The 57,671-nt window shown below is 64.5% G+C and carries 48 protein-coding genes, 1 pseudogene and 1 riboswitch (2 of these 50 cut by a window edge); of the genes and pseudogenes, 15 read left to right on the top strand and 34 right to left on the bottom strand.

Features of this window, described 5'->3' with window-relative positions; genetic code table 11:
* The 10 genes and pseudogenes from N5C91_RS01775 to N5C91_RS01730 form a co-directional block, all read right to left on the bottom strand.
* Positions 1-833, bottom strand: the 5' portion of a protein-coding gene (locus N5C91_RS01775) for an FAD-dependent oxidoreductase (RefSeq protein ID WP_017520506.1). The gene continues 586 nt to the left of window position 1, outside the view; the window shows 833 of its 1,419 coding nt (coding positions 1-833); its start codon is at positions 831-833; its stop codon lies off the left edge, out of view.
* Positions 834-860: 27 nt separating this feature from the next.
* A complete protein-coding gene (gene gltB / locus N5C91_RS01770) occupies positions 861-5,306 on the bottom strand; it encodes a glutamate synthase large subunit (protein WP_279827337.1) in 4,446 nt (1,481 codons plus the stop codon).
* Positions 5,307-5,768: 462 nt separating this feature from the next.
* On the bottom strand, positions 5,769-7,442 hold the full coding sequence (locus tag N5C91_RS01765) for an AAA family ATPase (protein WP_279827334.1): 1,674 nt from the start codon (positions 7,440-7,442) through the stop codon (positions 5,769-5,771).
* A 6-nt stretch (positions 7,443-7,448) separates the two neighbouring features.
* Positions 7,449-8,555 carry a 3-dehydroquinate synthase gene (aroB, locus tag N5C91_RS01760; RefSeq protein ID WP_236199091.1) on the bottom strand — a complete coding sequence of 369 codons (1,107 nt, stop codon included), beginning with the start codon at positions 8,553-8,555 and terminating at the stop codon, positions 7,449-7,451.
* 50 nt (positions 8,556-8,605) lie between these two features.
* Entirely contained in the window at positions 8,606-9,124 is a 519-nt protein-coding gene (aroK, locus tag N5C91_RS01755; RefSeq protein WP_279827331.1) for a shikimate kinase AroK, read from the bottom strand.
* 8 nt (positions 9,125-9,132) lie between these two features.
* Positions 9,133-11,259 (bottom strand): annotated as a pseudogene (gene pilQ / locus N5C91_RS01750) (type IV pilus secretin PilQ).
* Between the two features lie 53 nt (positions 11,260-11,312).
* A complete protein-coding gene (gene pilP / locus N5C91_RS01745; protein ID WP_279827328.1) occupies positions 11,313-11,837 on the bottom strand; it encodes a type 4a pilus biogenesis lipoprotein PilP in 525 nt (174 codons plus the stop codon).
* Entirely contained in the window at positions 11,834-12,484 is a 651-nt protein-coding gene (gene pilO, locus N5C91_RS01740) for a type 4a pilus biogenesis protein PilO (protein WP_236199093.1), read from the bottom strand. Before pilO ends, pilP begins: the two co-directional genes overlap by 4 nt.
* A complete protein-coding gene (gene pilN, locus N5C91_RS01735) occupies positions 12,481-13,074 on the bottom strand; it encodes a type 4a pilus biogenesis protein PilN (RefSeq protein ID WP_236171209.1) in 594 nt (197 codons plus the stop codon). The genes pilO and pilN overlap by 4 nt, the downstream gene beginning before the upstream one ends.
* Positions 13,074-14,138 (bottom strand): pilus assembly protein PilM, encoded by a 1,065-nt coding sequence (locus N5C91_RS01730; protein WP_236171208.1) that lies wholly within the window; start codon positions 14,136-14,138, stop codon positions 13,074-13,076. The genes pilN and N5C91_RS01730 overlap by 1 nt, the downstream gene beginning before the upstream one ends.
* A 185-nt stretch (positions 14,139-14,323) precedes the next feature.
* Between N5C91_RS01730 and N5C91_RS01725 the strand changes: the two genes are divergently transcribed.
* Together N5C91_RS01725 and N5C91_RS01720 are read left to right on the top strand one after the other, a co-directional pair.
* Positions 14,324-16,753 carry a penicillin-binding protein 1A gene (locus N5C91_RS01725; RefSeq protein WP_279827321.1) on the top strand — a complete coding sequence of 810 codons (2,430 nt, stop codon included), beginning with the start codon at positions 14,324-14,326 and terminating at the stop codon, positions 16,751-16,753.
* A 176-nt stretch (positions 16,754-16,929) separates the two neighbouring features.
* Positions 16,930-17,397 carry a hypothetical protein gene (locus tag N5C91_RS01720; protein WP_279827320.1) on the top strand — a complete coding sequence of 156 codons (468 nt, stop codon included), beginning with the start codon at positions 16,930-16,932 and terminating at the stop codon, positions 17,395-17,397.
* Here N5C91_RS01720 and N5C91_RS01715 read toward each other — a convergent pair.
* The 8 genes from N5C91_RS01715 to tkt form a co-directional block, all read right to left on the bottom strand.
* Positions 17,391-17,885 carry a M48 family metallopeptidase gene (locus N5C91_RS01715; RefSeq protein ID WP_279827317.1) on the bottom strand — a complete coding sequence of 165 codons (495 nt, stop codon included), beginning with the start codon at positions 17,883-17,885 and terminating at the stop codon, positions 17,391-17,393. The two genes, N5C91_RS01720 and N5C91_RS01715, sit on opposite strands and share 7 nt — an antisense overlap.
* A gap of 49 nt (positions 17,886-17,934) precedes the next feature.
* Positions 17,935-18,705: a class I SAM-dependent methyltransferase gene (locus N5C91_RS01710; protein WP_279827314.1), complete on the bottom strand. Its 771-nt coding sequence runs from the start codon at positions 18,703-18,705 to the stop codon at positions 17,935-17,937.
* A gap of 37 nt (positions 18,706-18,742) precedes the next feature.
* Positions 18,743-19,174 (bottom strand): hypothetical protein, encoded by a 432-nt coding sequence (locus N5C91_RS01705; RefSeq protein WP_279827311.1) that lies wholly within the window; start codon positions 19,172-19,174, stop codon positions 18,743-18,745.
* A gap of 102 nt (positions 19,175-19,276) precedes the next feature.
* Positions 19,277-20,341, bottom strand: a complete 1,065-nt coding sequence (gene fba, locus N5C91_RS01700) for a class II fructose-bisphosphate aldolase (protein WP_024764154.1) — start codon at positions 20,339-20,341, stop codon at positions 19,277-19,279.
* Positions 20,342-20,461: 120 nt separating this feature from the next.
* Entirely contained in the window at positions 20,462-20,797 is a 336-nt protein-coding gene (locus tag N5C91_RS01695) for an MliC family protein (RefSeq protein ID WP_236171203.1), read from the bottom strand.
* 424 nt (positions 20,798-21,221) lie between these two features.
* Positions 21,222-22,385 carry a phosphoglycerate kinase gene (locus N5C91_RS01690; RefSeq protein ID WP_279827305.1) on the bottom strand — a complete coding sequence of 388 codons (1,164 nt, stop codon included), beginning with the start codon at positions 22,383-22,385 and terminating at the stop codon, positions 21,222-21,224.
* Between the two features lie 28 nt (positions 22,386-22,413).
* A complete protein-coding gene (gene epd, locus N5C91_RS01685; protein WP_236199100.1) occupies positions 22,414-23,460 on the bottom strand; it encodes an erythrose-4-phosphate dehydrogenase in 1,047 nt (348 codons plus the stop codon).
* Between the two features lie 93 nt (positions 23,461-23,553).
* Complete coding sequence (gene tkt, locus N5C91_RS01680; RefSeq protein ID WP_279827303.1) at positions 23,554-25,551, bottom strand: transketolase; 1,998 nt, start codon at positions 25,549-25,551, stop codon at positions 23,554-23,556.
* Between the two features lie 250 nt (positions 25,552-25,801).
* Between tkt and N5C91_RS01675 the strand changes: the two genes are divergently transcribed.
* The 3 genes from N5C91_RS01675 to ligB all read left to right on the top strand — a co-directional run bounded on the left by N5C91_RS01675 (position 25,802) and on the right by ligB (position 29,944).
* Positions 25,802-26,803 (top strand): metalloregulator ArsR/SmtB family transcription factor, encoded by a 1,002-nt coding sequence (locus N5C91_RS01675; protein WP_236171198.1) that lies wholly within the window; start codon positions 25,802-25,804, stop codon positions 26,801-26,803.
* A 17-nt stretch (positions 26,804-26,820) separates the two neighbouring features.
* Entirely contained in the window at positions 26,821-28,011 is a 1,191-nt protein-coding gene (gene metK / locus N5C91_RS01670; protein WP_279827300.1) for a methionine adenosyltransferase, read from the top strand.
* Between the two features lie 265 nt (positions 28,012-28,276).
* Entirely contained in the window at positions 28,277-29,944 is a 1,668-nt protein-coding gene (gene ligB, locus N5C91_RS01665) for an NAD-dependent DNA ligase LigB (protein WP_279827298.1), read from the top strand.
* A gap of 5 nt (positions 29,945-29,949) precedes the next feature.
* Here the strand turns inward: ligB and N5C91_RS01660 are convergent, their stop codons facing one another.
* Entirely contained in the window at positions 29,950-31,254 is a 1,305-nt protein-coding gene (locus N5C91_RS01660; protein WP_279827296.1) for a ferric reductase-like transmembrane domain-containing protein, read from the bottom strand.
* Between the two features lie 172 nt (positions 31,255-31,426).
* Between N5C91_RS01660 and N5C91_RS01655 the strand changes: the two genes are divergently transcribed.
* Entirely contained in the window at positions 31,427-32,188 is a 762-nt protein-coding gene (locus N5C91_RS01655; protein ID WP_279827294.1) for a metallophosphoesterase, read from the top strand.
* On the opposite strand, the gene N5C91_RS01650 is transcribed toward N5C91_RS01655, so the two are convergent.
* Entirely contained in the window at positions 32,185-33,153 is a 969-nt protein-coding gene (locus N5C91_RS01650) for an alpha/beta fold hydrolase (protein ID WP_279827293.1), read from the bottom strand. The genes N5C91_RS01655 and N5C91_RS01650 overlap by 4 nt on opposite strands.
* 150 nt (positions 33,154-33,303) lie before the next feature.
* On the opposite strand from N5C91_RS01650, the gene N5C91_RS01645 reads away from it, so the two are divergent.
* Positions 33,304-33,702: a DUF1090 domain-containing protein gene (locus N5C91_RS01645; protein ID WP_236171192.1), complete on the top strand. Its 399-nt coding sequence runs from the start codon at positions 33,304-33,306 to the stop codon at positions 33,700-33,702.
* A gap of 83 nt (positions 33,703-33,785) precedes the next feature.
* Here the strand turns inward: N5C91_RS01645 and N5C91_RS01640 are convergent, their stop codons facing one another.
* The 3 genes from N5C91_RS01640 to N5C91_RS01630 all read right to left on the bottom strand — a co-directional run bounded on the left by N5C91_RS01640 (position 33,786) and on the right by N5C91_RS01630 (position 35,714).
* Positions 33,786-34,253 (bottom strand): cytochrome c, encoded by a 468-nt coding sequence (locus N5C91_RS01640; RefSeq protein WP_236171191.1) that lies wholly within the window; start codon positions 34,251-34,253, stop codon positions 33,786-33,788.
* Between the two features lie 144 nt (positions 34,254-34,397).
* Positions 34,398-34,784, bottom strand: a complete 387-nt coding sequence (locus tag N5C91_RS01635; RefSeq protein WP_236199108.1) for an MAPEG family protein — start codon at positions 34,782-34,784, stop codon at positions 34,398-34,400.
* Positions 34,785-34,883: 99 nt separating this feature from the next.
* Positions 34,884-35,714, bottom strand: a complete 831-nt coding sequence (locus tag N5C91_RS01630) for an EamA family transporter (protein ID WP_279827289.1) — start codon at positions 35,712-35,714, stop codon at positions 34,884-34,886.
* A 146-nt stretch (positions 35,715-35,860) separates the two neighbouring features.
* Between N5C91_RS01630 and N5C91_RS01625 the strand changes: the two genes are divergently transcribed.
* Positions 35,861-36,475 carry a LemA family protein gene (locus N5C91_RS01625; protein ID WP_037011389.1) on the top strand — a complete coding sequence of 205 codons (615 nt, stop codon included), beginning with the start codon at positions 35,861-35,863 and terminating at the stop codon, positions 36,473-36,475.
* The gene (locus N5C91_RS01620) at positions 36,472-37,455 is read left to right on the top strand and encodes a YgcG family protein (RefSeq protein WP_236171188.1); all 984 of its coding nucleotides are present in this window, start codon (positions 36,472-36,474) and stop codon (positions 37,453-37,455) included. The genes N5C91_RS01625 and N5C91_RS01620 overlap by 4 nt, the downstream gene beginning before the upstream one ends.
* A gap of 10 nt (positions 37,456-37,465) precedes the next feature.
* Here N5C91_RS01620 and N5C91_RS01615 read toward each other — a convergent pair whose 3' ends face one another.
* From N5C91_RS01615 to N5C91_RS01595, 5 genes are all read right to left on the bottom strand, one after another.
* Positions 37,466-38,242: an ABC transporter ATP-binding protein gene (locus N5C91_RS01615; RefSeq protein ID WP_279827286.1), complete on the bottom strand. Its 777-nt coding sequence runs from the start codon at positions 38,240-38,242 to the stop codon at positions 37,466-37,468.
* Positions 38,242-39,048 carry an ABC transporter permease gene (locus tag N5C91_RS01610; RefSeq protein ID WP_279827284.1) on the bottom strand — a complete coding sequence of 269 codons (807 nt, stop codon included), beginning with the start codon at positions 39,046-39,048 and terminating at the stop codon, positions 38,242-38,244. Before N5C91_RS01610 ends, N5C91_RS01615 begins: the two co-directional genes overlap by 1 nt.
* A gap of 89 nt (positions 39,049-39,137) precedes the next feature.
* The gene (locus N5C91_RS01605; RefSeq protein ID WP_279827281.1) at positions 39,138-40,145 is read right to left on the bottom strand and encodes an ABC transporter substrate-binding protein; all 1,008 of its coding nucleotides are present in this window, start codon (positions 40,143-40,145) and stop codon (positions 39,138-39,140) included.
* A gap of 192 nt (positions 40,146-40,337) precedes the next feature.
* Positions 40,338-40,745: an acyl-CoA thioesterase gene (locus tag N5C91_RS01600; RefSeq protein ID WP_169935900.1), complete on the bottom strand. Its 408-nt coding sequence runs from the start codon at positions 40,743-40,745 to the stop codon at positions 40,338-40,340.
* A 239-nt stretch (positions 40,746-40,984) separates the two neighbouring features.
* Entirely contained in the window at positions 40,985-41,893 is a 909-nt protein-coding gene (locus tag N5C91_RS01595; protein WP_236199113.1) for a LysR family transcriptional regulator, read from the bottom strand.
* A 229-nt stretch (positions 41,894-42,122) separates the two neighbouring features.
* On the opposite strand from N5C91_RS01595, the gene N5C91_RS01590 reads away from it, so the two are divergent.
* From N5C91_RS01590 to N5C91_RS01565, 6 genes are all read left to right on the top strand, one after another.
* Positions 42,123-43,304, top strand: a complete 1,182-nt coding sequence (locus N5C91_RS01590) for an acyl-CoA dehydrogenase (protein WP_192435917.1) — start codon at positions 42,123-42,125, stop codon at positions 43,302-43,304.
* A 90-nt stretch (positions 43,305-43,394) separates the two neighbouring features.
* Positions 43,395-44,618, top strand: a complete 1,224-nt coding sequence (locus tag N5C91_RS01585; protein WP_279827274.1) for a CaiB/BaiF CoA-transferase family protein — start codon at positions 43,395-43,397, stop codon at positions 44,616-44,618.
* Between the two features lie 218 nt (positions 44,619-44,836).
* Positions 44,837-44,949: riboswitch (S-adenosyl-L-homocysteine riboswitch) on the top strand.
* Between the two features lie 8 nt (positions 44,950-44,957).
* Entirely contained in the window at positions 44,958-46,364 is a 1,407-nt protein-coding gene (ahcY, locus tag N5C91_RS01580; RefSeq protein WP_024764176.1) for an adenosylhomocysteinase, read from the top strand.
* A 58-nt stretch (positions 46,365-46,422) separates the two neighbouring features.
* Positions 46,423-46,953 carry an HD domain-containing protein gene (locus N5C91_RS01575; RefSeq protein WP_279827265.1) on the top strand — a complete coding sequence of 177 codons (531 nt, stop codon included), beginning with the start codon at positions 46,423-46,425 and terminating at the stop codon, positions 46,951-46,953.
* A gap of 54 nt (positions 46,954-47,007) precedes the next feature.
* A complete protein-coding gene (gene metF, locus N5C91_RS01570; RefSeq protein ID WP_081515389.1) occupies positions 47,008-47,856 on the top strand; it encodes a methylenetetrahydrofolate reductase [NAD(P)H] in 849 nt (282 codons plus the stop codon).
* A 154-nt stretch (positions 47,857-48,010) separates the two neighbouring features.
* Positions 48,011-50,080: a DEAD/DEAH box helicase gene (locus N5C91_RS01565; protein WP_279827259.1), complete on the top strand. Its 2,070-nt coding sequence runs from the start codon at positions 48,011-48,013 to the stop codon at positions 50,078-50,080.
* A gap of 214 nt (positions 50,081-50,294) precedes the next feature.
* On the opposite strand, the gene N5C91_RS01560 is transcribed toward N5C91_RS01565, so the two are convergent.
* The 6 genes from N5C91_RS01560 to dtd form a co-directional block, all read right to left on the bottom strand.
* Positions 50,295-51,029: an amino acid ABC transporter ATP-binding protein gene (locus N5C91_RS01560; protein WP_233297439.1), complete on the bottom strand. Its 735-nt coding sequence runs from the start codon at positions 51,027-51,029 to the stop codon at positions 50,295-50,297.
* Positions 51,022-51,984: an amino acid ABC transporter permease gene (locus tag N5C91_RS01555; protein ID WP_169935888.1), complete on the bottom strand. Its 963-nt coding sequence runs from the start codon at positions 51,982-51,984 to the stop codon at positions 51,022-51,024. The genes N5C91_RS01560 and N5C91_RS01555 overlap by 8 nt, the downstream gene beginning before the upstream one ends.
* Before the next feature lie 73 nt (positions 51,985-52,057).
* Entirely contained in the window at positions 52,058-52,855 is a 798-nt protein-coding gene (locus N5C91_RS01550) for a transporter substrate-binding domain-containing protein (protein WP_054910848.1), read from the bottom strand.
* 223 nt (positions 52,856-53,078) lie between these two features.
* Entirely contained in the window at positions 53,079-55,652 is a 2,574-nt protein-coding gene (gene mdoH / locus N5C91_RS01545; protein WP_279827249.1) for a glucans biosynthesis glucosyltransferase MdoH, read from the bottom strand.
* Positions 55,645-57,174, bottom strand: coding sequence for a glucan biosynthesis protein G (locus N5C91_RS01540; protein ID WP_236171435.1), 1,530 nt, complete (start codon positions 57,172-57,174; stop codon positions 55,645-55,647). The genes mdoH and N5C91_RS01540 overlap by 8 nt, the downstream gene beginning before the upstream one ends.
* A 240-nt stretch (positions 57,175-57,414) precedes the next feature.
* On the bottom strand, positions 57,415-57,671 hold the 3' portion of the coding sequence (gene dtd, locus N5C91_RS01535; RefSeq protein ID WP_279827247.1) for a D-aminoacyl-tRNA deacylase. Its footprint extends 181 nt past the window's final position; 257 of the gene's 438 nt are visible here — the last part of the coding sequence; its start codon lies off the right edge, out of view; the stop codon is at positions 57,415-57,417.

Genomic DNA, 57,671 nt, shown 5'->3' with positions numbered 1-57,671 from the left:
TCGAAGCCCAGGTTGCGGTTCACGTTGGCAATCAGGAAGTCCAGCGCATCGTGTACGCCGGGCAGGTCCTCGCCGGGGAAGCCGCCTTTCATGTAGGTGTAGGTGCCCATGCCCATGAACACGGCATCGTACTCATCGAGCAATTGCTCCATGGTTACGTCCTTGCCGATCTCGGTGTTCAGGCGGAACTCGATGCCCATGCCGGTGAAGACTTCACGGCGGCGCGACAGCACCTGCTTCTCCAGCTTGAACTCGGGGATACCGAAGGTCAGCAGGCCGCCGATTTCCGGGTTCTTGTCGAACACCACCGGGGTCACGCCGTTGCGCACCAGCACGTCGGCACAGCCCAAGCCAGCCGGGCCAGCGCCAATCACGGCGACACGCTTGCCGGTAGGCTTGACCTTGGACATGTCCGGGCGCCAGCCCATGGCGAACGCGGTATCGGTGATGTACTTCTCCACCGAGCCAATGGTGACCGCGCCAAAGCCGTCGTTCAGCGTGCAGGCGCCTTCGCATAGGCGGTCCTGCGGGCACACCCGGCCGCAGACTTCCGGCAGGGTGTTGGTCTGGTGGGACAGTTCGGCAGCGGCGAGGATGTTGCCTTCGGAGACCAGCTTCAACCAGTTGGGGATGAAGTTGTGCACCGGGCACTTCCACTCGCAGTACGGGTTGCCGCAGCCCAGGCAGCGGTGGGCCTGGTCAGCCGCCTGCTGCGGCTTGAACAGGTCGTAGATTTCCACGAACTCGCGCTTGCGCTGGCGCAGGAGCTTCTTCTTCGGATCCTTGCGCCCGACTTCGATGAACTGGAAGTCGTTATTCAGACGTTCAGACATTTCAAGACCTCATCAAACTTCAGGCGCTTATTGCGGGTTGGCACGGGTGCTGGTCAGGAGCGAGCCCAGGCTTGCCGCCTTGGGTTTCACCAGCCAGAACCGACGCAGGTAGTCGTCCAGGTTTTCCAGGACGTTTGCGCCCCACTCGCTTGCAGTTTCCGCCACGTACTCGATCAGCACCTTGCGCAGGTGGCTGCGCTGGGCTTCCATCGCTTCGCCGCTGATCCGCTGGATTTCCACCAGTTCGTGGTTCACGCGGTCGACGAAGGTGTTGTCCATGTCGAGGACATAGGCGAAGCCACCGGTCATGCCGGAGCCGAAGTTGTAGCCGGTCTTGCCCAGCACGCAGATGAAACCGCCGGTCATGTATTCGCAGCAGTGATCACCGGTGCCTTCCACCACGGCATGGGCGCCGGAGTTGCGCACGCCGAAGCGCTCGCCCGCGGTGCCGGCGGCGAACAGCTTGCCGCCAGTGGCGCCGTAGAGGCAGGTGTTGCCGACGATGGCCGACTCCTGCGACTTGAACGGGCTACCCTTGGGCGGGGTGACGACCAGCTTGCCGCCGGTCATGCCCTTGCCCACGTAGTCGTTGGCGTCGCCTTCCAGGTACAGGTGCAGGCCGCCGGCGTTCCACACGCCGAAGCTCTGGCCCGCAGTGCCCTTGAAGCGGAAGGTGATCGGCGCCTTGGCCATACCCTGGTTGCCGTGGACCTTGGCGATCTCGCCGGAAATCCGCGCGCCGATGGAACGGTCGCAGTTGCAGATATCCAGTTCGTACTCGCCGCCCTTGGCGCCTTCGATGGCGGCACGGGCCAGGTCGACCATCTTCTCGGCCAGCAGGCCATGGTCGAACGGCGGGTTCTTCTCGACTTCGCAGAACTGCGGCTTCTCGGCCGGGATCAGGTCGCTGCCCAGCAGCGGCGTGAGGTCGAGGTTGCCCTGCTTGGGCGTCTCGCCCGGGAGGATTTCCAGCAGGTCGGTGCGGCCGATCAGTTCTTCCAGGCTGCGCACGCCGAGCTTGGCCAGCCACTCACGGGTTTCGCTGGCGATGAAGGTGAAGAAGTTCACCACCATGTCCACGGTACCGATGAAGTGGTCCTTGCGCAGCTTGTCGTTCTGGGTGGCGACGCCGGTGGCGCAGTTGTTCAGGTGGCAGATACGCAGGTATTTGCAGCCCAGGGCGATCATCGGCGCGGTACCGAAGCCGAAGCTCTCGGCGCCGAGAATGGCGGCCTTGATGACGTCCAGGCCGGTCTTCAGGCCGCCGTCGGTCTGCACCCGGACCTTGCCGCGCAGGTCGTTGCCGCGCAGGGTCTGGTGCGCCTCGGCGAGGCCCAGCTCCCACGGGGAACCCGCGTACTTGATGGAGGTGATCGGCGAGGCGCCGGTACCGCCGTCGTAGCCGGAAATGGTGATCAGGTCGGCATAGGCCTTGGCCACGCCGGCGGCGATGGTGCCGACGCCGGGCTCGGACACCAGTTTCACCGAGACCAGCGCCTGCGGGTTGACCTGCTTGAGGTCGAAGATCAGCTGGGCGAGGTCTTCGATGGAGTAGATGTCGTGGTGCGGCGGCGGCGAGATCAGGGTCACGCCGGGCACCGCATAGCGCAGGCGGGCGATCAGGCCGTTGACCTTGCCGCCGGGCAGCTGGCCGCCCTCGCCGGGCTTGGCGCCCTGGGCCACCTTGATCTGCAGGACTTCGGCGTTGACCAGGTACTCCGGGGTCACGCCAAAGCGACCGGTGGCCACCTGCTTGATCTTCGAGCTTTTCAGCGTGCCGTAGCGCGCCGGGTCTTCACCGCCCTCACCGGAGTTGGAGCGACCGCCCAGGCGGTTCATGGCCTCGGCCAGGGCTTCGTGAGCCTCCGGCGACAGGGCGCCGAGGGAGATGCCGGCCGCGTCGAAGCGCTTGAAGATGGACTCCAGCGGCTCGATCTCGTCCAGGCTCAGCGGCTGCTCGACGGTCTTCACCTTCAGCAGGTCGCGCAGCATCGACACCGGACGGCTGTCCACCAGCCCGGTGTACTCCTTGAACTTGGCGTAGTCGCCCTGCTGCACGGCGGCCTGCAGGGTATTCACCACGTCAGGGTTGTAGGCGTGGTACTCGCCGCCGTAGACGAACTTCAGCAGGCCGCCCTGCTGGATCGCCTTGCGGTTGTTCCAGGCTTCGTTGGCCAGCAGCTTCTGCTCGTTCTCGATGTCGAGGAAGCGCGCGCCCTGGATGCGGCTCGGGGTACCCGGGAAGCACAGGCCGGTGACTTCGTCGGCCAGGCCGATGGCTTCGAACAGCTGGGCGCCACGGTAGGAGGCGATGGTGGAGATGCCCATCTTCGAGAGGATCTTCAGCATCCCCTTGGAGATGCCCTTGCGGTAGTACTTGAACACCTCGTAGAGGTCGCCCAGCACTTCGCCGGTACGGATCAGGTCGGCCAGCACCTCGTAGGCGAGGAACGGGTAGACCGCGGACGCGCCGAAGCCCACCAGCACCGCGAAGTGGTGCGGGTCACGGGCGGTAGCGGTTTCCACCAGGATGTTGGAGTCGCAACGCAGGCCGGTCTGCACCAGGCGGTGGTGCACGGCGCCAACAGCCAGGGCCGCATGCACCGGCAGCTTGCCGGGGGCGATGTGACGATCCGAGAGCACCAGCAGTACCTTGCCGGCGCGTACGGCTTCTTCGGCCTGATCGGCGATGTTGCGCACGGCCGTTTCGAGGCCGACCGACTCGTCGTAGTTCAGGTCGATGTGGTGCAGGTCGAAGCCCGGACGCTCCAGGTTCATCAGGGTCCGCCACTTCGCCGGGGAGATCACCGGGGTGGTCAGGATCGCCTGGTTGGCGTGGTGCGGGGACTCTTCGAAGATGTTCTGCTCTATCCCCAAACAGGTTTCCAGGGACATCACGATCGCTTCGCGCAGCGGGTCGATCGGCGGGTTGGTGACCTGCGCGAAGACCTGGCGGAAGTAGTCGTAGGGCGAGCGGATGCGCTTGGACAGCACCGCCATCGGGGTGTCGTCGCCCATCGAGCCGACTGCTTCCTGGCCCTGCTCGGCAAGCGGGCGCAGCACCTGGTCACGCTCTTCGAAGGTGACCTGGAACATCTTCATGTACTGCTTGAGCTGGTCGCCGTCGTAGCTGGCAACGCCCTGGTCATCGTCCAGGGTCGCCTGGATACGCAGCGCGCTCTGGCGCAGCCACTGCTTGTACGGGTGGCGCGACTTCAGGCGGTTGTCGATGTCCTCGGTCTGCAGCAGTTGGCCGGTCTCGGTATCCACCGCAAGGATCTGGCCCGGGCCGACGCGGCCCTTGGCGATGACGTCCTCGGGCTTGTAGTCCCACACGCCGATTTCCGAGGCGAGGGTGATGTAGCCGTTCTTGGTGGTGACCCAGCGCGACGGGCGCAGGCCGTTGCGGTCGAGCAGGCAGACGGCGTAGCGGCCATCGGTCAACACGACGCCGGCGGGGCCGTCCCACGGCTCCATGTGCAGCGAGTTGAATTCGTAGAACGCGCGCAGGTCGGCGTCCATGGTCTCGACGTTCTGCCAGGCCGGCGGAATGATCATGCGCAGGCCACGGAACATGTCCATGCCACCGGTGACCATCAGTTCGAGCATGTTGTCCATGCTCGAGGAGTCCGAACCCACGCGGTTGACCAACGGGCCGAGCTCGTCCAGGTCCGGCATCCACTCGTTGGCGAACTTGGCGCGACGGGCCTGGGCCCAGTTGCGGTTGCCGGTGATGGTGTTGATCTCGCCGTTGTGCGCCAGCAGGCGGAACGGCTGGGCCAGCGGCCATTTCGGCAGGGTGTTGGTCGAGAAGCGCTGGTGGAAGACGCAGATGGCGGTCTTCAGGCGCTCGTCGGAAAGGTCCGGATAGAAGGCGGCGAGGTCCGCCGGCATCATCAGGCCCTTATAGATGATGGTCTTGTGCGAGAAGCTGCAGATGTAGTGATCGGCGTCCTCGGCGTTGGCCACGGAGGAGCGGCGACGGGAGCTGAACAGCTTGACCGCGAATTCCTGGTCGGACAGGCCTTCACCGCCGATGAACACCTGCTCGATCTGCGGCAGGCGCTCCAGCGCCAGGCGACCCAGGACGCTGGTGTCGATCGGCACCTTGCGCCAGCCGACCAGCTTCAGGCCGGCGCGCTCGATCTCGCGATTCATGTTCGCGCGGGCGGCTTCGGCTTTCACCGGATCCTGGTTGAAGAAGACCATGCCCACGGCGTACTGGCCGGGCAACTCGGTCGCGAAGGATTCCTTGGCCACGGCGCGCAGGAACTGGTCGGGCTTCTGGATCAGCAGCCCACAGCCGTCCCCGGTTTTCCCGTCCGCGTTGATCCCACCTCGGTGGGTCATGCAGGTCAGTGCTTCGATGGCGGTTTGCAGAAGTTCGTGGCTTGCCTCGCCCGTCATATGGGCGATCAGACCGAATCCGCAGTTATCCTTGAACGTCTCAGGATGGTACAGACCTGCTTTCATAGGGAACTCTCACCGGCAAAACTTTTATAAATTCCAGGGTCTGCTGACGTTTCGCCATCGCCCTGTTTCGCCGTGCAGGCTCGTTTCCCGCGCACCCTAAAGGCTCGGGCCGCATCTATCGTGCAGCGCCGCTTATGCCCCTGGTTCACCTGGAATGACCGTTCCGCGCGAGGTGCCACGTCTTACCCAACGTAGCGGCGGTTCCGGCCCTGGCCATGACGAAACGTCAGCAGACCCTCTTCAAGCACTTCGCCTGTCTACTCGCTCAAGCGGCGAGTTTCCGATAGGCAAAGGGAGGTCATTGTACACACGGGGAAAGCGACGTCACTGAATTTTTTTGACGCACTGCTGACACCCGATGTCGCATTTTTATAAGAATGCAGCAAAAGAAACAAGCCAATAAAAAAGCCGAGCCCCAGGATACGGGGCTCGGCTTTTTCAGTATTGCGACAGTGCAACCTTTCAGTGCGCGCCGGCAATGTCCTGCTGGATGCTGGAGAACGGCCTGGCCCAGGGCTTGGAGGCCTGGATCTTCGCCGGCAGCTTCTTGATCGCGGCCTGGGCGGCATTGCGGTCAGCGAAATTGCCGTAGGTCACCACGTAGAACGGCTTGCCCTGCAGGTTCTTGCGGAAGTAGCGGTAGTCACCACCACCCTGCTGGCTGATGAAGGCCTTGGCGCTGGCTTCGGAGCCGGTGCCCAGCACCTGAACGGAGTAGCGCGACCCGGCCTGGGACTGGTACCAACTGCTGCCGCCGGCGCTGCCAGTGGCAGCGGCGGGCTTGCTGGCGGCGGTCGCCGGCTTGGCGCTGGCAACCGTAGTGGCGGGTTTGCTCGCCGCCGGCTTGGCAGCCTGGACCGGTTTGGCCGGTGCAGTGGCGGCAGGCTTGACCGGCTCTGGGCGCGGCGTGGGCGCGGGGGTCGGAGCCGGTTGAATGGCCGCCTGCTGTTGGGCCGGAGCCGGCGGTACCGGGTTCAGCGGTTTCGGGCCGTTGTTCGCCAGCGGCGTCACCGGTGGCGCGCTGGTGGTCACGGTCGGCGGAATGGCTGCGGACGGCATGCCGCCTTCATCGGCATCTTCCTGGCCGCCGGCCTGGGCCATCGGCTCGCGAATCACCGGCTGGCTGTCGCCCACCAGGGGCAGCGGCACGGGTTGATTGGAACCGGCGAACTCGACGGACGGGCTACCGCCCTGGGTATCCGGTTGCGGTGCGGTGCCATTGCCCAGCGGCAACTGCGAGGAAGTCTGCGCAGCACTGTTGCTGGCTGTCTCCGGCTTGGTGGTCTTGCCTTGCATGAACCAGGCAGCGATGACGCCGATGGCAACCACGCCGAGGATGGCCAGGTGCTTCTTCGGCAGCTTGAAGCCGGCACCGACTGCCTTGCGCTCGCCGCTGCGGTCCGCCAGCATCGCTTCGATCATGGCGTCGCGGGCGGTCTGGTTGATGGTGCCCGGCCAGCCGCCGGATTGCTCGTGGATATCCCCAAGCAAGTCAGCAGAAATCAGTTCGATACCCTGCCCCGCGCCTTCCAGGCGCTGCGCCAGGTACTCGCGGGTTTCGTCCTCGCTGTACGGTTGCAGCTCGATGGCGTGGAAGCGTTCCTCGCCTTCGGACAGCACCTCAAGGCGCGACAACAGCTCGGGCTCGCCGAACAGGAAGACGTGCAGGCGCGCCTCGGAATTGCCGGCAGCCAGCAACAGCAGGACTTCGAGGGCGTCATCGCGCAGTTGTTCAGCGTCGTCCACCAGCAGGTAGACGTCCTGGCCAGTGATCGCCAACTGGGCAACCTTGGCAAGGATCGCTTCGATACTCGTCTGGGTGATGCCCAGGCCCTGCGCCAGTTGGCGCAGCAAGGTGGCCTCGTCGGTCACCGAACGGCCGGAAATCACCACGCTGGAAACCGCGTCCTTGTTGGTGCTGGCGACCAGGGCCTGGCGCAGCAGGGTCTTGCCGCTACCCAGTGGACCGGTGACGGCCAGCAGCAGGTGGCTGTAGCGCGCCAGATGGTGCAGCTGGCCCAGTACGGGCTTGCGCTGCGCCGGGAAGAACTTGAAGCCCGGAACCCGCGGTGCGAACGGGTCGTGGCTGAACTGGTAGTGGGCCAGGAAGGCCTCATCGGCATGCAAGCTGGACATGGGACCTCAGTGTTCTCCTGCCTGACCGACCAGTGCCTGGTAGTCAGCGCGCAGTGTTTCTTCCAGAATCTCACGGGGGAATTCGGCGGTTACGACCGCGCCCCCCAGCCCTTGGAGCAATACCAGACGCAGACGGCCATCGAGCACTTTCTTGTCGACAGCCATGTGCTCGAGAAAATGCTCGGCATTCATTTCCTGCGGCGGGATCACCGGCAGCTTCGCCGCGGCCAGCAGACGGATACCGCGATCGAGTTCGGCCTTTGTCAGCCATCCCAGCCGATGCGACATCTCAAGTGCCATCACGGTTCCCGCTCCCACCGCTTCGCCGTGCAGCCAGACGCCATAGCCCATGTGGGTCTCGATGGCGTGACCGAAGGTGTGGCCCAGGTTGAGCGTGGCGCGGACCCCGGTTTCTTTCTCGTCGGCACCGACCACCCGCGCCTTGGCCGCACAGGAGCGCTCGATGGCTTCGGTCAGCGCGCCCGTCTCCAGCGCCAGCAGATCGTCCATATGCGCTTCCAGCCAGGTGAGGAAGGGCTCGTCGCAGATGAAACCGTACTTGATCACTTCCGCCAGGCCCGCCGACAGCTCGCGGGGCGGCAAGGTCTTCAGGGTCGCGGTATCGATGACCACGGCCTGGGGCTGGTAGAAGGCCCCGACCATGTTCTTGCCCAGCGGGTGGTTGATGCCGGTCTTGCCACCGACGGAAGAATCCACCTGGGACAACAGCGTGGTCGGCACCTGGATGAAATCGACTCCGCGCTGGTAGCAGGCCGCTGCAAAGCCGGTCATATCGCCAATCACGCCACCGCCGAGGGCAATCAGCGTGGTCTTGCGGTCATGGCGCGCCGTCAGCAGGCCATCGAAAATCAGTTGCAGGGTTTCCCACTGCTTGTAGGCCTCGCCATCAGGCAGCACGACCGTGGTGACCTTGTAGCCGGCCAGGGTCTTCTGCAGTCGATCCAGGTACAGCGGCGCGATGGTTTCATTGGTGACGATGGCTACCTGGCGGCCGCGGATGTGCGGCTCGAAGTAGCGCAGATCATCCAGCAGCCCCTCACCGATATAGATCGGGTAGCTGCGATCGGCCAGATCGACATTGAGTGTGCGCATGAAACCCCCAGGCAAGAAAGGGGACTAGGATACCGCAGATTGCAGCGCCGTTAATGGCGCTCCAGCTCACGCAGACGCTCCATGATCTCCAGAACGACATGACGCGGAGGCCGCTCGTCGGTTTCGATGATCACGTCGGCAATTTCGCGATAAAGCGGATCGCGCATCTGCATGAGGTCACGAAGGATCTGTTCCGGATTGGGCTTCTGCAGCAATGGGCGATTCTTGTCGCGCGCCGTGCGCGAGATCTGCTGCTCGACCGAGGCATGCAGGTAGATCACCTTGCCGCCATTCTTGAGGATCAGGCGATTGGCGTCGCGCATGATCGCGCCGCCGCCCGTGGCGATGACCATGCCCCCTTCATCGCACAGCTCGGCCAGCATCGCTTGCTCACGCTCGCGGAAACCAGCCTCGCCCTCGACATCGAATATCCAGGGGATGTTGGCTCCGCAGCGCTGCTCGATCTCTTTATCCGAATCTTTGAAGACGAGGTGAAGCTCTTTGGCGAGAAGACGCCCGATGGTGCTTTTACCAGCACCCATCGGGCCTACCAGAATCAAATTGGACACGACATTGATCAACGGCCGACTGCAATGGCCTGATTATTCATGATCCGCGGAGTAAGGAAAACCAGCAGCTCGTTCTTGCTGTCGGTTACCGAGTCGCGACGGAACAGTCGGCCCAGGAACGGAACGTCGCCCAGGAACGGAACCTTGTCGGTTGCCTTGGTCTGGGTGTTGGAGAACACACCACCGATCACGATGGTTTCGCCATCGTTGACCAGTACCTTGGCGTTGACTTCGTTCTTCTTGATCGGCGGCACGCCGTTCAGCGCGTTGGCGTAGTCCGGTTCGTCCTTGTTGACCTTCACTTCCATGATGATGCGGTTGTCCGGAGTGATCTACGGAGTCACTTCCAGGGACAGCGCCGCCTCCTTGAAGGACACCGAAGTCGCACCACTCGAGCTGGCTTCCTGATACGGAATCTCCGAGCCCTTGAGGATCTTCGCGGTTTCCTTGTCGGAAGTGACGACCTTCGGCTGGGAAACCACCTCGCCGTTGCCGCCTTTTTCCATGGCGGACAGTTGCAGGTCGAGAATCGCGTTGTTCGACACGAAGCCGATACCGATGCCGGAAGTCGCGTTGGTCGCGCCCAGGTCGACAGAGGGAGTCGGCGAGTTGCTGGTGGTCGGCAGCGTACACCCGCCAACAAACGGACCGCAGCTGGTGCCGTTGCTACCACCTACACCAATGTTGCCGTCCTTGCCCCAGCTGGCCCAGTTGCCGAAGGTGAATGCGCCACCCCAGCGAACCCCGAGGCTCTTGCTGTAGTCGACCGATGCTTCGACGATACGAGCCTCGATCATCACCTGGCGAACCGGAATATCAAGCTGGGCCACGATACGACGCAGCTCGTCCAGTCGATCCTGGGTCTGGTAGGCGATGATGGCGTTGGTGCGATCGTCGACAGTAATCGAACCACGATTATCCGCGCCACCCGGCGCTCCACCGGCACCAGTCACCGACTGGAACAGCTTGGCGATGTCCGACGCCTTGGCGTAGTTCACCTGGATCAGCTCACGGCGCAGCGGGGCCAGTTCGGAAATCTGCTTCTGCGCTTCGAGCTCCTGGCGTTCGCGAGCGGCAATTTCGTCCGCCGGAGCGACCAGCAGAACGTTACCGACCTTGCGCTTGTCCAGCCCCTTGGTCTTCAGCACCAGGTCCAGCGCCTGGTCCCACGGCACGTTCTGCAGGCGCAGGGTGATGCTGCCCTGAACGGTGTCGGAAGCGACCAGGTTAAGGTCGGTGAAGTCAGCAATCAGCTGGAGGACTGAACGGACATCGATGTCCTGGAAGTTCAGCGACAGCTTCTCGCCGGTGTAGGCGAAGGTGTCCTTCTTGCGCTTCTCCGCATCATCCTGGGTCAGCGGCTTGATGCTGACGGTCATGCGGTTGTCGGTCTGGTAAACGAGATAATCGTACAGGCCGGTGGGTTCGATAGAGATGCTCGCCTTGTCACCGGCAGCGGAGGCGTTGACGAACTGCACCGGCGTGGCGAAGTCCTTCACGTCCAGACGAACACGCAGGTTGTCGGGCAGTTGGGTACGCGGGAAGTCCAGGCGAATCTTGCCGCCCTGTTCCTGAATGTCGGGGCTGACAGTCGGATCGGACAGATCGATCACGACGTTGCCTTCGCCCTGCTCACCGCGCTGGAAGTCGATATTGCGGATCGCCTTGCCGGCCGGAATGTAAGGCTTGGGCTGGGCCGGTTTGGCAACCGGCGCGGAAGACGGTGCAGCAGAAGCGTAGGAGCTGGAAGTTGCGCCGGCCCCGCCGACCACGACGTACAGGTTCGAACCTTCGGCACGCGTGGTGTATGGCACCAGGGTGCTCAGGTTGACGATCAGGCGGGTACGGTCCTTGGCCTCGACCACGGTCAGGCTGCGGGCATTGCCCACCCCCAGCTCGCGGTTCTTGCTGCCCAGTTTGTTCTGCACGCCTGGCAGGTCCAGCGCGATGCGCGCCGGCTGCTCAATGGTGTAACCACGCGGCGCAGCCACCGGCTCGTCGAAGCCGAGTTTCAGCTCCACGCGGTCGCCCGGCAGGGCTGCGACATCGACGCTCTGCAGGTTCGCGGCCAGCAGGGCCGGCGCAAATACGGCCGCGAGCACGGAAATGCCCAGGCGGGAAAGCTTTCTATTCATCGTCTGAATCCGTCGTGCAGACTGCTGTTTGTTATCCATGTTCATCCCCGCCCTTAGGAGCGTTCCTTGAGAGTCAGGCTGCGCGGACGCTCCAGCCAGCCGCCCTCACCATCAGGAACGATTTCAATCACGTCGATCTTGGCTTCGCTGATCGCAACGATCTTGCCGTCGTTGCGCCCAAGGTAGTCACCCACTCGCACTCGATGCACCCCTCCTGCACCTTTGACGAGGGCAAATACCTGACTGTCCTTGGCCAGGGTACCGACCATTTCGAAGGTTTCGATGTTGAACCCCTCGAGGAACTGCTTGACCCGGGTTTCGTCAGGCTTGACGACCTTGTTGCCCTTTTGCTTCACCGCCAGGTCGATCTTCACCGGCGGCTGGAACGGGCTACGCAGGGACGAGGCGCTGTAGGTGAACGCCTCGTAGGCCTGGAACTTCGGCAATGGTTCGATAGCGCCCTTGGGACGCGCCCGGACTTCATCCAGGTAGGCTTGCAAGTCGGCAAAATCGTCTCCCGAGCCACAACCGTTCAAAGTCAGGAGCAGGAAACTGCAGATAATCAGGCGCCCCCTCATTTATTGGCTCCTGCAGTCGGGGCAGCTACTTTCACGCCCTTGTCGTTGTACCGATAGGTTTTTGCCAGGATGCTCATGCGCAGCTTCGAGGTGCTATCCGGGCTTTCCGGCTTGATCTCGAAATCATGCAGCGTGACGATCCGCGGCAGGCTGGCCACACCGCTGACGAAGGTTGCCAGGTCGTGGTACCCGCCCACGACGCTGATCTGGATCGGCAGCTCGATATAGAACTGCTGCGCGACTTCCGGCAGCAGCTTGATCTCTTCGAACTCCAGCCCACTGCCCAGGCCCGTACGCGTGATGTCCTCCAGCAGCCCTGGCACCTCGGTATCGCTCGGCAGCTGCCGCAGCAGGGCACCGAAGGACTCTTCCATCTCCTTCATCTGCACCTTGTAGGCATCCAGGTTCGCAGCCTGGAATGCCTTGGCCGAGAACTGCTGCTTGAGCGTCTGCTCTTCCTCGCGATTTTGGTCGAGTTGCTCCTGCAGCTCCTTGAGATGGAAGTTGTACCCAAGCGCCAGCACCACGGCCACCACCAGTACGCAGGCGATGAACTTGACCGCCGCTGGCCAGGAGCCGACGTTGTTGAAGTCAAGATCGTTGATATCGATCTTGCGCAAGCTCTCCAGAGAACTGGCCAGACTCATTTCTTGGCTCCTTGCGCAGCGCTCTTCTTATCCTGATCCTCGCTGCCGGGCTGGGTCTGCTGCACCGTCAGCTGGAACACGTTCGCCTGATCCAGGGCGCCCTGGGTAACTGCCTTCACCTCGGTCAGGTTCGGCGATGTCAGCCACTCCGAGGAGTCCAGGTTACGCATGAGATTGGACACGCGATTGTTGGACTCAGCCGCGCCGGCAATGGCGATGGACTTCCCGTTCATCTTCAGGCCGGTGTAGTACACGCCGTCCGGCAAAGTGCGAACCAACTGATCGAACACCCGGCCAATGATCGGACGGTTGCCCTGCAGGTCCTGAATGATCTTCATCCGCTCCAGCAGTTGCTGGCGGCGAGTCTTCAGCTCGCTGATCTCCTTGATCCGCGCGTCCAGCACGGCGATTTCCTTGCGCAGGAAATCGTTGCGCGCATTCTGGTTCTCGATGGCCGAATTGAAGTACTGGTCGCCCAGGAAGATCACGGCTCCGGAAGCCAGCAACACAGCGCCCAGGATCACCAGGAAGCGCTGCTTGCGCTCCTCACGCAGCTGCTCCCGCCACGGCAATAGGTTGATGCGTGCCATCAGTCGAAACTCCTCATCGCCAGACCGCAGGCAATCATCAGCGCGGGCGCATCACTGGCCAGCGCACCGGCGTTGACCTTGCCGCTCAGCACCATGTCGGCGAACGGGTTGGCCACCAGGGTCGGAGTACCGATCTTCTGCTGGATCAGGCGATCCAGGTCAGGGATGGACGCAGTGCCTCCCGCCAGCAGGATGTAGTCCACATCGTTGAACTGGCCGGCGGCGAAGAAGAACTGCAGCGAACGGGATACCTGCTGAACCACGGCATCCTTGAACGGCTGCAGCACCTCGCTGTCGTAGTCATCCGGAAGACCGCCCTGCTTCTTGGCAAGACCGGCTTCCTCGACCGACAGTCCATAACGACGCTGGATTTCCTCGGTAAGCTGGCGCCCGCCGAAAAGCTGCTCGCGCGTATAGATGGTGCGACCGTGGTGCAGGACGCTCAGCGTGGTCATGGTGGCGCCGATGTCGACCACCGCAACTGTGAGCTCGTCGGCATTGCCGCCCAACTGGTCTCCCAGCAGACTGAACGCTCGCTCCAGCGCGTAGGCCTCGACGTCGACGACCTTGGCCGTCAGACCTGCGAGCGCCAGCGCAGCCTCGCGCACTTCGACGTTCTCCTTCCGACAAGCGGCGAGAAGAACATCGACGCGATCCGCATTGCGCGCGGACGTGCCCTGCACCTCGAAGTCGATCGCGACCTCTTCGAGGGGATAGGGGATGTACTGGTCGGCCTCGATCGTGAGCTGGTTTTCCAGCTCATCATCAGAGAGCCCACCGTCCATCTCGATGGTTTTAGTGATAACCGCCGAGCCGGCAACCGCGACCGCAGACGTTTTCACGGCGGTGCGCGCCTTGGCGACCACGCGTGACAACGCCTGGCCGACACCCTCCAGCTCAGCGATGTTCTTTTCTACCACTGCATTGGGCGGGAGCGGCTCGACAGCGTAGGCCTCTACCTTGTAGCGGCCTCCAGAGCGGCTCAATTCGAGAAGTTTGACCGAAGTCGAACTGATGTCTATCCCCAGCAGCGTGTTCGCTTTCTTATTGAAGAGCCCTAGCACGACTGATTTCCTATCAGCATCCGAGACTTACGGACGATTTATGTTTTTCCACATTAGATACCAGACTTGACAGCTTCGCAAATGGCTCGCCAGCAAAAAAACTGCTTATAATGTGATCAGCTTTTCCCTTTTTACCGCGCCATCCGCTTAACTCTTTCTTTTCTCTGGAAATCCAAGACCTTCCGATGCGCCTGCTGAAGTTTCTGTGGTGGACTTGCGTCACCATTATTTGTGGAGTGCTGCTCAGTTTCAGCGGCGCCTATCTGTACCTCAGCCCGAACCTCCCGTCCGTGGAGGCCTTGCGCAACGTGCGGTTGCAGATGCCGCTGCGCGTGTACAGTGCTGATAACAAATTGATAGCAGAGTTTGGCGAGATGCGCCGAACGCCGATTCGATTTGCTGAAATCCCCCCGGATTTCACCCACGCACTGTTATCGGCTGAAGATGACAATTTCGCCAACCATTATGGCGTGGACGTCAAAAGCCTGATGCGTGCTGCCGCGCAATTATTGAAAACCGGTCACATACAGACCGGCGGCAGCACCATCACCATGCAGGTGGCAAAGAACTACTTCCTCACCAACGAGCGAAGCTTCTCCCGCAAAATCAACGAGATACTGCTCGCCCTGCAGATCGAGCGCTCGCTCACCAAGGACGAAATCCTCGAGCTCTACGTCAACAAGATCTACCTGGGCAACCGCGCCTACGGCGTGGAAGCCGCCGCTCAGGTCTATTACGGCAAATCCATCAAAGACTTGAGCCTGGCGCAGATGGCGATGATCGCCGGCCTGCCCAAGGCACCCTCGCGCTACAACCCGCTGGCCAACGCCGCGCGCAGCCTGGAACGGCGCAACTGGATTCTCGAGCGCATGCTCAAGCTCGGCTTCATCGACCAGCAGCGCTACCAGGCCGCAATTCAGGAGCCGGTTGGCGCTTCTTATCACGTCCAGACGCCAGAGCTGACAGCCCCCTACATCGCCGAGATGGCACGCGCCGAGCTGGTCGGTCGTTTCGGTGGCGATGCCTACACCGAGGGCTATCGCGTCTACACCACGGTGCGCAGCGATCTTCAGGAAGACGCCAACACCGCCCTGCGCGAAGGCCTTCAGGATTACGACCAGCGCCACGGCTACCGCGGCCCGGAAACCCGCCTCCCCGGCAAGACTCGTGACGCCTGGCGCCAGGCCATCGCACAGCAGCGCCCGCTGGGCGGTCTGGAGCCGGCCATCGTTACCCAGGTCGAGAAGAGCGGCGCCATGGTCATGACCCGCGACGGCAAGGAAGAAGCCCTGAGCTGGGACGGCATGAAGTGGGCCCGCCCCTATCTGAGCAACAACAGCATGGGCCGCATGCCCAGCCAGCCCAGCGATGTAGTGCAGGCCGGTGACGTAATCCGCGTGCAGCGCAAGGACGATGGCTCGCTGCGCCTGTCCCAGGTACCGGCCGCGCAGAGCGCGCTGGTGTCGCTCAACCCGCAGGACGGCGCGATCATGGCGCTGGTGGGCGGTTTCTCCTTCGAGCAGAGCAACTACAACCGCGCCACCCAGGCGCGTCGCCAGCCCGGCTCGAGCTTCAAACCGTTCATCTACAGCTGCGCGCTGGACAACGGCTTCACCGCCGCTTCGCTGATCAACGATGCGCCAGTGGTGTTCTACGACGAGTACCTGGACAAGGTCTGGCGCCCGAAGAACGACACCAATACCTTCCTCGGCCCGATCCCCATGCGTGAGGCACTGTACAAGTCGCGCAACATGGTTTCGATCCGCATCCTCCAGGCCCTGGGCGTCAATCGCGCACGCGACTGCATCAGCAAGTTCGGCCTGAACAAGGATGACCTGCCGCCGAACCTCTCCATGGCCCTGGGCACCGCCACCCTGACCCCGATGGAAATCGCCAGCGCCTGGACCGTCTTCGCCAACGGCGGCTTCAAGGTTTCACCTCACGTCGTGCAGCGCATCGAGAGCCGCGATGGGCAGGTGCTGTACCAGGCCAACCCGCCGAGCATTCCGCAGAACGAGGAACAGGTGCAAACCCCGCCGCAACCGGCCGCCACCGACGCCTTCGGCAACGATGACCCGAGCCAGGCCAAGACCACCATCGAGCCGGCGGCCGCCGAGCGCGTCATCGATGCCCGCACCGCGTACATCATGACCAGCATGCTGCAGGACGTGATCAAGCGCGGCACCGGCCGTCGCGCCCTGGCACTCAAGCGCGATGACCTGGCGGGCAAGACTGGCACTACCAACGAGTCGAAGGATGCCTGGTTCTCCGGCTTCAATGCCGACTTCATGACCACCGTATGGGTCGGCTTCGACCAGCCGGAAAGCCTCGGCCGCGCCGAGTATGGCGGCAACGTCGCCCTGCCGATCTGGATGCGCTACATGGGCGCGGCATTGAAAGACAAGCCGTCGCACCTGCTACCCGAGCCACCAGGCCTGGTCAGCCTGCGGATCGACCCGGTCACCGGCCGCGCAGCGCCTCCGGGCACTCCGGGCGCGTACTTCGAACTGTTCAAGAACGAAGATACGCCACCCTCGATGAACGAACTCGCGCCCGGCAGCGCTCCCGGCAGCGGCATGCCAGCCGACGAAGAAGCGCCGATCGATCTGTTCTGACGCAAAGGCCCCTCCCAGGAGGGGCCTTCTCATTTTCGGGAATCATTCCCGATAAAATCATGGCATTTAGCCAAATCATTGATTAATCTGGGCTTTGCGGCGGCGAACAACCCCAGACGACCGACCCCATCCGGCGCGTCAGGGGCTTCCCGCAGCAACTTCATCAGGAGCTTCGTATGCCGCGCCCCCTGCTTGGCCGGTTGTTCTGCCTGATCGCCCTACTGCTCGGCGCACCTCTGCTACGCCTGCTCGCGCAGCCCCGTTCGCTCGAACCCGCCCCTGATCTCGTCTATCTGGACCAACTGTTTGCCGTGCTGATTGCCAGCGCCGGCCTGGCCGGGCTGTTCATCGCTTTCCTGCTGAGGCTCGCAGGGCGAATCCTGGTGGCCTTGCTGCTCCTGGTGCCAGCCATCATCCTTTGCGCATGGCACCTGACCCATACCCACCTCGGCCCGGTATCACCGACGACAGAACAATACGAGCTGCTGCTGGCGGGCCTGGCGGTCTACGCCGTGGCGCTGGCGGGTATCCACTGGCTGAACCAGGGCGAGGGCGGTCCGCGCAAAGCGCTACGCTACCTCGGCCTTGCCTTGCTGCTGCCCTGGTGCCTGGGACTGTTCTACCTGGGGCGCCTCTATTACTGAGGCAGGTCGCGCCAGGTCAGGTAGACGCGCAGGTCGAACTCCAACTGGTGGTAGCCGGGCAGCATATGCTCGCAAAGCTGGTAGAAGGATTTGTTGTGGTCGCGCTCCTTCAGGTGCGCCAGCTCATGGACGACGATCATCTGCAGGAACTCGGGGGCCGCCTCCTTGAACAGCGAGGCAACGCGGATTTCCTTCTTCGCCTTGAGCTTGCCGCCCTGCACCCGCGAGATCGCCGTGTTCAGCCCCAGGGCACGCTGCACCACGTCCAGCTTGTTGTCGTAGAGCACCTTGTCCACCGCTGGCGCGGTGCGCATGTACTGCTGCTTGAGGTCCATGGCGTAGCTGTACAGCGCCTTGTCGCTCTGCACGTCGTGGCGACCGGGGTAGCGGCGCTCCAGGTACTCGCCGAGGCGATCCTGCTCGATGAGCTGGCGTACCTGGTCCTGGAGTTGCGGCGGATAGGCCTGGAGATAGCGAAGCGGCGACATGGGGAGCAACTGGCGGAAGAAACAGCCGCCAGTCTACCCCATTCGCCAATCAGGACAGCGCGCGAGTGCTGTAGGCCTCGGTGCGATAGGGCACCGCGATCTCGTCGCGTCCCTTGAGGTCCGGATGGCTGGCGATCAGCTCACGCAGTTGCTCGGCGACGCGCTGCTTCTGCTCTTGCGGCAACATGGCAATGAAGCTCACCGAGAGGATTCGCGCGACGATCACCTGCTCCGGCGGCCCCACGTGCTGGTAGCTGAACTCGCGCAGGCGCAGCGGCTCGAAGCGCGCGCCAGAAAAGGCCTGACGCCACAGCCCGGTGTGGAAGCGCGGCGTGCTGCCCTCATAGCGCTCGACGATGCGCGCCATCTCGGCAACCCAGTCCACCCGCTCATCGCGCACATTCCAGACCAGGCCCAGGTGGCCGCCCGGCTGCAGGACGCGATGAATCTCACGCAGCGCGCGCTCGTCGGCAAACCAGTGGAAAGCCTGAGCGCAGGTCAACGCATCGACGCTGTGCGCCGCGAGCGGCATGGCCTGGGCGGTACCGTTGAGCACCTTCACCGCTGGCAACTTCTCGCCCAGTTGCTCGCGCATCGCCGCCACCGGCTCGATAGCAGTGACCTGCGCGCCCGTGCGCACCAGCAGCGAGGTGAACTTGCCGGTACCTGCGCCAAGATCGACGACTTCCTTGCCAGCGCCGACCTCCAGCTCTTCCCCGAGCCAGCCCAGCAACTCGTCCGGGTAGTCGGGGCGCCCGTGGGCGTATGTCTTCGCCTCGCGGGCGTAACCCTCCCGCGCACTGCCATGTACATCCGTCATTTTGCCTCCAGAGCCCGCCCGAGCTGAGCACCCGCGCTCAGCGCAACCGGCAGGCCTTGCCGTCAAGACTGGTCTTTCCATCAAGATAGTCACGGTAGCAGCTGAGCAGGCGCGATTCCTTGACCCGGCAGCGTTTCTGTCGGCACTCGCTGGAAAACTCGAAGCGACCGCCGTCGGGATCGGCCAGCTGGATACGAATGGCCGGCCAGCCTTTCTTCGGCGCTTTCTCGGGAGTACTGAGCACGCGGTTCTCATTTTCCACCAGGGCTGCGCCCGCCTCAGCGTAATCGAAGACGAACAGCAGGGTGCGTGAGGTCTTCAGCGTGCACTCCTGGTGAGTCAGGCAGTTCTGCGCGTCCACTGGCAACTCCACTGGCAGCTTGGGTGGCGGCGCAACAGGCTCGGCCGGGCGCAACGAACAGCCGGCGACGAGCGTCAGCAGCAGGATGGAAAGCAACGCACGCAGCATCGGCGATTTCCTTCTGGCGGATACGAAAGAGCCCCGCAGGGCGGGGCTCTTCAGCTCTCCAGCTGTTCAGAAACAGAGCGAGAGCGGGAACCGGGCTCGAGATCAGTTGACCTTCGACACCAGCTCACCCTTGGCGTAGCGCTGGAACATGCCTTCCAGGGAGATCGGCTTGATCTTCGAGGCATGGCCGGCGGTGCCGAAGGCTTCGTAGCGAGCGATGCAGATATCACGCATGGCGACGATGGTCTTGGCGAAGAACTTGCGCGGGTCGAACTCGCTCGGCTGCTCGGCCATCATGCGGCGGATGGCACCGGTGGAGGCCAGGCGCAGGTCGGTGTCGATGTTGACCTTGCGCACACCGTGCTTGATACCTTCGACGATTTCCTCGACCGGCACACCGTAGGTTTCCTTGATGTCGCCGCCGAACTCGTTGATCACCTTCAGCCACTCTTGCGGCACCGAGGAGGAGCCGTGCATCACCAGGTGGGTGTTGGGGATGCGCTTGTGGATTTCCTTGATGCGCTCGATGGAAAGCACGTCGCCGGTCGGCGGCTTGGTGAACTTGTAGGCGCCATGGCTGGTGCCGATGGCGATGGCCAGGGCGTCGACCTGGGTCTTCTTGACGAAGTCAGCGGCTTCTTCCGGGTCGGTCAGCAGTTGGCTGTGGTCCAGCACGCCTTCGGCGCCCACGCCGTCTTCTTCGCCGGCCATGCCGGTTTCCAGGGAGCCCAGGCAGCCCAGCTCACCTTCCACGGATACGCCGCAGGCGTGGGCGAAGGCAACGGTCTGCTGGGTCACGCGGACGTTGTACTCGTAGTCGGCCGGGGTCTTGCCGTCTTCCTTCAGCGAGCCGTCCATCATCACCGAGCTGAAGCCTAGCTGGATGGAGCGCTGGCAGACGTCAGGGCTGGTGCCGTGATCCTGGTGCATGCACACCGGGATGTGCGGGAATTCTTCGATGGCCGCGAGGATCAGGTGGCGCAGGAAGGGCGCACCGGCGTATTTGCGGGCACCGGCGGAAGCCTGCACGATCACCGGGGAATCGGTCTTGTCGGCCGCTTCCATGATGGCGCGCATCTGCTCCAGGTTGTTGACGTTGAAAGCCGGAACGCCGTAGCCGAACTCGGCGGCGTGGTCCAGCATTTGGCGCATGCTGATGAGTGCCATGGTCTTCGCTTCTCCCAGAAGTCAGGCTCGGTTACACGAGCCCCTTAACTACAAGTTTGGAAGCCTGCCGCAGGGGCAGGCCGTGTTCAAGTCTTCCGGCACACGCCGGACAATCGGCGCTCAGGGCGCCTTGCAACCACGGCCGATCAGGTCGTTGCTCTCGACCCAGTAGACCAGGCCCTGGTCGCCTTTGATGCTCAAGCCGATCAGCCCGTCGCTATAGAAAGCGCCGGAGCCGCCGGGTTCCTCTTCCAGGTGATGGACAACGTCGTCCTCACCCAGCTTCAGGTCGACCACCGACTTGCTGGGATCGACGTAGCGCCACTGCACCTCGGCCTTGCTGTCACAGACCCAGTGGTTCCAGCCACTGCCCGAAGCCGACTTGCCGCCGGACGAATGGCTTGAGCAGCCCGCCACCAGCGATAGGGCCAGGGCCGGGACGATATAACGCAGCATCGGGCGACTCTCCTTCGGGCGGACGCGCCGCCGGATATCCAATGCGCCAGATTGCCCGTCCCGCCGCAGGAACGCCAGTGCCGCCTGCGCCAGGGCGCGGACGACACCGTCAGTTCGTGATCCCGACCGCCGCAGCGACGCCTCAGGGACAATTCACTGGCTTCTGGTCAGGAGTCGGATCGCCGCTACTCTGGCTTTCCACCCGCTCGCGGTTCTGGTCCGAAGGCACCATGACCGCGGGCGGGCTCATCACTTCACAGGTACTGGGTGTTCCGCCGCCTCCGGCGCAACCCACCAGCACGAGGCAAAACGACAACAGAGGGGTGACAGCTCGCATGACCGTTCTCCTTGGCATCCGTACAAGGCTTGTGACCCGAGGATGTCGCGGAGGTTTGCTTTACTGTCGCCCCGGCAGCGCGCCGGCTCAGGCCTTGGCGCGCTGTTCCAGTACTTCCACGGCCGGCAGGACCTTGCCCTCGACGAACTCGAGGAAGGCGCCACCACCGGTGGAAATATAGGAAATCTGCTCGCCGATGCCGTATTTGTCGATGGCAGCCAGGGTGTCGCCACCGCCGGCAATGCTGAAGGCGGAACCTTCGGCGATGGCCTTGGCCAGTGTCTTGGTGCCTTCGCCGAACTGGTCGAACTCGAACACGCCGACCGGACCGTTCCAGAGGATGGTCCTGGAGGTCTTCAGCAGCTCGGCGAACTGGGCGGCGGTCTTCGGGCCGATGTCCAGGATCATGTCGTCGTCGGCCACGTCAGCGATGTCCTTGACGGTAGCAACGGCGGTCTCGGCGAACTCCTTGGCAACCACCACGTCCACCGGCAGCGGTACGCTGACCTTGGCAGCGATGGCCTTGGCGGTGTCGACCAGATCGGCTTCGTACAGCGACTTGCCGACCTTGTGGCCCGCCGCGGCGAGGAAGGTGTTGGCGATGCCGCCGCCGACGATCAGTTGGTCGCAGATCAGCGCCAGGCTATTCAGCACGTCGAGCTTGGTGGACACCTTGGAGCCGGCGACGATGGCGGCCATTGGGCGCGCCGGGTTGCCCAGGGCCTTGCCCAGGGCTTCCAGCTCGGCGGCCAGCAGCGGGCCAGCAGCGGCGACCTTGGCGAACTTGGCTACGCCGTGGGTGGAACCCTCGGCGCGGTGGGCGGTGCCGAAGGCGTCCATGACGAACACGTCGCACAGGGCAGCGTATTGCTGGGCCAGTTCGTCGGCGTTCTTCTTCTCGCCCTTGTTGAAGCGCACGTTCTCGAACAGCACGACTTCACCCGGCTTCACGTCGACGCCGCCCAGGTAGTCCTTGACCAGCGGCACGGCGCGGCCCAGGGCCTTGGACAGGTAGTCGGCGACCGGCTGCAGGCTGTTCTCCTCGGAGAACTCGCCTTCGGTCGGGCGACCCAGGTGCGAGCAGACCATCACCGCCGCGCCCTTCTCCAGAGCCAGCTTGATGGTCGGCAGCGAGGCCAGGATGCGCGCGTCGCTCTTGACCACACCGTCCTTCACCGGAACGTTGAGGTCTTCGCGGATCAGTACGCGCTTACCTTGGAGGTCGAGGTCGGTCATCTTCAACACGGTCATGACAGTCAGTCCTGTAGGGGCTGTTTGATTAACGTTCAGTAGCGGCGACCTGCAGGAAGTGCCCTGCAGTGTCGAGCATGCGGTTGGCGAACCCCCACTCGTTGTCGAACCAGGCCAGCACGTTCACCAGGCGGGGGCCGGAAACGCGGGTCTGGCTGCCATCGACGATGGCCGAGTGCGGGTCATGATTGAAATCGCAGCTGGCGTGAGGCAGCTCGGTGTATGCCAGCAGGCCTTTCAGCGGGCCTTCGCTGGCGGCCTGGCGCAGCACGCGGTTGATCTCCTCGGCGGACGTATCGCGGGAGACCTGCAGGGTGATGTCCAGGGCCGAGACGTTCACCGTCGGCACCCGAATGGCTTTGGCCTGGATTCGCCCGGCGAGTTCCGGCAGCAGGCGCTCGATGCCGCGCGCCAGACCAGTGGACACCGGGATCACCGACTGGAAGGCCGAGCGCGTGCGGCGCAGGTCTTCGTGGTGGTAGGCGTCGATCACCGGCTGGTCGTTCATCGCCGAATGGATGGTGGTGATCGAGACGTACTCGATGCCCACCGCCTCGTTCAGCAACTTGAGCAGCGGCACGCTGCAGTTGGTGGTGCAGGAGGCGTTGGAAACCAGTGTTTCGGCGCCGGAGAGGCCCTGCTGGTTGATGCCGAAGACCACGGTGGCGTCGATGTCCGCCTCGCTGGCCATCGGCTGGGAAAACAGTACCCGCGGCGCGCCGGCGCCGAGGAAGCGCTCGCCGTCTGCACGGGTGTTGTAGACGCCGGAGCATTCCAGCACCAGATCGACGTCCAGGGCGCGCCAGTCGATGGCCTCAGGCTCGGCCTCGCGGAACACCTTCACGCAATCGCCGCCCACATGCAGGCAACCGTCGGCCACGCTCACCTCGCCGGGGAAGCGGCCGTGGGTGGAGTCGAAGCGGGTCAGGTATTCGAGGCTGGCCAGGTCCGCCAGGTCGTTCAGGGCGACGATGGAGAAACCGGCCTTGGCGCCGCGCTCGTGCAGGGCACGGAACACGCAGCGGCCGATGCGGCCGTAGCCGTTGAGGGCAACTCGGTAAGGGCGCTTGGACATTGTTATCCCTTGGTGATCTTCATAGGAGCGAACCTGCCCGTGAGTCGAGCGAAGCGGTTCGCGAGCAAGCTCGCTCCTACAATGAAGCCTCGATCAGGCTTCGAGCAGCTCGGCGGCGACTTCCAGCACGTTCTCGACGGTGAAGCCGAAGTGCTCGAACAGCGCCGGGGCCGGGGCCGACTCACCGAAGGTGGTCATGCCGATGACGCGGCCTTCCAGGCCCACGTACTTGTACCAGTAGTCGGCGTGAGCGGCTTCGATGGCGATGCGCGCAGCAACCTGTACCGGCAGCACGGCCTGCTTGTAGCCGGCGTCCTGCTGATCGAAGACGCTGGTGGACGGCATGGAAACCACGCGCACCTTGCGGCCTTCGGCGCTGAGTTTGTCGAACGCCTGGACGGCCAGGCCGACTTCGGAGCCGGTGGCGATCAGGATCAGCTCCGGCTCGCCGTCGCAGTCCTTCAGCACGTAGGCGCCGCGGGCTACGTCGGCCAACTGGGCGGCGTCACGCGGCTGGTGCGGCAGGTTCTGGCGGCTGAAGATCAGCGCGGACGGGCCATCAGCACGCTCGATGGCGTACTTCCAGGCCACCGCGGACTCCACGGCATCGGCCGGGCGCCAGGTGTCCAGGTTCGGGGTCAGGCGCAGGCTGGCCAGCTGCTCGATCGGCTGGTGGGTCGGACCGTCTTCGCCCAGGCCGATGGAGTCGTGGGTGAACACGTACAGCACGCGCTGCTTCATCAGAGCGGACATGCGCACGGCGTTGCGGGCGTATTCCATGAAAATCAGGAAGGTCGCGCCGTAGGGGATGAAGCCGCCGTGCAGGGCCACGCCGTTCATGATGGCGCTCATGCCGAACTCGCGCACGCCGTAGAACAGGTAGTTGCCATTGGCGTCATCGGCGCTCACGCCTTTGCAGCCTTTCCACAGGGTCAGGTTGGAACCGGCGAGGTCCGCGGAGCCGCCCAGCAGTTCCGGCAGCAGCGGGCCGAAGGCGTTCAGGGCGTTCTGGCTGGCCTTGCGGCTGGCGATGGTCTCGCCTTTCAGGGCGACGTCGGCGACGTAGGCAGCGGCCTTCTCGGCGAAGTCGGCCGGCAGCTCACCGGCAACCCGGCGCTCGAACTCGGCAGCCAGTTCCGGATGCGCGGCCTGGTAGGCGGCAAAGCGCTTGTTCCACTCGGCTTCGCGGGTGGCGCCGGTGTCCTTGGCGCTCCACTCGGCGTAGATGTCTGCGGGGATTTCGAACGGCGCGTGGTTCCAGCCCAGCGCGGCGCGGGTGGCGGCCACTTCGTCGACGCCCAGGGCGGCGCCGTGGCTTTCTTCCTTGCCCTGCTTGTTCGGCGAGCCGAAGCCGATGATGGTCTTGCAGCAGATCAGGGTCGGCGCATCGCTCTTGCGGGCGGTCTCGATGGCGGTCTTGATTTCGTCGGCGTCATGCCCGTCGACGTTGCGGATCACCTGCCAGCCGTACGCTTCGAAGCGCTTGGGAGTGTCGTCGGTGAACCAGCCGTGGACTTCGCCGTCGATGGAGATGCCGTTGTCGTCGTAGAAGGCAACCAGCTTGTTCAGGCGCAGGGTGCCGGCCAGCGAGGCGACTTCATGGGAGATGCCCTCCATCATGCAGCCATCGCCCAGGAAGGCGTAGGTGTAGTGATCGACGATGCTGTGACCGTCGCGGTTGAACTGTGCGGCCAGTACCTTCTCGGCCAGCGCCATGCCCACGGCGTTGGCGATGCCCTGGCCCAGGGGGCCGGTGGTGGTCTCGACGCCGGCGGTGTAGCCGTACTCCGGGTGGCCCGGGGTGCGCGAGTGCATCTGGCGGAAGTTCTTCAGGTCGTCGACGGTGACGTCGTAGCCGGTGAGGTGCAGCAGCGAGTAGATCAGCATCGAGCCGTGGCCGTTGGACAGCACGAAGCGGTCACGGTCAGCCCACTGCGGGTTGCTCGGGTTGTGCTTGAGGTAGTCACGCCAGAGGACTTCGGCGATATCCGCCATGCCCATGGGGGCGCCGGGGTGGCCGCTGTTGGCTTTCTGCACGGCATCCATGCTCAATGCGCGGATGGCGTTGGCTCGCTCACGACGGCTGGGCATCGCTGAATCTCCTGCGGGGGCTGCTTCGAAAGATCGAAGGGAATGAAAAAAGGCCGGTATTTTCGCCCAGCCAGGCCCTGCGGGGCAATGAGATTCGGGCTACAGGCTACAGGCGGCAGGCCGCAAGTCCTGGCCGGCAACCGCCTGCCGCTTGTCGCCTGTAGCCTGTAGCTGCCTTTCGTCTCCAATATCAAAACTTTTTGATACAGCTATTGCCCGCCCTGAAAGCCGCGACTAGACTGCGCGACCTATGAGCCTGCGCCTGCCCGAAATCCGCCACGACGATTGCGACCAACTGGCCGCCCTGTGCAAGGCCGGCGGCGATCCGCTGCGGCTGAACGTCCTGCGGGTGCTGGCCAACGATTCGTTCGGCGTGCTGGAACTGGCGCATATCTTTGCCGTCCGCCAGTCGGGCATGAGCCACCACCTCAAGGTGCTGGCCCAGGCCGGCCTGGTCGCCACCCGCCGCGAAGGCAACGCGATTTTTTATCGCCGCGCCCTGCCCCAGGGCGACAGCCTGGGCGGCACGCTGCATGGGGCGCTGCTCGAGGAAGTCGACGAACTGGCACTGGCCGATGACGTCAGCGCCCGCATCGATGGTGTACATGCCCAGCGTGCCACCGTCAGCCGCGACTACTTCGCCCGCAGTGCAGAGAAGTTCCAGGCGACCCAGGACCTGATCGCAGGACTGCCGCAATACCGCGAAAGCGTGCTGGCGCTGCTCGATGCACTGAGCTTCGCCCCCGGCGCCACGGCGCTGGAAGTCGGCCCCGGCGACGGAGGTTTCCTCCCCGAGCTGGCCCGGCGTTTCGATCAGGTCACGGCGCTGGACAACAGCGAGACCATGCTCGAAATGGCACGGCAACGTTGCGCCAGCGAAAGCCTGAACAACGTCCGACTGCGGTTGGGCGATGCCTTGCAGGACATCGACGACGCGGCGGACTGCGTGGTGCTGAACATGGTGCTGCATCACTTCGCCGCACCCGCGGAGGCCGTGAAGCAGCTGGCACACCTGGTGAAGCCCGGTGGCAGCCTGCTGGTGACCGAACTCTGCAGCCACGACCAGAGCTGGGCCCGCGAGGCCTGTGGTGATCTCTGGCTGGGGTTCGAACAGGAAGACCTGGCCCTCTGGGCCGAAGCCGCCGGGCTTGCGTCCGGCGAAAGTGTTTACATCGGTTTACGCAATGGCTTTCAGATCCAGGTGCGGCACTTCGCCAAACCGGATTCGCGAAGCGTCCTCACCCACCGGTAAATGATAGGAACCGTTAGATGAGCGAATACTCTGTTTTCACCTCCGAATCCGTCTCCGAAGGCCATCCGGACAAGATCGCAGACCAGATTTCCGATGCGGTGCTCGATGCCATCATCGCCAAGGACAAATACGCCCGCGTGGCCTGCGAAACCCTGGTGAAGACCGGTGTCGCGATCATCGCCGGCGAAGTCACCACCTCCGCCTGGGTCGACCTGGAAGAGCTGGTGCGCAAAGTCATCATCGACATCGGCTACAACAGCTCCGACGTCGGCTTCGACGGCGCCACCTGCGGCGTGCTGAACATCATCGGCAAGCAGTCCGTGGACATCAACCAGGGCGTCGACCGCGCCAAGCCGGAAGACCAGGGCGCTGGCGACCAGGGCCTGATGTTCGGCTACGCCAGCAACGAAACCGACGTGCTGATGCCCGCACCGATCTGCTTCTCCCACCGTCTGGTGGAGCGCCAGGCCGAGGCCCGCAAATCCGGCCTGCTGCCGTGGCTGCGCCCGGACGCCAAGTCCCAGGTCACCTGCCGCTACGAGAACGGCAAGGTGGTCGGCATCGACGCCATCGTCCTGTCCACCCAGCACAACCCGGAAGTCAGCTACAAGGACCTGCGCGAAGGCGTGATGGAGCTGATTATCAAGCAGGTACTGCCGGCCGAACTGCTGCACAAGGACACCCAGTTCCACATCAACCCGACCGGCAACTTCGTCATCGGCGGCCCGGTGGGCGACTGCGGCCTGACCGGTCGCAAGATCATCGTCGACTCCTACGGCGGCATGGCCCGTCACGGCGGCGGCGCGTTCTCCGGCAAGGACCCGTCCAAGGTTGACCGTTCCGCCGCCTACGCCGGCCGCTACGTGGCCAAGAACATCGTTGCCGCTGGCCTGGCCGAGCGTTGCGAGATCCAGGTGTCCTACGCCATCGGCGTGGCCCAGCCGACCTCCATCTCGATCAACACCTTCGGTACCGGCAAGATCAGCGATGAGAAGATCGTCCAACTGGTCCGCGAGCACTTCGACCTGCGTCCGTACGCGATCACCAAGATGCTCGACCTGCTGCACCCGATGTACCAGCCGACCGCGGCCTACGGCCACTTCGGTCGCAACCCGTTCGAAATGACCTACGACGGTGACACCTTCGCCGCCTTCACCTGGGAGCGCACCGACAAGGCTGCCGCCCTGCGTGACGCCGCCGGCCTGTAAGGCCCGGATGCAGGAAAAGCCCCGCCTCGGCGGGGCTTTTTCGTTTCCGGCCCAGTAGCTTTTCGCAGGGGCGAGCTTGCTCGCGAACGGCCCGGACGATGGGGTTGAGAGGTTCGTGAGCAAGCTCACTCCTACAGGGGGCGCCACGCTCCTCCATCATCTCCAACATCCGACACAGCACAGCGAAGCGTCCCACCCATCCCTCGGCATCGGTCAACGTGCAGCGCTTCTAGGCTGCGCCTCATTGCCCCGTGCGGAGGCTGCCATGCCACGCTTGATCGTCGCCCTGCTGCTTTGTCTTGTCTCCACCGTCCAGGCCTGCCCAAGCTGGCCCACCGATCAGGCGCAGCTGCAGCTCGAAGCACTCAGCGCCCAGCTCAATCAGTGGGATGACGCCTATCATCGCGACGGGCGATCCCCGGTCGCCGACGAACTCTACGACCAGGCCCGCGAGCGACTGCGGCAGTGGCAGGCCTGCTTTCCGCAAGCCCTGATCGCCCCCGCGACACCCCTGGCCGGTAGCGCCGGAGAAGTCCGCCACCCGTTCGTTCACACCGGCCTGGACAAGCTCCCTGACGCCTCGGCGGTGCGCAACTGGCTGGCCAACCGCAGCGATCTCTGGGTGCAGCCAAAGGTCGACGGCGTGGCGGTCACGCTGATCTACCGCGATGGTCGCTTCGCCCAGGCGATCAGCCGCGGTGACGGCAGCACTGGCCAGGACTGGTCCGCCAATGCGCAACGGATCGCAGCAATCCCCGGACAGTTGCCCGGCGAGCACGGCCAGCGGGTCCTGCAAGGCGAGCTGTACTGGCGCCAGCCACAGCATGTACAGGCCGTGCACGGGGGCGCCGGGGCACGCGGCAAGGTCGCTGGGTTGATGGCGCGCAAGGAACTGGGCGACGAAGGAGCACAGATCGGCCTGTTCGTCTGGGAGTTGCCGGATGGCCCGCTGGAAATGCCCGAACGCCTGGCACGCTTGCGCCAGCTGGGATTCGGCGACAGTGCCGAACTGACCAAGCCGGTGACTGGTCAAGCTGAAATCGAGGCCTGGCGCGAGCGCTGGTATCGCCAGCCGCTCCCCTTCGCCAGCGATGGCATCGTCATCCGCCAGGGCCGCCGGCCACCGGGCAAGGCCTGGAGCGCACAGGCACCGGGCTGGGCGGTGGCGTGGAAGTATCCGCATCAACAGGCACTGGCCGAGGTTCGCCGCGTGGAGTTCAAGGTCGGCCGCAGCGGGCGGGTCACGCCCGTGCTGCACCTGGCTCCGGTGGAGCTGGATGGGCGCATTATCCAGCGCGTCGGCGTCGGCTCGCTCAAGCGCTGGCGCAGCCTCGACATCCAGCCCGGCGACCAGGTCGCCGTGGCACTCGCCGGACTGACCATTCCTCGCCTGGACGGCGTGGTCTGGCGCACACCGAATCGCGTCGAACTGGCCGCACCAGTGGACGATCAATTCAACGCGCTCTCCTGCTGGCGCCCCACTGAAGGCTGCAACGAACAGTTCCTGGCCCGGCTGGAATGGCTGGGTGGCAAGAACGGCCTGGGGCTTTCCGGCGTCGGCGCAGGTACCTGGCGACGCCTGCACGAGGCCGGCCTGCTGTCGGGGCTGCTCGACTGGATGACGCTGACGCCAGCGCAATTGAGCCAGGTCCCCGGCCTGGGCGAGCGTAGCGCTGCCAGCCTGCATCAGCAGTTCCAGCTCGCTCGCCAACGCCCCTTCAGCACCTGGCTACGCGCTCTCGGCGCGCCCGCCGTCGATGCCCACCCAGCGGCAGCCGACTGGTCTGCGCTGGCCGCCCACAGCGCCCAGCAATGGCAGGCCAGACCCGGCATCGGCAAGGTTCGCGCGGCGCAGTTGGAAGCTTTTTTCCAGGCGGAGGAAGTCGTGCAACTGCGCGGGCAATTGCACGACCTCGGTGTCACCGGTTTCTGAGCGCCTCAGCGCATCTGGAAGGCTTCCTGGTGGAAGCGGTTGCTTGGCATGCCCTGGCGACGCAGGTCACGACGCAACAGCTCGGCCAGCGCCTGCGGGCCGCAGAACCACACGCTCGGCCAGCGCCCCTGCGCGCCGGGCTGCAGGCCCAGATCAGCCGCCTGCAGGTAGCCCTCGCTCTCGCTGTAGTGCACGCGCAGGTCGATGCGAGGCAGCTTCGCGCACAACTCGCGCAGGCGCCCGGCGTATATGGCGTCGGACGGTGAGCGCACGCAGTACAGCAGCGTTACTTCCGGGCAGTCGTCCGGCCGCGCCTGCAGTGACTCGAGCCAGGCCAGGAACGGCGTGATGCCGATACCACCGGCGATCCACACCTGCCGCTCGCCCTTGTCACGGCGGAAGTCGAAGCGACCATAAGGGCCTTCCACCTTCACCGGATCACCGACCTTCAGTCCTTCCTGAAGGCGCTGCGTGTAGTCCCCCAGTGCCTTGATGCTGAAACGCACCTCGCCATTGCCCAGATCGCCGCTGGAAATAGTGAAAGGGTGCTGCCCCTCCAGGCGATCACAGGTCAGAAAGGCAAACTGGCCGGCACGATGCTGCCAGCGGCCCTGCAGCTTGCAAGTCACTTCCAGCATGCGTTCGCCGGGACGCTCGAGCGCCACCACGACGCCCTGGTGGGTGCGTCGACGGCCGATCTGCCCGGCCAGCGACCAGAGCGCGCACAGGCTGCCCACCGCCGCGCAGAACGCCACCAGCCATCCGATCGGCTGCGCCCAGTAGCCCGCCGGCGCCAGCACCACGCCATGGAAGGCGAGCACCAGGTAGACCACTGCGAGGGTTTTGTGGACGTAACGCCACAGGTGGTAGGGGAAGCGCTGCCAGAGGGTGATGACCAGCATCGCCGCCAGCAGCCAGGCCGACCACTCGCCCAGGTCCTTGGCCGAACCGCGGAAGACGTCGAGGAAGGTTTCCACCCGCGGCCCCTTCGCCGGCTTGGCAATGAACTCGGCAAGCAGCGGCCCGCCCAGCTCCATCAGGTAGTGCAGCAGACCGAGCACGATGGCCAGGATGCCCGCCCACTTGTGCGCGCGGTACATGCGGTCGAGGCCGTCGAGAGGCCTCTCCAGCCACACCGGGCGCACCGCCAGCAGCATGATCAACGACATCAGCGCAAAGGACGCGACACCCGTGAAGAGAATGGCCTGCTTGCGCAGAACCCAGATGTCCAGCGTGGCCGGCGGGTCGACGAACAGCGCCAGGCCAAAGGTGGCCGCCACGGCCAGTAGTACGATCCAGATAAGTTTCATGAGTCCTCCTTGGGGCGCCAAAGCAGCGGGCCCAAGCGGAAGCTGAAGGAACCTTCTGAATCATCCCTTAATTTCGAAGGGTCTTTAGCCAGGCATTGGCAATGCCATGACCCATGTCAAACGCAGCGTCCTTCGTTATTCTCGGCAGATTCCTAAATGCCAGTTACACGCCATGCGCCTGCGAGTTCTTTCCGATCTTCACCACGAACATTTCCCCAACGGCCGTCGCGCATTGCCGCAAGCGGCGGCGGATGTCGTCGTTCTGGCTGGAGACATTCACGAGCACCTGCAAGGCCTGCATTGGGCCCGCGAAGAATTTCCCGACAGCGAGATCATCTACGTCGCCGGCAACCACGAGTTCTATCACTCCGACCTGCCCGAACTGACCCAGGCCATGCGCAATCTGGCGCGGACGCTGGATATCCACTTCCTGGAAAAGGACGCGGTGATCCTCGACGGTGTCCGCTTCCTCGGCGCGACGCTATGGACCGACTTCCAGCTCTATGGCAAGTGCGCAGCAGAGCTGGCCTGCGATCAGGCGCGGTTGCTGATGCCGGACTTCAACACCGTGGACTACTTCACCCGGCCCTTCACGCCGGACATGAGCCGCGAGTTGTGCGAAGCCACCTGCGAGTGGCTGGAAGCGGAACTGGCCCGCCCCTTCGCCGGACCGACCGTGGTCGTCACCCACCACGCTCCGAGTGCCCATTCGATCCCCGCCTACTACGTCGGCGATGCGTTATCCCCCGCGTTTGCCTCGAACCTTGAAAGCCTGGTCGAACGCTGCGACCTGTGGATCCACGGGCATGTTCACGAATGCCTGGACTACCGTGTCGGCAAAGGCCGCGTGGTCGCCAACCCCGGCGCCTATCCGGGCGAGGACAGCGGCTTCGATCCCTGCCGGGTCATCGAGCTGCAGCGCCCCGATCATTAACGCGAAAGTTCGCTGAAGAAGCGCCAGATTTCGGCCGGGCCGTCGAGTTGCGGGTCGACCTGCCCGAGCATTCGCGGCGGCCGGTAGAGCGGTTGTGAAATCAGGTGGCCGCCGCCGAACACCGTCACCAGTTCGACAGGCGGACCGCCACCGTCGGCCCAGCGCTGCCGCTGTGTCCATATCGGGCCGGGCTGGGTCAGCTTGTCCACCTGCGGCTTACCGCCCTGGCCATTGCGCTGTGCCAGTGCCAGAGCGGAGTCCTCGGCGGAAAGCACGTTGCCGCGATCACCGAAGCCGAACAGGGTGACCCGTCCCCCCGCGTAGGGATTGATCGGGTCTCGCGTGCCATTCATCAACAACGCGGCCTTGGGTTGCCCGGCGGGACGGCAGGCATCGTTGTCGCCAGTCGGCAGGCTGGCGGCGACGGCGGCGACGCCGTCGACCTTGTCCGGTGCCTCGGCGGCCAGGCGAAGCGCCATTTGTCCGCCATTGGAGTAGCCGGTGACGAACACCCGCTCAGGATCGACACCGCGCTCGCGCTGAAGACTTTCAATCATTTGCGAGAGGAAGCCGACATCGTCGATATTCAGACGCCGTGCGCTGTAGGAGGCAGCCCGCCGACAGTCATTCCAGTGCCCCTCGAAACCATCGGGGTAGAGCACCAGGAAGCCATCACGGTCAGCCAACGCGTCGAAGCGGTAGCCGCTATCGCGGCGCATGCGCTCGCCGTTGCTCTGCGAACTGTGCAGCACCACCAGCAACGCCGGGCGCTCGGCCAGCTTCTGCGGCACATAGAGCACATAGCTGCGCCGCCGTTCGCCCTGGCGTATCGAGGCATCCTCGCTGCTGCCGCTCAGCACCGGCTGCAACGTCAGTTCACCGGGCACATACCACCAGCCGCCGACCAGCAGCGCCAGCACCAGCAGCGCGATGAGTGCCTGCACGATCCGCATAGCCACCCGCATACAGCTTCTCCTTGCCCGCGCGGCGGGCCTTGCGAGTCCCGGCCTGGTTCGGAGGCGATTGTCCTGGGGCAGCCCCTCGCCCGGTCGTCCATGGCAAACTCTAGCCGTTGACTCCAACGTCATAGTGTTTGGTAACCAAGGATTCCGAAAATGTTCCGAAGCTCTGTCCTGATGGCCACCGTTCTCGCCTTCGGCTGCGCCAGCCCGCTGTTTGCCGCCGATGCCGCCCAGCAACCGCTGACCGGTTGCGCCGCCAAGCGTGCCGCCATCGAAACCCAGCTCGAACACGCCAAGGCCCAGGGCAACGGCAACCGCGTCGCCGGCCTGCAGACCGCCCTGGAGAAGGTGAAGACCTATTGCACTGACGCCAGCCTCACGCAGGAGCGCAAGCAGAACGTGCTGGATGCGGAGAAGGAAGTCGCCCAGCGCGAGAAGGATCTGCGCAAGGCTATGAACAAGGGCGACGCGGAGAAGATCGAGAAGCGCAAGGACAAGCTGGCCGAGGCCCGCGCCGAGCTGGAGCAGGCCAAGCGCGAACTGGAGGAGTGAACCTGCAGGAGCGAGCTCGCTCGCGAACAGCTCCGCGACGGAGTGTGTTCGCGAGCAGGCTCGCTCCTACGGGACCGCGCGCCTTAAAGCGCGCGGAACTTCTTGTGGCAGGCTTCGCAGGCGTCTTCCACCGCGGCGAAGTCCTTGCGCACGCCTTCGGGTGTCGGCGCGGCGTTGCGGGTGTTTTCGCCCAGGGCGCGAACCGCTTGCTCGAAGGTCTTGGCGTCGGCCTGGAACTCCAGCTGGCGCTGCCAGATTTCCGCCTTGGCGCGGGTGTCGTCGCTCTCCACCTTGTCCGCCGGCGGCTGGGTCGTGGGGAAGTACTGCCAGGGCTTGTCGGCCAGCTCACCCAGCTTGGTCGAGTTGGCGCGGAACTTGTCCCCGTCGAACGGAATTCGACCGCGCAGCATGCCGCCCATGTCCTCACTGGTCTTGAGCATCTCCTTGAACACCGCCTGGCGCTTGTACTCCGGCGAGTTGGGGTCCAGGCGATGGCAGCCGGCAAGCGCGGTGCCGGCCAGCAGCAGAACGAGCAGGGTCTTCAACTTCATGGGGGACTCTTGTAGGACGGCTAGACACGGAAGCGCCGGATTATCCGCCCCGTTCCCCGAATGATCCAGACCGCGCGCCGGTCGCTGCGGCCATCCGCCGCAGCGCCGACTCATTCGTTCAGCTGCCGTTCAGGCACGCACAGGTCAGGCGGAAACGACGAAGATCGCGATGATCAGCGCCATGCCGAGGAACCAGGCCAGCGAGCGCAGCAGCGCCAGGTCGGCGATGTAGAAGATCAGGTAGAGCAGGCGGCTGGTGACCCAGGCAATGGCCAGGCGGTCGATGGTGGCGGGCTCGGCGTTGTTCACCAGGTAGGCGATGATCACCGCCGCGGCGAAGGCCGGGGTGACCTCGAAGCTGTTCATCTGGAAGGCGTTGGCGCGCTTGCGGTAGCCCTCCAGGGTAGCGAGGAAGGTGCGTGGGTCATGGTTCTGCCGGGGGCCGAAACCGCCGCCGGTGAACTTGGCGATGCTGGTGCCGACATAGGGCAGGAAGATCGCGATCAGGACGCACCAGAAGGCAATGGGCATGGTGGAAGACTCGTCGAGGGGAAAGCGCGCAGCTTAGGGCATGGCCACGCCCGCGTCCTTGACCGACCTGGCGGCGCGCTTCGTAGCGCGAGCCAATCCTCAGAGCTTCATCACCAGCATGCCCGCCAGCACCAGGCTGCACGCGGCCAGGCGCGGCAGGCCGAAGGGCTCCTTGAGGAAGCGCATGCCGAACAGCACCACCAGCAGTACGCTGGTCTCGCGCAGCGCGGCGGCCTCGGCGATGGAGCCCAACTGCATGGCCCAGAGCACCAGCCCGTAGCTGAGCAGCACGCAGAAGCCGACGCTGATACCCAGCTTCCAGTCGTTGATCCAGAACCTGGCAAACGCGCGAGTACGCCCGACCAGCGCCACCAGCGGGAACGGCAGACCGGACAGCAGCGACAGCCAGACCAGGTAGTCCAGCGGCTTCGGCCAGAGCTTCAGCGCGTTGCCGTCTGTCCAGGTGTAGCTGCCGATGCACAGGCCCATCAGCAGCACGGTGGGATAGGCGATCCACGGCAGCTTCGAGCCGCCACCACCCTTGAGCAGGAACAGCATGCCGACCGGGATCAGCAGAATGCCGAGGATCTGTTTGTCGCTCAGGTGCTCGCCGCCGAAGTAGAGGGTCAGCGCCAGCACCACCAACGGCGACAACCCGCGCATCAGCGGGTACACCAGTCCCAGGTCACCGACCTTGTAGGCCTGGATCAGCAGCACCCGATAGACCAGTTGCAGCGTCACGGCGGCCAGCAGCCATGGCCAGACCTCGGCGGGTGGAAGCTCGATCCAGCGCAGCAGCGCCAGCGCGGCGGCGAGGCCGACCATGTCCATGCAGGCAACCACCAGCAGGCGGTCGTTGCTGAACTTGACGAGGGTGTTCCAGGTGGCGTGCAGCAGGGCGGCCAGCAGCACCAGGGTAGTGGCGAGCACGAAAACGAACTCCTGGTATAGACCAGAGCAATTCTACCCCGAGCCACCCCATGGCCGGCAAGCGCTGGCTGTTTCGGACATTTCCAACTGCCTCCTCAGCCATAACTGGCCTAGACTGGGCCTTTTCGCCAGCACGAGCCTCTGCCATGCCACGCCTGATCAAATTCCTGACCGCTTACATCCTCGTCACCCTGCTCTCCGGCTGCGGCTACAACGCCATGCAATCCGGCGATGAAGGGGTGAAGGCCGCCTGGTCGGAAGTGCTCAACCAGTACCAGCGCCGCGCCGACCTGATCCCCAACCTGGTCAGCACCGTGAAGGGCTATGCCGCCCATGAAGCCAGCGTGCTGACCCAGGTCACCGAGGCCCGCGCCAAGGTCGGCAGCACCACCCTGAACGCCGACCAGCTCGACGACCCGGAAGCGGTCAAGCGCTTCCAGCAGGCCCAGGGGCAGCTCAGTTCGGCGCTGTCGCGCTTGCTGGTGGTCTCGGAAAATTACCCGCAGCTCAAGGCTGACGGCCTGTTCAAGGACCTGCTGACCCAGCTCGAAGGCACCGAGAACCGCATCACCGTGGCCCGCGGCCGCTATGTGAAGGCTGTGCAGGAGTACAACGTGATGATTCGCCAGTTCCCGCAGGTGATCACCGCGAAGATCTTCGGCTACAAACCCAAAGCCAACTTCAGCGTCGAGAACGAAGCTGCCATTTCCACCGCGCCTAAAGTGGACTTCGGCAACGCGCCGGCGCAGCCCGCGCAATGACCCTGCCGCGCTGGCTGCTGACCGCCCTGCTGCTGTGCTGGGCGGTCGTGCTGCAGGCGGCGCCGGTCGCCATTCCGCCGCTCAGCGCCCGCGTCACCGACCTCACCCAGACCCTCGATGCCGGGCAGCGCGCGCAGCTGGAAAGCCAGCTCGCCGGCCTGGAGCAGCGCAAAGGCGCGCAGATCGCCGTGCTGCTGGTGCCCACCATCGGTGAGGACAGCATCGAGGACTACGCGGTGCGCGCTTTCGAGCAATGGAAGCTGGGCCGCAAGGGCGTGGATGACGGCGTGCTGTTGGTGGTTGCGAAGAATGACCGTACGCTGCGAATCGAAGTCGGCTACGGGCTGGAAGGCACCATCACCGACGTGCAGGCCGGCCGGATCATCCGCGAACAGATCGTGCCCTTCTTCCAGAAGGGCGACTTTGCCGGCGGCATCCAGGCCGGCGTCGACAGTCTGATCGCACTGATCGAGCCACCAGCCAACGCCGCCACTGCGGGCAGCGCCGATGACGAACTGCCGCGCACAGGCCCGGCAGAGAACTACAGCGACGCCTATTCCAACCGCAACGCGACGGCGGCCGAGGAAATCCCGCCCACCCGCCTCGCGGCGCTGCTCGGCTTGCTGGTCGGCGTACCGCTGCTGGGCATGCTGCTGCCGGTGTCCTGGATGCGCCAGCGCAGCATGGGCCGCTACCTGTTGTGCAGTGTGCTGGTGGGGGGCATCGCCGCCGGCGTGCTGCTGGTCAGCGAAGCCAATCCCGCGGCGCTGCAACAACAGATGATTGGCGCCTTCTCGATCCCGCTGGTGCTGTACATCTTCTTCCTGCCGCCGATGTGGCTGACCATGGGCGTGCTGCAACTGCTCATGACGATCATCAGCTCGATCGGTCGTGGCGGGCGTGGGGGTGGCGGCGGTGGCGGAGGCTTCCGTGGCGGCGGTGGCTCCAGCGGCGGCGGCGGAGCCTCCGGCCGCTGGTAATGCAGAGCCCTCAGAGGGCGGAAACGCTCTGCTCTTCCTCGCGGATCGAGCGCAGCACCTGACGCTGCAGGTCGATGAACTCGGCGCTGGCGGCCATGTCCTCGTGGCGTGGGCGGCCGAGCTTCACGTCGAAGGTGGTCTTGATCCGCCCCGGCCCGAGTCCCATCACCACGATGCGGTCGGACAGGTAGACCGCCTCTTCCACGTCGTGGGTAACGAACATCACCGTCAGCCGGTGGGTTTCCCAGATGCGCGTGAGCAGTTCCTGCATCTGGTGGCGGGTCATCGCATCCAGCGCGCCGAAGGGCTCGTCCATCAGCAGGATCTTCGGCCGGTAGGACAGCGCCCGGGCGATCGCCACGCGCTGCTTCATACCGCCGGACAATTCGTTCGGGTAGGCCTCGGCGAACTTCGTCAGCTTCACCAGTTCCAGGTGCTCGTCGGCGATCTCGCGGCACTGCGCGCGGGACAGGCCGGCGGCCTTGAGGGCGAACTCTACGTTCTGCCGCGCGGTGAGCCAGGGCAGCAGGGTGTACGACTGGAACACCACGCCACGGTCCAGGCCCGGCCCGGTGATCGGCACGCCGTCGACCTTCACGCTGCCGCTGTCGAACTCTTCCAGGCCGGCGGCGATGGACAGCAGCGTGCTCTTGCCGCAGCCGGAGGTGCCGACGATGGACACGAACTCGTTGTCCGCCAGCGTCAGGTCGATGTTGCGCAGCACCTCGCGGCGCTCCTTGCCGACCGCGAAACTCTTGTTCAGGCCGGAGATTTCCAAAGTCGCCATCAGTTGCGCCTCCGGTTGTAGCGGAACAGGACCTTCTCGCCGGCGCGCATGGCCTGGTCGGTAATCAGGCCGAGGAAGCCGAGCAGCAGGATGTAGCCGATGATGGTGTCGGTCTGGAAAAAGCGCTGGGACACGGTGATGCGATAACCCAGGCCGGAGGTGGCGGCCACCAGTTCGGCCAGCACCAGCCAGGTCCAGGCCCAGCCGAGGCTGATACGCAGGGCATCCCAGATCCCCGGCAACGCACTGGGCAGGACGATCCTCAGGAGAATGCGGCGATCCGGCATGCCGAGCGTGCGACCGAGGCCGACGAAGTCCGCCGGCACGCGCTTGATCGCGTCCATCACCATCAGCACCTGCTGGAAGAAGGTGCCGATCCAGATGATGAGGAATTTCTGGAAGTCGCTGGTACCCGCCCAGAGGATGGTCAGCGGGACGAAGGCGACCACCGGCATGTAGCGCACGAAGTCCACCAGCGGCTCGGTGGCGGCCTTCCAGAAGCCGTAACAACCGGCGAACACGCCGATCACGATGGACATCGCCGAGGACACCAGGAAGGCCACGGCGATGCGGTACACACTGACCTTCAGGTCCGACCACAGCGTGCCATCGGCAGCCAGCTTGAGCATGCGCGCCCAGACGTCGCCGGGCGCCGGCAGGAATATCTTCGGCACCGCGCCACTGGCGCCGGCCAGCCACCAGAGCAGCGCCAGCAGGACGAACACGGCGCCGCCGATGAGCAGGAAATGGCGCTGCGCGATCGGCTTGCCGATGGTGAACAGCGGGTTGGATTTGCGGGCTTTCATGTCGGGCTCGTCGAACGGGGAAAGACGCGCGCCGGCTCAGGGCCGACGCGCGCCAGGTATCAGCAGATCAATGCCGGAACGTCAGCGGCTCAGAGCGCCTCGACGAAACGCGCGTCGATGGCCTGCGCCGGGGTGACCGGCTGCTGCAGGATGCCGGCTTCGCTGGCGGCCTTCTGGATATGCTCGAAGGAGCCCTTCTGGAAGGCGCCCTTCAGTTCGGCCTGGTTCTCCTTCACCGAATAGAAGTGCACGCCGTCGAAGGCACTGCTCAGCTCGGACTCGTCGGCGCCTACGCCCTTGGCGATGGCGGCGCGGCCTTCGGCGCTCTTCTCGTTGTAGTGCTTCAGACCCGCTTCCCAGCTCTTGATCAGCGCCAGCACCTGGCCGGGACGCTCCTTCAGGACTTCGTCGCGAACGACGAACACGTCACTGATGATGCCCGGGTCATCCGAGCCCTTGTACAGCAGGTTGACCTTGGGGTTCTGCTGCTTGGCGGCGGAAAGGTACGGCTCGTAGGTGACGGCGGCCGGAACCTGGCCGGCGATCAGCGCGCTGCCGGCGTTGGCGGCGGGCATCGGCACCGGCTGCACATCGGCGATGGTCAGGCCGGCCTTGCGCAGAGCGCTGTGCAGGAGGATGTCGCTGGTGGTGCCTTCTTCATAGGCGACCTGCTTGCCCTTGAGGTCGGTCAGGGTCTTGATCGACGGATCGACGATCAGCGCGTCGGCGCTGGTGCTCTGGTCCAGCAGCAGGACGATCTTCACCGGCAGACCCGCAGCGACCATGGCCATGGCGGTATGGGTGGCGAGGTTGCCGCCGTCGATCTGGCCGCTGGCGAGGGCGGCGTTCATGTCCTTGTCTTCGGTGAAGTTGACCAGTTCGACCTGCTCCAGGCCGTTGGCCTTGAAGGCGCCGGCCTGTTCGGCGACGTACCACTGGCCGTAGCCCAGCCAGGGCTGCATGCCCATCTTGAACGTGCCGGCCTCGGGCTTGGTGTCGGCCTTGATCGATGCGGCGTGTGCGGCGCCGGCCAGCAACAGGCTGGCGCAGGTGGCCACGGCCAGTTGGCGCAGCGCGGATGCGAAGGTGGTGTACATGGTCTCTCCCCGGTCATTGTTTTGCAGTTGCATTCCCTGGGAATGAACTGCTGGATCGGCGGGGAGCGTGCGTCGGCCCATGCCCGCCGTGGGCGGGCACAGGCTCACATTCAATCGACGCAAATGCAAAGGTTTTCGCCGCGGTTCGGCTTGGCTCCGGGCACGCTGGCAATCACCCTCGCGGGCCAGCCATCAGGGCTGGGGAATGGCATCATCCTTGAACTGGTCCTTGATGTACTTGATCTCGGTGCGACCGTGGGGCGCCGGCTGGCCATCTGGGCCGATGTTGACGAAGACCATCTTGTCGACCGTGAGGATGCTCTTGCGGGTGATCTTGTTGCGCACTTCGCAGGTCAGGGTGATCGAGGTGCGGCCGAACTCGGTGGCGGTGATGCCCAGTTCGATGATGTCGCCCTGGCGCGCGGAGCTGACGAAGTTGATCTCCGAGATGAACTTGGTCACCACGCGCTGGTTGCCCAGCTGGATGATGGCGTAGATCGCTGCTTCTTCATCGATCCATTTCAGAAGGCTACCGCCGAACAGGGTGCCGTTCGGGTTGAGGTCTTCAGGCTTGACCCATTTGCGGGTGTGGAAATTCATGGAAGCTCCTTCTTGGGAGGTTGCGCCTCGTGAGCGCGATGACGGGGAAAGCCCCGCCGGCAATGCAAGTCTGGACCAGGCCGGCGCCAGATAACTTGCCATGACTCAGAGCCTATTCAACATCTTGCGAGCTAGAGCAGAACAAGGCGGAAACAGGCTGAAAAAGCGGAGTTTACGTTCTGTAAATGAGCATTTTTCAGCCTGTTTCCAACGCGGTTATGCCGACGCGCAGCAGATGTTCAGCCGAGGCAGGCTTCGACGCGGTATCGTGCGGCCTCATCCACCAGCCAGTCGCGGAAAGCGCCGAGGGTCGCCGATTCCACCTTGCGTTCGGGAATCATCAGGTAATAGGCATTTTCGCTCAAATAGGCATGTTGCATCGGCACGATAAGCCGCCCATCGGCCAGCTCGTGCTGGATCAGCATCGGCGGAATCAGCGCCACGCCCATGCCGTGCATCGCCGCCTGGGCAAGCATGGAAAACAGTTCGTAGCGGGTGCCGCTCATGTCGTGCGCGACGCTCATGCCCAGCGAGCCGAACCACTGGCGCCAGGCGTAGGGCCGGGTGGTCTGCTGCATCAACGGCAGCTCGGCAATCTGCGCGGCAGACAGTTCTCGGCGCCCACCCAGCAGCTCGGGACTGCACACCGGTACCGGGTTCTCGTGCATGAGGAAGTTCGCCACCGTGCCGGACCACACGCCATCACCGAAATACAGCGCCGCATCGAACTCGGTGTCGGCGAAGAGGAACGGCCGCGTGCGGTTGGTCAGGTTCACCGTGACTTCCGGGTGCAGGCGCTTGAAGTCCTTCAGTCGCGGCAGCAGCCACTGGGTCGCAAAGGTCGGCACCACCGCCAGCTCCAGCGTGCCACCGCCCTGCTGGCCCATCACCGCCAGGGTGTCGCGCTCCACGGCATCCAGACGCTGGGCGACGCGACGGCTGTAGTTGAGCCCCGCCTCGGTCAGCTTCACCCCGCGCCGCGAGCGACGGAACAGCTCGACGCCGAGGAACTCCTCCAGCGTGGCGATCTGCCGGCAGATGGCACTCTGGGTCAGCGACAGCTCATCCGCGGCCTTGGTGAAGCTCTCGTGGCGGGCCGCCGATTCGAAGGCGACCAGCGCCGCGGTGGTCGGGATCTTGCGTCGCATCGAATGCCTCTTCGGAATATCGTGATGCACAGAATTCGCCAGCACCTCCTGATATAGAGGCCATTGCTGCGAAAACCCGCATCAACCCTGAAATTACGGAGTGACAAAATAGCACAACAGCGTGCGAATTAGTCGGTTGCCCGGCTTCCCGACGGCTGACTAGGATGGCCTACACCGAGCCCGCCTAGACTTGTGCGGGTCATTCACTGTCTGCGTTCGAGGTTTCTCCATGGCGACCAAAGCAAGCTTCAACTGGGAAGATCCGCTGCTGCTGGATCAGCAACTCACCGAAGAAGAGCGCATGGTGCGTGACAGCGCCCAGCAGTTCGCCCAGGACAAGCTGGCCCCGCGCGTGCTGGAAGCCTTCCGCCATGAGCAGACGGACCCTGCGATCTTCCGCGAGATGGGCGAAACCGGCCTGCTCGGCGCCACCATCCCCGAACAATATGGCGGCAGTGGCCTGAACTACGTGTGCTACGGCCTGATCGCCCGTGAAGTCGAGCGCATCGACTCCGGCTACCGCTCGATGATGAGCGTGCAGTCCTCCCTGGTGATGGTGCCGATCAACGAATTCGGCAACGAAGCCACCAAGCAGAAATACCTGCCGAAACTGGCCAGCGGCGAGTACATCGGCTGCTTCGGCCTGACCGAGCCGGACCACGGTTCCGACCCGGGCTCGATGATCACCCGCGCCAAGAAAGTCGACGGCGGCTACCGCCTGACCGGCGCCAAGATGTGGATCACCAACAGCCCGATCGCCGACGTCTTCGTGGTCTGGGCCAAGGATGACGAAGGCCAGATCCGCGGCTTCGTCCTCGAAAAGGGCTGGGAAGGCCTGTCCGCCCCGGCGATCCACGGCAAGGTCGGCCTGCGCGCCTCGATCACCGGCGAGATCGTGATGAACAACGTGTTCTGCCCGGAAGAGAACGCCTTCCCCGACGTACGCGGCCTGCGCGGCCCGTTCACCTGCCTGAACTCCGCCCGCTACGGCATTTCCTGGGGCGCCCTGGGTGCCGCCGAAGCCTGCTGGCACACCGCTCGCCAGTACACCCTGGACCGCAAGCAGTTCGGCCGCCCGCTGGCCGCCAACCAGCTGATCCAGAAAAAGCTGGCCGACATGCAGACCGACATCGCTCTCGCCCTGCAAGGCTGCCTGCGCCTGGGCCGGATGAAGGACGAAGGCACCGCTGCCGTCGAAATCACCTCGATCATGAAGCGCAACAGCTGCGGCAAGGCCCTGGACATTGCCCGCCTGGCCCGCGACATGCTCGGTGGCAACGGCATCTCCGACGAGTTCGGTGTCGCCCGCCACCTGGTCAACCTGGAAGTGGTGAACACCTACGAAGGTACCCACGACGTCCACGCGCTGATCCTCGGCCGCGCCCAGACCGGCATCCAGGCGTTCTTCTAAAATCGGCCTTCGGCGACAGGCCTCAGGCGGCAGGCAACTACAGCTCCGCCTGAGGCCTGCAGCCTGTCGCCTGCAGCCCCAGGAGTTTTTATGTCCGGCGCCCTTTCGCACATTCGTGTCCTCGACCTCTCCCGCGTTCTCGCCGGCCCCTGGGCCGGGCAGATCCTCGCCGACCTCGGCGCGGAAGTGATCAAGATCGAGCGTCCCGGCAGCGGCGACGACACCCGCGCCTGGGGCCCGCCGTTCCTCAAGGACAGCGATGGCCGCGACACCAGCGAAGCGGCGTATTACCTGTCGGCGAACCGCAACAAGAAATCCCTGACCATCGACTTCACCCAGCCCGAAGGCCAGCGCCTGGTGCGTGAGCTTGCCGCCAAGGCCGACATCGTGCTGGAGAACTTCAAGGTCGGCGGCCTGAAAGCCTATGGCCTGGACTACGAGTCGCTGAAAGCGCTCAACCCGAAGCTGATCTACTGCTCGATCACCGGCTTCGGCCAGTTCGGCCCCTACGCCAAGCGCGCCGGCTACGACTTCATGATCCAGGGCCTGGGCGGCCTGATGAGCCTGACCGGGCGCTCCGACGCCGAGGAAGGCGCCGGCCCGGTGAAGGTCGGCGTGGCGCTGACCGACATCCTCACCGGCCTCTACTCGTCCACGGCGATCCTCGCCGCCCTCGCCCACCGCGACGTCAGCGGCATCGGCCAGCACATCGACATGGCGCTGCTGGACGTGCAGGTCGCCTGCCTGGCCAACCAGACCCTGAACTACCTGACCACCGGCAACCCGCCGCGTCGCCTGGGCAACGCGCACCCGAACATCGTGCCCTACCAGGACTTCCCCACCGCCGATGGCGACTTCATCCTCACCGTCGGCAACGACGGCCAGTTCCGCAAGTTCGCCGAGCTGGCGGGCCACCCGGAGTGGGCCACCGACGAGCGTTTCGCGACGAACAAGGCGCGCGTGGCACACCGCGAGGTGCTGATCCCGCTGATCCGCCAGTCCACCGTGATGCGCACCACCGCCGAGTGGATCGCCGTACTGGAACAGGCCAGCGTGCCGTGCGGCCCGATCAACGACCTGGCGCAGGTCTTCGCCGACCCGCAGGTGATCGCCCGCGGCCTGCGCGTGGACCTGCCGCACCCACTGGCCGGCAGCGTGCCGCAGGTGGCCAGCCCGATCCGCCTGTCCGAGACGCCGGTGGAATACCGAAACGCCCCGCCGACCCTCGGCCAGCACACCGTGGAAATCCTGGAAGGCGTGCTCGGCCTGGACCAGGCGGCCATCGGCAAGCTGCGCGATGGCGGCGTGATCTGATCCTGACCTGACAACCGGCGCCCGCCTCACACGGGTGCCTCCCGATCCCCGATACGACGCCCGCGCCAGGGTTTTCACGGCCCCTGGCGCGGGCGCGACGGGGATCCCGCTCGCGATCCGCTGCGCGAAGACGACCAAAAGCCTTTGGCTTGTCATGCGCCATGGCTATAATCCGCGAGCTTCAATAACGGCCGGCGCTGCCCGGTCGTTCCCGCCACCTGTCCGAGGGGCGCTGCAGCAGGTCGATTCGTTTCGGCTTGTCAGGCTCGGACGGGGCGCGTCACGGTCGGCTGCCGCCGATCGCCAAACGCATCAACGGCGCCCATTCGCAGACAACGAATGGAGTTACACATGAGCGCTGCTTTTACCGACTACAAAGTCGCCGACATTTCCCTGGCCGCCTGGGGCCGCCGCGAGCTGATCATCGCCGAGTCCGAAATGCCGGCTCTGATGGGCCTGCGCCGCAAGTACGCCGCCAGCCAGCCGCTCAAGGGCGCGAAAATTCTCGGTTGCATCCACATGACCATCCAGACCGGGGTCCTCATCGAGACGCTGACTGCGCTGGGCGCCGAAGTGCGCTGGTCCTCCTGCAACATCTTCTCCACCCAGGACCAGGCCGCTGCCGCCATCGCCGCTGCCGGTATCCCGGTATTCGCCTGGAAAGGCGAGACCGAGCAGGAGTACGAGTGGTGCATCGAGCAGACCATCCTCAAGGATGGCCAGCCGTGGGACGCCAACATGGTGCTGGACGACGGCGGTGACCTGACCGAAATCCTGCACAAGAAATACCCGCAGATGCTCGAGCGCATCCACGGCGTCACCGAAGAAACCACCACCGGCGTGCACCGTCTGCTCGACATGCTCAAGGCCGGCACCCTGAAAGTCCCGGCGATCAACGTCAACGACGCGGTCACCAAGAGCAAGAACGACAACAAGTACGGCTGCCGTCACAGCCTGAACGACGCCATCAAGCGCGGCACCGACCACCTGCTGTCGGGCAAGCAGGCCCTGGTGATCGGCTACGGCGACGTGGGCAAGGGCTCCGCCCAATCCCTGCGCCAGGAAGGCATGATCGTGAAGGTTTCCGAAATCGACCCGATCTGCGCCATGCAAGCCTGCATGGACGGCTTCGAGCTGGTTTCCCCCTACAAGAACGGCCTGAACGACGGCACCGAAGCCAGCGTTGACGCAGCCCTGCTGGGCAAGATCGACCTGATCGTCACCACCACCGGCAACGTCAACGTCTGCGACGCCGGCATGCTCAAAGCGCTGAAGAAGCGCGCCGTGGTGTGCAACATCGGTCACTTCGACAACGAGATCGACACCGCCTTCATGCGCAAGACCTGGGCCTGGGAAGAGGTCAAGCCGCAGGTGCACAAGATCCACCGCACCGGCGCTGGCGACTTCGATCCGGCCAACGACGACTACCTGATCCTGCTGGCCGAAGGCCGTCTGGTGAACCTGGGTAACGCCACCGGCCACCCGAGCCGCATCATGGACGGCTCCTTCGCCAACCAGGTGCTGGCGCAGATCTTCCTGTTCGAGCAGAAGTACGCCGACCTCTCCGCCGAGAAGAAAGCCCAGCGCCTGACCGTCGAAGTACTGCCCAAGAAACTGGACGAAGAAGTGGCCCTGGAAATGGTCAAAGGCTTCGGTGGCGTCGTCACCCAGCTGACCCCGAAGCAGGCCGAGTACATCGGCGTGACCGTGGAAGGCCCGTTCAAGCCGGACACCTACCGCTACTGATGTGCCAGAGGGCAGACGAGCAATCGTCTGCCCTCTTTGCCATCTGGACGACCACCGCATGGACCTGCCGGACAGCTACAACCAGGCCTGGCTCTTTGCCGCCGGCGCACACGCCGGGCAGACCCTGACCGCCTCGACGCTGCCCTACGCAGTCCACCTGGCGATGGTGGCCAATGAAGTGATGGCGGCCGACCGCGAAGCGCCCATCGAGCGCCTGGCGGAAACCGTCCAGATCGCCCTGCTGCACGACGTGCTCGAAGACACCCCGGTGCCCTTCGAGGAACTGCAGAAGAGTTTCGGCGAGTTCGTTGCCGAAGGCGCCCAGCGCCTGAGCAAGGTGGTGAATGGCGAGAAGCTGCCATTCGACATCTACCTCGAAAGGCTGGCGACCGGCGCGCCGCAGTATGCGATCGTCAAGCTGTGCGACCGGATCACCAACCTGCAGCCGCCACCCTCGACCTGGGCGCGGAGCAAGATTTCCCAGTACCATGTTCAGTCGCAGCGCATCCTGGCCGTCCTCGGCCATGCGCACGAGCCCAGCGCCGAGCGACTGCGCACGAAGATAGACCACTACCGCCGTTACTTCTGAAGTCGACGGCACATGCCGGCAGCCACGCGATGACGCGGCGCCGAAGGAACGACCATGAGTCAGAAAGAACGCCGTTTCAGCTTCGAGTTCTTCCCCGCCAAGACCGAAGCCGGCCATGAAAAACTGCTGGCCACTGCGAGCCAGCTGGCCGCGAAAAAGCCCGACTTCTTCTCCTGCACCTATGGTGCCGGCGGCTCCACTCGCGACCGTACCCTGACCACCGTGCTGCAACTGGACGGCGAGGTGAAGGTGCCAACCGCACCGCACCTGTCCTGCGTCGGCGACACCAAGCCCGAGCTGCGCGCCCTGCTGGCCCACTACAAGGACGCCGGCATCCGTCGCATCGTCGCCCTGCGTGGCGACCTGCCTTCGGGCATGGGCATGGCCAGCGGCGAACTGCGCTACGCCAACGAACTGGTGGAATTCATCCGCGCCGAAACCGGCGACCACTTCCACATCGAAGTTGCCGCCTATCCGGAAGTTCACCCGCAAGCGCGCAATTTCGAGGATGATTTGGCGAATTTCGTGCGCAAGGTCAAAGCCGGCGCCGACTCTGCCATCACACAATACTTCTTCAACGCCGACAGCTACTTCCATTTTGTCGAGCGTGCGGAGAAACTCGGTGTCAGCATTCCGGTCGTACCGGGTATCATGCCGATCACCAACTACACCAAACTGGCCCGCTTCTCCGACGCCTGTGGCGCGGAAATCCCCCGCTGGATTCGCAAGCAACTGGAAGCCTACGGCGACGACATCGCCAGCATCCAGGCCTTTGGTGAGCAGGTCATCACCGACATGTGCGAACGCCTCCTCGAAGGCGGCGCACCCGGTCTGCATTTCTACACCCTGAACCAGGCTGAACCCAGCCTGGCGCTCTGGAACAACCTCAAGCTCCCCCGCTGAGGATCATTGCTCCGGGCTTACCGTCCGCGATCCCGGCCAGCGCAACGCCGGCGTATCGTGGACGGGGTGCTTCCAGCCATCGGCTGAGCGCTCGCCCCGAGCTTGAAATCACGCGCCCTCGAGCCGGCAGGTCGCCGGCCTACAGGAACCCCGCATGTCCTTTTCCTCCCTCGGTCTCTCCGAGGCCCTGGCTGGCGCCGTTGAAGCCGCCGGCTACGCGCGCCCCACTCCCGTTCAGGAACGCGCCATCCCCGCTGTACTGCAAGGCCGCGACCTCATGGTTGCCGCCCAGACCGGCACCGGCAAGACCGGCGGCTTTGCCCTCCCGGTGCTCGAACGCCTGTTCCCCGAAGGCCACCCGGACCGCGAACACCGCCACGGCCCGCGCCAGGCCCGCGTCCTGGTACTGACGCCGACCCGCGAACTGGCTGCCCAGGTACACGACAGCTTCAAGGTCTACGCCCGCGATCTGCCGCTGAAAAGCGCCTGCATCTTCGGCGGCGTCGGCATGAATCCGCAGGTGCAGGCCATGTCCAAGGGCGTCGACGTCCTGGTTGCCTGCCCTGGCCGCCTGCTCGACCTGATCGGTCAGGGCAGCGTCGACCTGTCCCGCGTGGAAATCCTCGTTCTCGACGAAGCCGACCGCATGCTCGACATGGGCTTCATCCACGACGTGAAGAAGGTCCTCGCCAAGCTGCCGGCCAAGCGCCAGAACCTGCTGTTCTCGGCGACCTTCTCGAAAGACATCATCGACCTCACCAACAAGCTCCTGCACAACCCGGAGCGCATCGAGGTCACTCCGCCGAACACCACCGTCGAGCGTATCGAACAACGCGTGTTCCGCATCCCGTCGGTGCAGAAGCGCGCCCTGCTGGCGCACCTGGTCACCGTGGGAGCCTGGGAACAGGTGCTGGTGTTCACCCGCACCAAGCACGGCGCCAACCGTCTCGCCGAGTACCTGAGCAAGCACGGCCTGCCGGCCGCCGCGATCCACGGCAACAAGAGCCAGAACGCGCGCACCAAGGCCCTGGCCGACTTCAAGGCCAACGACGTGCGCATCCTGGTCGCCACCGACATCGCCGCCCGCGGCCTGGACATCGATCAGTTGCCCCACGTGGTCAACTACGAGCTGCCCAACGTCGAGGAAGACTACGTTCACCGCATCGGCCGTACCGGCCGCGCCGGTCGCACCGGTGAAGCCATCTCGCTGGTGGCGCCGGACGAGGACAAGCTGCTCAAGGCCATCGAGCGCCTGACCAAGCAGCGCATTCCCGATGGCGACATGCAGGGCTTCGACCCGGACAGCGTGCTGCCGGAAGTCCAGCAGCCCGAACCCAAGGAAGCCACCCAGCGCCAGCCGCGCAAGGACAAGGCCAAGCGTGGCGAGCGCAAGGACCGCAACAAGGACAAGCCGCGGCAGGCCCAGGGCGAAGAAGCGCAGACCGCTGCGCCCGCCGCTGAAGGTGAGTCCGCCGAGGGCGACAAGCCTGCCGGCAAGCGCCGCCGCCGTGGCGGTCGCGGCAAGAAGAAGGGCGACGGCCAGGGCGGCGATGCTCAGCCGAACGCTAACGCGCAGACTCGTGAACCGCGCGAGCCGCGTGAGCCCCGTCAACCGCGCCAGCAGGATCAGGGCCGCCAGCAGCAGGCCAAGCCAGCCCGCGCGCCGAAGGTCGACGGTAACCGCGATCCGGAAGAATTCCTCGACGACGACTTCGACAACTTCGGCAACCGTGCCGATTACGTCAGCCCGTTCCCGGACAAGGACCAGCAACGCGGCCAGCGCCGCCGTGGCGGTCAAGGCCAGGGCCAGGCTCAAGGCCAGAATCAGGGCCAGGGCCAGCAGCGTCCGCGCGGCCAGGGTGGTCAGGGCGCCGGCCAGGGCGGCCAAGGCCGTGGCCAGGGTCAAGGACAAGGCCAGGGCAAGGCCGCGAAGAAGCCCAATGGCAGCGGCGCTCGTGGTCATGGCGGCAACGGCCAGGGCAAGCAGGGTCAGGGGCAAGGCCAGCGCAAGCGCGGTAGCAAGGCTCCGGCCTCGCGCATGAACGACGCCCCGCTGCGCGAGCCGAGCGAATACGGCGCCGCCAAACCGACCCGCCAGCCGGTAGTGATCAACAAGCGCGATCTGGTCCGTACCGACCGCTTCCCGACGCCGGAGCAACTGGAAGAGCTGGAACCGCGCCGCAAGACCGAGCGTCCCGCGCTGCTGACCCGCAACCGCGACTGACGCTGCAGAAGAAACCGCCCTCCGGGGCGGTTTCTTTTTGCCCGCGATTTGTCGCCGGAGCCCCCGTGACCGTAGGAGCGGACTCCGTCCGCGATAGGTCCGCATCGCGCCGAATGCCATCGCGGACAGAGTCCGCTCCTACAAGAGCCATCCCTCGCTCACGTCGGACACAAAAAAGCCGCCCGAAGGCGGCTCTTTCACGACAGCGAAAACCTCACAGCACCTGCCGCAGGAAGCTCTGCGCGCGCGCATCCTTCGGCTGGGCGAAGAACTCCGCTGGCGCGGCATCCTCCAGCAGCTTGCCGTGATCGAAGAACAGCACGCGGTCCGCCACTTCGCGGGCGAAGCCCATCTCGTGGGTCACGCAGACCATGGTCATGCCTTCCACGGCCAGGGTCTTCATCACGTCCAGCACCTCGCCGACCATTTCCGGGTCGAGCGCCGAGGTCGGTTCGTCGAACAGCATCACCTTCGGGTCCATGCACAGGGCACGGGCAATGGCCACGCGCTGCTGCTGGCCGCCGGAGAGACGCGACGGGTATTCGTTGGCCTTCTGGCCGATGCCGACCTTATCCAGCAGCGCCCTGGCCTTGGCCTCGCGCTCCGCCTTGCCTCGTTTGCGCACGACTTTCTGCGCCAGGCAGAGGTTTTCCAGCACGGTCATGTGCGGGAACAGGTTGAAATGCTGGAACACCATGCCGACTTCGCGGCGGTAGGCGTTGACGTCGGTCTTCGGGTTGGCGAGGTCGAGGCCGTCGATGCTCACCGAGCCGGAGTCGAACTCCTCCAGGCCATTCAGGCAACGCAGGAAGGTGGACTTGCCCGAGCCGGACGGGCCGATCACCACCACCACTTCACCCTTGGCCACACCGGTGGTGACATCATCCACCGCACGCACGACTTGCCCGCGGGTATCGAAGACCTTGGTCAGGTTACGCACTTCAATCACTTTGGCCGAGCCTCCGCTCCAGGCGCCCCGCCAGATGCGACAGCGGCAGGTTGATCACGAGGTAGAGGGCGGCGACGCAGAACCAGATCTCAAAGGTGGAGAACGAGGTGGTGATCGCCTCGCGGCCGCTCTTGGTCAGTTCGGTGATGGCGATCACCGAGACCAGGGAAGTGTCTTTCACCAGGCTGATGAACTGCCCCGCCAACGGCGGCAGCACGCGCTTGAAGGCCTGCGGCAGGATCACGTGGCGCATCGACTGCGCGGCGTTCAGGCCCAGGGAGCGCGCCGCCTCGTCCTGGCCACGGGCGATGGACTGCACGCCGGCACGGACGATTTCGGCCACATACGCGCCGGTGAACAGCGCCAGCGCCGCCACGCCAGCGAACTCGCGGGAGAGGTTCAGCACGGTGCCGATGAAGAAGTAGAAGATGAAGATCTGCACCAGCAGCGGCGTACCGCGCACCAGCTCGACGTAGAGGGTCGAGAGGTCGTGCAGGGTCGGGTTCTTCGACAGGCGGCAGAGACCGGTGAACAGGCCGATGAACAGGCCGAACGCGCCGGAAACGAAGGAGATCCACAGAGTGGTCCACAAGCCCCAGGCGAGCGGGCCGGCGGCCCAGTGGCGGGTCGCGCCAACTACATCACCCTCGGCGACGTCGTCGTTTTCGGAGAACTGCAGGCTGTCCGCCGCAACGGTCAGCACCTGTTGCTTGCCATCCTCGTCCACCAGCGTGACGCGGGCATCGCTGCCCTGCGGCTCGATCTTCTCCACCCGCGAGATGCTGTCCGCACGCAGCGGTTCTTCAGCCTGGTAGGCGAAGTACTGCGGGACGCGGTTCCAGCGCCACTCGTAGGAGATCAGCGAAGTGGAGTACCAGATGGCCAGGCCGATCAACAGCAGGATCAGTCCGGTCAGCCCGTGCCAGGGCCAGGTTGCGCGTTTCGTTCTAGCCACGAATCTCTACCGTGAAAATGCGAACGCGCAGGCCGGGGGCCTGCGCGTCGGGTCAACCAGCGTCAGGCGTGGATTATTCCATGTCCTTGAGCCAGTCGGTGCTCTTGAACCACTTGTCGTGCAGACGATCGTAGGTGCCGTCTTCACGAATCTGCTTGAGGAAGTTGTTGATGAAGTTGATCGAGTCGTAGTCGCCCTTCTTCAGGCCGAAGGCCAGCGGCTCGTAGGTGAACGGCTGGTCCAGGTGCACCAGCTTGCCGGCGCCGAACTTGCCGACGGCAACGACGTTGTACGGCGAGTCGTAGATGAAGGCGTCGGCCTTGCCGTTGACCACGTCCATGACCGCTTCCGGCTCGTTGTCGAAGCCGTGGTACTGCGCCTTGGACAGCTGCTTCTTGGCGACGAATTCGCCGGTGGTGCCGATCTTCGAGGTGATGCGGTACTTGGCGTCGTTCAGGTCCTTGTAGGACTTGATCTCGCCTTGCAGTTCCTGGCGGATCAGCAGGGTCTGGCCAACCACGATGAACGGATCGGAGAAGTTCAGGCGCAGGTTGCGTTCCTGGGTCAGGGTCATGCCCGAGCCGATCATGTCGAACTTGTCGGTGAGCAGGGCCGGGATGATGCCGTCATAGGCGGTGGAAACCAGCTCCAGCTTGACGTTCATGGACTTGGCCATGGCCTTGAGCAGGTCCACTTCGAAGCCGACGATCTGACCGCGCTTGTTGGTCATCTCGAACGGCATGTAGGTCGGGTCCATGCCCACGCGCAGGGTACCGCGCTTGGCCGCTTCATCGATGGCGCCGGCCTGAGCCGCGCTCACGCTGACCAGGGCGCAGACGCCCATCACCAGCGATGCCAGGTACTTTTTCATCCCCATACTCCCAAGCAAGTGAAAGAACTTGTTGTTTTTTCCAGCGATCGAACCGGGCGCGCAACAGCAGGCCTTGCGCAGAAGGGTGCGAAGCGTACCCCATGCGCCGGATATCTCAATCTTTTCTGGATAGCTGGCGAAGGGTACCAGCAGCGGTGCGCGGGGAAAACAGCGGAAACCGGCAGGTCGCCCCCGTCCCGGGCGGGACGGGGGCGGCGTGCGCTCAGGATTGCGCGGCGGGCAATGCCATGGCGCCCTGCTCCGCAACCGGAGCCAGAGGGACGGCCGGGGCATGGGCATCGGCTTTCAGCGATTGCCGCCAGGGGCCGATCCACTGTTCCTTGTCCCCCTGCCAGAGCGCCAGGTGCAGGCGCGACAGCGCCACCGGATCGCTCAGCAGTGCCAGCCGGCGGTTGCCGTCAAGCTGCTCGGGACCGGCTTCCAGCGCCTTCTCGACCAGCGCGGCGCGGGTCGATTCGATGGCGGCGGACTGGCCATGGCGGGCAGTACCCATGGCGCAGGCCAGGGCGTTCAGCACCGGGTCGACAGCGGAACGGACGAAGCCGTCCTTCAGTGCCTGCCAGCGGTTCTGGTAGGTGTACTCGTCAGTGGCGCGCAGCTCACGCGGGGTATCGTATTCCTCGGGGATGAGGAACAGCTTCTCGTCGCGCGAGGCCAGGCCCAGCTTGACCCGGCTGCTGATCACCGAGACCGGGATCGACAGCATCAGCGCGCCAACGATCGGCGACAGCCACCACAGGAAACGCGGGTTCAGCCATGCCACCAGCAGCGCCCAGCACAGGCCCAGCAGGGTCTGCAGGCCGTGGCGACGGATCGCCTCGCTCCACGGGGTGTCATCATCGTCACGCTGCGGCGACTTCCACTGAGCTTCCCAGCCGAGGAACGCGGCCAGCACGAAGCGGGTGTGGAAGAGCATGCGCACTGGCGCGAGCAGCACGGAGAAGAACATCTCCAGGAGCATGCTCAGGGTCACCTTGATCACGCCGCCGTAGCCCTTGGCGCCCTTGGCCCAGATCAGCATGACGCTGAGCAGTTTGGGCAGGAACAGCAGGGTCAGGGTGGTGGAGAACAGCGCGATGGCCTTTTCCGGGTGCCACTGCGGCCATATCGGGAACAGCTGGCGCGGTTCCAGGAAGTACTGCGGCTCCATCAACTGATGCACTGCCAGCAGCGCGGTGGACAGCACCAGGAAGAAGAACCACAACGGCGCCGACAGGTAGGACATCACGCCGGTGAGGAACACCGCGCGATGCACCGGGTGCATGCCCTTGACCAGGAACAGGCGGAAGTTCATCAGGTTGCCGTGGCACCAGCGACGGTCGCGCTTGAGCTCGTCCAGCAGGTTGGGCGGCAATTCCTCGTAGCTGCCTTCCAGGTCGTAGGCGATCCACACGCCCCAGCCGGCGCGGCGCATCAGCGCGGCTTCGACGAAGTCGTGGGAGAGGATCGCGCCGGCGAAGGAACCCTTGCCCGGCAATGGCGCCAGGGCGCAGTGCTCGATGAAGGGTTTCACCCGGATGATCGCGTTGTGGCCCCAGTAGTGGGATTCGCCCAGCTGCCAGAAGTGCAGGCCGGCGGTGAACAGCGGGCCGTAGACGCGGGTAGCGAACTGCTGCATGCGCGCATAGAGGGTGTCCATGCCCGACGCCTTGGGCGCGGTCTGGATGATGCCGGCCTCGGGGTTGGCCTCCATCAGGCGCACCAGCTTGGTCAGGCAGTCGCCGCTCATCACGCTGTCGGCGTCCATGACGACCATGTATTTGTACTGGCCGCCCCAGCGACGGCAGAAGTCGTCGATGTTGCCGCTCTTGCGCTTCACCCGGCGCCGACGCCGGCGGTAGAAGATGCGACCGAAGCCCAGGGCTTCCTTGCACAGCTCGATCCAGGCCTTTTCTTCGGCCATGGCGATATCGGGCTGGTTGGTGTCGCTGAGCACGAAGAAGTCGAAGCGATCCAGTTCGCCACTGGCCTCGACCGACTCATAGGTCGCCCGCAGGCCGGCAAACACGCGCGGCACATCCTCGTTGCAGATCGGCATGACGATGGCGGTGCGCGCATCGGCGGCGATCGGCTCGCTGCCGGCGCTACTGCCGGAGATGCGATAGCGGTCGCGGCCGGTGAGCAGTTCCCAGAAGCCCATCAGGGCGGTCCAGAAACCCGCCGACACCCAACAGAAAAGGATGGCGAACAGCGCCAGCACGCCGAACTGGATGGCGTAGGGCAGTACCTGCTCCAGGGTCTGCAGCCAGGTCTGGCGGTTGATCTCTTCGAGGTCGACGAAGGCCCAGCCCTGGTAGGGCAGGATGCCTTTCATGTAGTAGGTGGCGACGGTGGTCTGGCCGAGCATGAGCAGGACCAGGATGAATCGACGCAACGAGCCGACCCGCTGCCAGCGCGCCTTGGGCAGGTCGCGGGCAGGCTTGGCGGGGTTGCTGCGACCGGTCAGGCGGCGCCAGCCGCGCATGATCGGGTTGGTGCGCCAGGGTTCGGGAATCACCTTGGTGCGCTGGATCGGCGGCGCGGCCTTGAGGTAGGTACGGCCGTTGTCGTCCATGCCCAGCATCTGGGCGTCGTCGAGGTCCTGGCCGTAGCCGTGGCGCAGCCGCGCACCGACCGAAGCCAGCGCAGCGTCGTCACCCTGGACATCGCCAGCGAGCTGCTCGTGCAGCTCGCTGAAGGAACCGACCTGGGCCAGCTTCTCGCGCTCCTGCGCCGAAAGGGGCAGGTGCGCGAGGTAGTCGGCCACCGGCGCGGTGGTAGCGGTGGAGTTATTCATCGGCAGGCAGCTGGTAGCTCCAGGTTTCGGAGATGGTCTGACCGCCGTTTACCAGCGCAGCACGCATTTCCGTCGGCTTCTTCGGATCCTTGACCTTGATCCGCAGGGTCAGGCGCCAGCCCTTGGTCACCGCGTTGTAGCGCAGGCTGTTTTCCTTCACTTCAGCGTTGTCGTCGGTGCTTACCTGGGTGCTTACCGGGGCATCGCCGGCCAGAGCCTTCAGGGTCGGGCCGACGAAATCGACGACCAGTGCCACGCTGCCGTCAGGCTGGCGGATCAGGTTCTTCTGCTTGACGTCGCCGACCGAGCGCAGGGTCTGCATGACCCAGGCGTTCTTGGCGTCGTGCAGGGCTTCCTCGTCCTTGGTCCAGCGCATGCGGTAGGCGAAGTCCAGCGGCTCACCGGCTTCCGGGCGCTTCTCGGGGTTCCAGAAGGCCACGATATTGTCGTTGGTCTCGTCCGGCGTGGGGATCTCCACCAGCTCGATGGTGCCCTTGCCCCAGTCACCCTGCGGCTCGACCCAGGCGGACGGACGCAGATCGTAGCGATCGTCCAGGTCTTCGTAGCGGGAGAACTCGCGGCCACGCTGCAGCAGGCCGAAGCCTTTCGGGTTCTCGACGCTGTAGGCGCTGACGGACAGGTGTTTCGGGTTGTTCAGCGGGCGCCAGATCCACTCGTCGTTGCCGGCATGGATCTGCAGGCCGGTGGAATCATGCAGCTCCGGACGGAAGTTGTGCTCCGCCGACGGCTGGTTGGAGCCGAACAGGAACATGCTGGTCAGCGGCGCCAAGCCCAGCTTGCTCACCTTGTCGCGCAGGAACACGCGGGCCTTCACATCGACCACGGTGTCGTTGCCCGGGCGAATGGTGAAGCGGTACGCGCCGGTCGCACGGGGCGAGTCCAGCAGCGCGAAGATCACCAGGTGCTTGTCCTTGGGCTTGGGCTTCTCGATCCAGAACTCGCGGAAGCGCGGGAACTCCTCACCCGACGGCAGCGCGGTGTCCAGCGCCAGGCCGCGGGCGGACAGGCCCCACCACTGGTCCTTGCCGATGATGCGGAAATAGCTCGCGCCCAGGAAGGTGGCGATCTCGTCCTGCTTGTCGGGCGAGTTGATCGGGTACAGCAGGCGGAAGCCGGCGTAGCCCAGATCCTTGGTGGCATTGGCGTCGAACTTCAGGGAACCGAAGTCGAAACGAGAGGGATCGTACTTGATCTCCTTGACGTCGGTCGCCGTGACTTCATTGATCTTCACCGGGGTGTCGAAGTGCATGCCCTGGTGATAGAAGCTGATCTTGAAGGGGGTTTTCTCGTCGGCCCAGTAAGCCTTCTCGTTACGGAAGCGGATCTGCTGGTAATCGGCGAACTTCATTTCGCTGAATTCCGATGGCAGGTTGCTCGTCGGTGCGCTGTACTTCTCAGCTGCCAGCGCCTTGGCCTGTTCGCCAACGTCGTCGAGATTGAAGGCCCAGGCATGGGTAGCGCTCAACGCCAACAGGGCGGAGCCGACCAGTCCGCGAAGGATGTGGCGCGAAAGCGGTTGTTGAACGGAACGGAAAATCACGAGTCCCCCTCGTCCGTGAACACAAAACGATTAAAGCCAGCAAAGGCGATGCCAAATTGCCGGCGATTGAATTCCGACCCCGGTGAGCCTGAATGATTCCCCGATTTTTTCCACGGGTACTTCCGGCTCCCGGAGGCGCATTGTTCTAAGTGCATAAGCCCTAACCATCATCCCACGGCGATATGACAAGCTGCCGCGCGTTCAAGCCTCCAGTAGAAAGGTCACCGGGCCGTCATTGACCAGGTGGACCTGCATGTTGGCGCCAAAACGGCCAGTGGCGACCAGCGGATGACGCTCTCGCGCCTGTTCCACGAGTAGATCGAACAACGCGGCGCCCTTTTCAGGTGACGCCGCGCTGGAAAAGCTCGGTCGCAGCCCCTTTCGGGTATCTGCGGCCAGGGTGAACTGCGAGACCAGCAGCAGGCCGCCGCCGACATCGCTCAATGAAAGGTTCATTT

Origin of the sequence: Pseudomonas sp. GD03903 (assembly GCF_029840045.1) — a bacterium.
GTDB lineage: Bacteria > Pseudomonadota > Gammaproteobacteria > Pseudomonadales > Pseudomonadaceae > Pseudomonas > Pseudomonas pseudonitroreducens.
Note: the sequence above shows the minus strand (reverse complement) of the source record. Positions and strands in the feature narration are given on the sequence as shown.

Coding starts and splice junctions, on each gene's coding strand:
- mdoH (WP_279827249.1), bottom strand. CDS start 55,652: ATGAATAACTCCACCGCTACCACCGCGCCGGTGGCCGACTACCTCGCG.
- tkt (WP_279827303.1), bottom strand. CDS start 25,551: ATGCCCAGCCGTCGTGAGCGAGCCAACGCCATCCGCGCATTGAGCATG.
- N5C91_RS01705 (WP_279827311.1), bottom strand. CDS start 19,174: ATGCTGCGTGCGTTGCTTTCCATCCTGCTGCTGACGCTCGTCGCCGGC.
- N5C91_RS01725 (WP_279827321.1), top strand. CDS start 14,324: ATGCGCCTGCTGAAGTTTCTGTGGTGGACTTGCGTCACCATTATTTGT.
- N5C91_RS01720 (WP_279827320.1), top strand. CDS start 16,930: ATGCCGCGCCCCCTGCTTGGCCGGTTGTTCTGCCTGATCGCCCTACTG.
- metK (WP_279827300.1), top strand. CDS start 26,821: ATGAGCGAATACTCTGTTTTCACCTCCGAATCCGTCTCCGAAGGCCAT.
- metF (WP_081515389.1), top strand. CDS start 47,008: ATGAGTCAGAAAGAACGCCGTTTCAGCTTCGAGTTCTTCCCCGCCAAG.
- N5C91_RS01640 (WP_236171191.1), bottom strand. CDS start 34,253: ATGAAGTTGAAGACCCTGCTCGTTCTGCTGCTGGCCGGCACCGCGCTT.
- N5C91_RS01650 (WP_279827293.1), bottom strand. CDS start 33,153: ATGCGGGTGGCTATGCGGATCGTGCAGGCACTCATCGCGCTGCTGGTG.
- ahcY (WP_024764176.1), top strand. CDS start 44,958: ATGGAGTTACACATGAGCGCTGCTTTTACCGACTACAAAGTCGCCGAC.
- N5C91_RS01615 (WP_279827286.1), bottom strand. CDS start 38,242: ATGGCGACTTTGGAAATCTCCGGCCTGAACAAGAGTTTCGCGGTCGGC.
- N5C91_RS01550 (WP_054910848.1), bottom strand. CDS start 52,855: ATGAAAAAGTACCTGGCATCGCTGGTGATGGGCGTCTGCGCCCTGGTC.
- N5C91_RS01600 (WP_169935900.1), bottom strand. CDS start 40,745: ATGAATTTCCACACCCGCAAATGGGTCAAGCCTGAAGACCTCAACCCG.
- N5C91_RS01605 (WP_279827281.1), bottom strand. CDS start 40,145: ATGTACACCACCTTCGCATCCGCGCTGCGCCAACTGGCCGTGGCCACC.
- N5C91_RS01620 (WP_236171188.1), top strand. CDS start 36,472: ATGACCCTGCCGCGCTGGCTGCTGACCGCCCTGCTGCTGTGCTGGGCG.
- N5C91_RS01590 (WP_192435917.1), top strand. CDS start 42,123: ATGGCGACCAAAGCAAGCTTCAACTGGGAAGATCCGCTGCTGCTGGAT.
- N5C91_RS01595 (WP_236199113.1), bottom strand. CDS start 41,893: ATGCGACGCAAGATCCCGACCACCGCGGCGCTGGTCGCCTTCGAATCG.
- N5C91_RS01625 (WP_037011389.1), top strand. CDS start 35,861: ATGCCACGCCTGATCAAATTCCTGACCGCTTACATCCTCGTCACCCTG.
- N5C91_RS01575 (WP_279827265.1), top strand. CDS start 46,423: ATGGACCTGCCGGACAGCTACAACCAGGCCTGGCTCTTTGCCGCCGGC.
- fba (WP_024764154.1), bottom strand. CDS start 20,341: ATGGCACTCATCAGCATGCGCCAAATGCTGGACCACGCCGCCGAGTTC.
- N5C91_RS01675 (WP_236171198.1), top strand. CDS start 25,802: ATGAGCCTGCGCCTGCCCGAAATCCGCCACGACGATTGCGACCAACTG.
- N5C91_RS01655 (WP_279827294.1), top strand. CDS start 31,427: ATGCGCCTGCGAGTTCTTTCCGATCTTCACCACGAACATTTCCCCAAC.
- N5C91_RS01710 (WP_279827314.1), bottom strand. CDS start 18,705: ATGACGGATGTACATGGCAGTGCGCGGGAGGGTTACGCCCGCGAGGCG.
- N5C91_RS01765 (WP_279827334.1), bottom strand. CDS start 7,442: ATGTCCAGCTTGCATGCCGATGAGGCCTTCCTGGCCCACTACCAGTTC.
- aroB (WP_236199091.1), bottom strand. CDS start 8,555: ATGCGCACACTCAATGTCGATCTGGCCGATCGCAGCTACCCGATCTAT.
- N5C91_RS01565 (WP_279827259.1), top strand. CDS start 48,011: ATGTCCTTTTCCTCCCTCGGTCTCTCCGAGGCCCTGGCTGGCGCCGTT.
- N5C91_RS01585 (WP_279827274.1), top strand. CDS start 43,395: ATGTCCGGCGCCCTTTCGCACATTCGTGTCCTCGACCTCTCCCGCGTT.
- N5C91_RS01635 (WP_236199108.1), bottom strand. CDS start 34,784: ATGCCCATTGCCTTCTGGTGCGTCCTGATCGCGATCTTCCTGCCCTAT.
- ligB (WP_279827298.1), top strand. CDS start 28,277: ATGCCACGCTTGATCGTCGCCCTGCTGCTTTGTCTTGTCTCCACCGTC.
- pilO (WP_236199093.1), bottom strand. CDS start 12,484: ATGAGTCTGGCCAGTTCTCTGGAGAGCTTGCGCAAGATCGATATCAAC.
- N5C91_RS01610 (WP_279827284.1), bottom strand. CDS start 39,048: ATGAAAGCCCGCAAATCCAACCCGCTGTTCACCATCGGCAAGCCGATC.
- pilN (WP_236171209.1), bottom strand. CDS start 13,074: ATGGCACGCATCAACCTATTGCCGTGGCGGGAGCAGCTGCGTGAGGAG.
- pilP (WP_279827328.1), bottom strand. CDS start 11,837: ATGAGGGGGCGCCTGATTATCTGCAGTTTCCTGCTCCTGACTTTGAAC.
- N5C91_RS01645 (WP_236171192.1), top strand. CDS start 33,304: ATGTTCCGAAGCTCTGTCCTGATGGCCACCGTTCTCGCCTTCGGCTGC.
- N5C91_RS01660 (WP_279827296.1), bottom strand. CDS start 31,254: ATGAAACTTATCTGGATCGTACTACTGGCCGTGGCGGCCACCTTTGGC.
- N5C91_RS01695 (WP_236171203.1), bottom strand. CDS start 20,797: ATGCTGCGTTATATCGTCCCGGCCCTGGCCCTATCGCTGGTGGCGGGC.
- N5C91_RS01690 (WP_279827305.1), bottom strand. CDS start 22,385: ATGACCGTGTTGAAGATGACCGACCTCGACCTCCAAGGTAAGCGCGTA.
- gltB (WP_279827337.1), bottom strand. CDS start 5,306: ATGAAAGCAGGTCTGTACCATCCTGAGACGTTCAAGGATAACTGCGGA.
- epd (WP_236199100.1), bottom strand. CDS start 23,460: ATGTCCAAGCGCCCTTACCGAGTTGCCCTCAACGGCTACGGCCGCATC.
- N5C91_RS01715 (WP_279827317.1), bottom strand. CDS start 17,885: ATGTCGCCGCTTCGCTATCTCCAGGCCTATCCGCCGCAACTCCAGGAC.